This is a genomic window from Chryseobacterium sp. NRRL B-14798, from assembly GCF_050470705.1.
In the GTDB taxonomy this organism is placed as follows: Bacteria; Bacteroidota; Bacteroidia; order Flavobacteriales; family Weeksellaceae; genus Chryseobacterium; species Chryseobacterium cupriresistens.
Window position 1 is genome coordinate 552,501 of record NZ_JBFLUL010000005.1, and the last position, 57,671, is coordinate 610,171.

Sequence of the window (57,671 nt, forward strand, 5' to 3'; positions counted from 1 at the left end):
GACAGTAATGTCATAGCCAAGTAGTACTAATTACCCGTAGATTTATAGCCTATGGTTGCTATATGAAATTATAATATAATAAATGACAAGTTCTTTATGCGCAGCGAAGGTTTTGTCTTTGTGAAAGTTTTTATCGCTTAAAACGCAATAAGCTTAAGGCTTCAGGCCTAATGCTTAAAGCTATATACCTTCTTTAGGGTGGTTTTAGCGGTGGGGCTCACCTGTTCCCATTCCGAACACAGAAGTTAAGCCCACCAGCGCCGATGGTACTGCTAACGCGGGAGAGTAGGCCGCCGCCAGTTTTTATTTTATTTTTAAAAAATCCTTTATCATTGTGATAAAGGATTTTTTTGTTTTATACCCAAGCTAAGCTTATAAGCAATAAGCAATGAATAATAATTGATAAACGATACATCAATCAACTATGATTGATCAACTATCACCTATCATTTATTACTTATGCTGACAGCATACACTCCAATTGTCACTCCGTAGGAGTCTCAACAAAGTATCATCAAACAATTTTACAGTATCAAACCGTCTGAGTTAAAAAAATCATAAAGACTCTAATAAAGGAGGCTGGATTCCTGCGGAATGATACGATTGGGGATATATGAACTCACGATTTAAGCTGATCATTTACAACAGTCACTCCATAGGAATCTAGACAAATCCATTATTTTATTCAACTCAATCCCCACAAAGTACAAGATTCAGACTAGAGCTCTTTTAACTTTAAATTTTACTTAATTATTTAAGTATCAAAAGCTTTACACTCATAGTAATGATTGAATATGTTGTGATTAGAATAATTTGGTTGCTTTTATTAATAGATTTGGCATAAATAATTAATGATTGTATATTAATTTAATGATAATTACGTTTATTTGTTGAAATATCTAGTGATATTGTTAAATATATACCAAATCTAATTTTTATGAAAAAAACCATTTTTAAGGTTGGACTGCTCCAATCCTTATTCTTTTTCGGTGGATTGTATGCACAAAGTGATTCAACTAAAGCGTCAAAGATTGACGAAATAGTTGTTACAGCTTATGGTGTAAAAAAAGAAAAAAAAGCGCTTGGATATTCTTTCCAGGATGTGAAAGGACAAACCCTTGTTGACGCCAAAGAAAATAATGTTACCAATGCGTTAGCAGGAAAAGTTGCCGGGTTACAAGTGATTAAAGGAAGTTTTGGACCAGGTTCTTCCTCCAAAATTAACCTGCGGGGATTTAATTCGTTTACAGGAGATAATCAACCTCTTATTGTGGTAGATGGAGTTCCGTTAAGTAATAGCTTAGGATCAAAGGCTAAGCAGAATGGAAAAGATTCTAATAACGATTTCTGGAATCCGGATCTTGATATGGGGAATGGTCTAAGTGATATCAATCCGGACGACATTGAAAGTCTTTCTGTTCTGAAAGGTGGTGCTGCTTCTGCTCTTTATGGCTCCAGAGGTGGAAACGGTGTTATTTTGATTACTACAAAAACGGGTAAAAGAAAAGGGGGATTAGGAATTACATATTCTACAAGCTTAGGTTTTGAAAATATTTTTATGAAACCTGATTTGCAGCATAGTTTCGCACAAGGAAGTAATGGTTTGGTCAATCCTCAAGGGACCGACAATACAACTTCCTGGGGACCGACTTTTGAAGGTTCAAATATGACAGTCCACGATAACTTAAAAAACTTTTTTAAGACAGGAACTAATTCTCAGCATACATTGAGCTTTCAGGAGAACATTGGTGAAGGATCGAGCTTGTACACTTCTGCTAATTATTTAAGCAGTAATAGCCAGATTCCGAACTCAAAATATGAGAGGTTCAATTTTATGGCGAAAATGAATTCTAATTTTGGGGCTAATAAAAGATGGACTACTGAGGTGAAAGCTCAATATATGAGTGTTAAAGGTACAAACAGACCCTCTGCAGGGCAAGGTGACGGGAATTACTACCCAGCAATCCTTCTGATGCCTCAAAATGTTGATATAAGAGATTATCGTGAGGGGCAGATGCAAAATGGAGTGACATCGCGCTGGATAACCTCTAATGGAATTAATCCCTATTGGACTGCTTATAATGCATTGAACGCTGATAAAAAAGACAGGTTTTTATTAAACGGTTATCTTAAATATCAATTTAATAACTGGCTGAGCGCAGATGTAAGATTAGGAACGGATTTCTATTCTTTAAATACGGATGCGAGAGTTTGGACGGGATCCAGACGTAATAATTCTTACTCTACCGGTCAGGAAAAGTTTTATGAAAATAATTATATCATAAGTCTTAATGCTAAAAAAGATGATATTGTTGGTAAATGGGGAGGATCGCTTTCTGTTTATGGACAGATGATGGAAAGCAGGGATAAAGCATTATATTTTTCCACACAAAATCTCGTTATTGCCAATGTTTTCAGTACGTCTAATACGAGTGATCTTGCTTCTGTTACAACAACCGAAGTTGATATGTGGAAAAAAATTAATTCAGTATTTGCTGCTGCTGAAATTAATTATGACGGATATTGGTTTCTGAATGCTACAGCAAGAAATGATTGGTCTTCTACTTTGAATATAAATAACAGGTCTTATTTTTATTCTTCTGTGAGTACTTCATTAGTTTTGACAGATATGCTGAAAAAATTAAATGGTACTACTTTAAATGCCTTAACATTTGCTAAGCTTCGCGCGGCCTACGCAATTGTGGGTAACTCTTTACCTCCTCACAGCTTGTACAATACATATATTGCTTCCACTGATCCAAACGGACATATTGTACTTGCAAGGAACAAGATACTTTTTAATCCGGATTTACATGCGGAAAAGCTTAAAACTTTTGAAGTTGGAGCAGACATGAAGTTTTTTGACAGAGTGTCTCTGGATGTAAGTTATTTTAATAATAATGCCACCGATCAGCTTATAGCCATTCCGATAAATCCACTTTCCGGATATGAAAGAATGATGATTAATTCAGGAGGGTTGCATAACAAAGGGTTTGAATTCGTAATGAATACGGATATCTTTAAGAAGGAAAGCTTTGTATGGAATGTTAATGCCAATTTTTCAACGTTAAAAAGCAACATCGATAAAATTGACGGGATTGTTTCAAAATATCCTTTATCAGGTTTTGATAACGTTGCTTTCTTCGCAGAAGTAGGAAAACCTTACGGAGCCATTTACGGAACAAAATTCTTAAGAGTAGAAGATACCAGCAGTCCTTATTACGGAAAATTGATTGTGGATCAAAACGGATTACCGCAGGCAACGCCCGATCAATATTATTTAGGAGATCAAACCCCGAGAGCTTTGTTTGGTTTTACAAACAGCTTTGTTTATAAAAATATCGGACTTTCATTTTTAATTGACGGAAGAATCGGAGGTAAATTTTTCTCTGCAACACAAGCAGCATTACAAGCGAATGGACTTGCTGCAGACACTGCACCCGGAGGAAAACGTGATAATATGATTTTGGATGCCGTAGTGGAAGGAAATGGCGGTTATACAGCAAATACCAAAGAAATTACTCAACAGGATTATTGGGGAGCTGTAACATCCGGAAACTTAGGAATTACAGAGCAAAACATTTATGATGCTACCAATATTCGTTTAAGAAATATTCAGCTGACATATAATTTTCCTAAAAGTATTTTCCAAAAACTAGCCTTACAGAGTGCTAAAGTAGCTTTTACGGCCAATAATGTATGGATGATCTATAGCAAAGCTAAAGGAATCGATCCGGAATCTGTATTCGCAATTAATTCTAATGCTACAGGATTTGAAAACCTTGCTTTTCCTACTTCAAGATCTTATTTATTTACAATCACTTTAGGCTTTTAATTAACAACTGAAACAATGAAAAAATATATCTTATCATTTTTTACGATTGGTTTACTATGTACTTCATGCAATGATTTTGAAGACATTAATAATAACCCGTTTGCCGTAGACGCTAATAAGGCAGAACCCGAATATTTATTAAATAACTCAATTCTCGGTGCCCAGCAGGATCCTAATATTGCAGAACGTGTTTTTGTTTTATACTGGAAAACGGCAGCAAGACAGCATTTGACAACCGGAATTGCAGGTGGAACTTACGATGATTCCTGGACTTCTGAATATTGGAAATACATTTCGGACTGGCTGAATAATGCGAATGCGGCCATTCAGTTGGCTAATGAAAAAAAGGCGGCCGGACAGGGAAAACCTTATTATGATAATGTCATTCAGGTTTCCAGAATTTGGAGAGCTTATTTAATGAGTGAATTTTCGGACAATTTCGGACCTCAACCGATTCACGCTTTTCAGGGAACGAATCCTACTTTTAATTCTGAAAAAGAAGTGTATTATTTTATTTTGGAAGAATTGAAAGATGCAGTCACAAAAATGGACACAACGCAGGGAGTACCATCAAATGCTAATGCTTATGATATGGTTTATGGGTTTAACTGGACTCAGTGGGTAAAGTATGCCAACTCTATGAGGATGAGAATTGCTATGAGAATCGCCGAAGTAGATCCTTCAAAAGCAAAAACAGAATTTGAAGCAGCGGCTAATTCAAATATGTTTATCGCTACAAGTACAGATAATTTTAAAGTTGCTGAAAAACCGGGATGGGATGCGCTAACAGGTGTAATGTCCAGAGAATGGAACTCTCAGATTTTATCAGCAACCCTTAATAATTTATACATTGGACTAGGAGGAGTAAATTCTACAGACCAATTACCAGCAGCTCAACATGCACAGGTAAAGGCATCTGATTATATCGGTATAAAATATGATCAACAGTTCACTACAATGACCAATGACCCAAGTGCAGGCTACTGGCTGGACGGATTACCCAATAAAATAGATCCGAGAGCCTATAAAACATTCTATATTCCGGGGGATCTTACAAGCCCGGTTTACTCATTGTATCCGACTTATACCAATCAGGCAACTACCAATCACGGAGATCTTACGTTTGAAGACAATTCTAAAATAACAATAAATACCGTAAATACCTGGAATGCCTATACCATTGGAAACTGGGGCGTAAAAGGACAGAGAAACGGCTTGAGAAATGTAGTAGGATGTATGCCGGCTTTAGGTAAGCAGTATAGAGAAAGTAAGAATGCAAGAATATTTTTTGCAAGTTGGGAAACCTATTTCCTTCTGGCAGAAGCTGCATTGAAAGGCTGGACAGTTCCAATGAGTGATGAAGCTGCTTATAATAAAGGAATTCAGGAAAGTTTTGTTTATAATGGAGTTTCACAATTCTATGGTCAATATATTGCTTCAACGGATTATAACCGTGACGGTACTTCTGTTTCTTACAGTCATATTACAGAACCGGGAGCAAGCCATACCATGAAATATAAAGATCCTGTAACCGGGAACTTAGTTTCTGTTGAAATTAAATATCCTGTGAATACTATTTATAAGAACGGATCGGTAAAGAATGATAAACTGACCAAGATTATTACCCAGAAATATATTGCCAATATGCCTTGGTTACCGTTAGAATCCTGGAATGATCAGAGAAGACTTGGGCTGCCGTTTTTTGAAAATCCAGCCATCGAAACTCCATTACCCAACCTTCCTAATCTGAGCTCAGGGAACTATATGACGAATTCTATTCAGAATTTTCCTCAGAGATTAAGATATCCAAGTACTTTCAGAAATACCGATCAGCCTGGATATGATAAAGCTGTACAATTACTTGGTGGCACAGATGCTGTACTGACTCCTCTTTGGTGGGCCAAACATTAATTAAGTTTTAATACTAAAAAAATAATCCTTTTCTGATTTTGAAAAGGATTGTTTTTTTAGATACAAATTGACTGGATATCTCTTTAAACGGATTGTTCAAATAATTATGATAAAGAGTATATGGATTGGCTTCAGAGCTTTAATTGGCTGCTATTGTAAAAACTACCTGAGTACTATATGCTGTCGCCGGAATTGTTACAGAAACACCACCAATTTGCAATTGTACATTAATGGCAGAGTAATCTACACTATTGCTGATTCCTAATAGTCCTGTAAAAGTAATAGTTGACAATGTTACGGCACTGGCTTGAAGTATCTCGATATAATTGGCTGTTCCTCCATTAATTGTGGCAGTACACCCTACACAAAGCCCATTGATTTTTGTCGTGCCTCCGCTCCTTTTTGCATAAAGCTTCAGGGAACTATTCCACGAGGTGGGTGCAAGTTGCATGGTTATTTTGGCTCCGGAGGCTGAAAGAAGATTAAGAAAGGATCCTGGCAAATTACCGGATAATGTTAATTGTGCAGGATTGTCATAGGTTCCTATATAGTTATTTCCAGCCTCTGTAATGGTTGGTACGCTGACAGTCCAGCTTGTTCCTGCAATATTTATGGTTTGCCCCTGAAGGTAACTTCCCATCATTAAAGCAATAATGTATAGATATCTTTTTAAGAACTGTTCTTTGAGAAAAGGGCTTTTCATTTTCATTGCTAATTTTATTCTGTAATAGTGTAGGTGATCACGATAGCTGTATTGGTCTGTGCCTGTAAATTGGCATACGTACCAGTGGCAAGTGAAATGGTAAGTGCATGCCCGTTATTAGCTCCATTTCCGGTAAATGCTCCTCCAATACCGCTAATGATTGTAGTAGGCGTGGTCGTGAGCGTTACCTGCCCCGCCGATGTTCCCAATGTTCCGCCTCCTGCTCCGGAAGCCGCAGCTGCCTGCAGCCTTATATTGACTCCGGCAATAACTTGATTCACAGATGCTGTAATTCTTTTTGTAAGTCCTCCGGAAGCAATAGCAGATGTATAGTTTATCCACTTTGATGTATTGGGAGTCGGTGCTCCAACAGCATTTCCAGCTTCTGTAGGAGCTGTAAAATTTAACACAATACTTCCTGTAGGCTCAATGTCCATTAAAGTTACTACAGGCAATGTAAGACTAACAGTAGTATTTGCGGTCTGGGAATAGATTGGCCCGGATACAACACAAAATGCAATTAATAATAGGGTACGGATCAGAATCATCTCTTCTTTTTTATTTCATTATATCCTACTTTCAAGGATTCCTTTTGATATTTGATCTCTATCTGCTGTTTGACAACATTGATTGTTATTTTCTTTGTTTCCGAAGGCTGTAAAGTAAATATAAATTTGTCCGTTGAAATTTTATAACGCTTGTCCAATCCATTGCGGTAAACTTTCACAGTCCAGTCTCCCGGACGCAGATAGGTGAAATCAAAATCTTCTCCTATGTTGCATACTTTACGGTAAGTCTGATCGTTATTGGTAGCTTCCACAATAATACTTTCTTTTTTCTTCTTTCCTTTAGCAGATGGCAGCTGGCCAAAATCATTTTGATCTTTATCTCCGGTTTCCAGGAACTTAACATGCCCCTGAACAGTCGCCGCTGTTGTTAATCCGAAATTAAATGTATTTTCCTTATTGAGTAATGAAAGCGCTGCAGGAAAAGTCTGGGTTGGAATATCATTGATTTCTGTCGTGGAACGGTCTATTTCAAGAAAATAGTTGCCGGGAATAACATTTTTAAACATATAATTTCCATCCTTATCCGTAACAGACAGATAACTTCCAAGTATTAGTCTTATTCCTTCTGTTTTTTTTAATCCTAAGCTGCTGACATTTCCGGACAGTGAAATATACTCGGCAATTTTTTGTACAGGAACGTTGGGGCGCCAGGTATAGCGCATGGAAAATATAAAATCTTTATCTCCGATTTCCCCTCTTTGTAGTGAATACCTTCCGGAAAGATCAAGTTCGTTCCCCTGAAACAGCTGTTGATGAAAAAGAAGCTCAAACAGATTTCTGTCTTTAAAATATTCCTCTGGCATGTAATTGTTCTGATAAAAGATACTTAAGCTGGTCTTATCAGAAAACTTGCTGAAGATTCTCGCTCCGTAATAAAAATTTCTCTGGTTTTGAAGCTGATATCTTGAGCTTATAGCATAACTTCCGAAGATGTTAAATGAGGTACTGAATTTTTGAAATGAAAGATTCGCAGAATAAAAACTGGAATTTCCACTAAATCCAGTCATATAATTATCTGTTTTACCGAATTGTCCATCCAGATTGACCTGGAAAACTCCTATTTGCTGATTAATACTCACCTTGAAGTAACGTTCATAGTAATCAAACTGCTTTGGTTCCAAACGGTCTTTATAAGTTTGATATCCATTATTCAGGATGATGAAACCAGTAGGAATATATTTGTATTGCACTCCATATTGAAAATACTTTCTGTACGGGGCGGCCAGGAGCAGTGTATCTCTTTGGAAATTTTTGGCATCCTGCATATAATTGGCAAATACGCTGATTTTTTTGGTGATATTATAATAAATATTACCGTTAAAGGTATTGGTATTGGTGAAATATCCGGCAAAATCAGGGCTGGCTCTCATATACATCAGACTTCCGTTTAATTTTTTAAATACAGCTTCTGCCTGTAATAAATAAGCTGTTCCATCAGTGTTCTTCGTTGTACTATATGCCAGTTCTCCGGAAAGATTGATATTTTTTGACACTTTGAATTTTCCTTTAGCATATGATAGATGAGCATCTGAATCAAGTCTTACATCTCCAAATCTGATTTCTTCCTTCCTCGGGGTTTTGTAGAGATAGCCCACAGAAATTTCGGACTCTTTCCGGATTTTAAAAGCTGAATACATATTAAATTCATCTTTAATATCTCTGAAGAATCTGGGATGATTGTAGAATCCCCCAAAGCTTATTTTATTAAAATCATAGCGAATTTCTGCCCCGCGCCCATATCTTGCAAATTCTGTAAGATAGGATGAAGAGTAGGTTTTATCACCTAAATGAATAGAAAGATTGTTCCGTTTATAATTCACAAAATATTCTTCATATTGAGTAAATGTATTGAGTTCTACAGGATTGTGAGTAACTGCTCTAAATTCAATCTGGTTTTTATTATTCTTGTCCAGTGTTCCTTTACCATAGATTTCACCCTGAAAACCATCGTGATAAACTCCCATATTCTGCATTCCGATAAAAGATAGGGAGAGGGCAACAGGAAGTCTGTGATAAATATCGTTTTCAGATGGCTTTACTGAAATTACCTGAGTAGTTGCGTAGACATCCTGAATTTCTTTGGGACGACTCTTCGGGTGTACCGAAAGATTTAGGTTTTGAAATTCATTTTGAGCAAGTTCAGGACTTGTTACTTTGTGAATCGTAATAATTTTTGATTCATTGGGGGCAAGAACAAGGGATGACTCGTTATCAACTACGGCATTTTTACTTTCAAGAACAATGTTTTCTGTAACATTACCATTATTTTTCAAAAGGAAAGAAGCACGGATTGTTTCTCCTGCTCTTACAAATTCAGGGGTATTTAAAGCCGTTACCAAAAGCTTTCTGTTTCCGGAAACTACGATTTTTGAATTTTTTGTAAAAGCTGTTCCATTACTACGATCTGTAATGTTCAGGGTTACAGAATAAGTACCCTGTCCTGTTTCTGTTCCGACACGTAATGGAACCAGATATACTGATGTTTCATACGGAAGAATCTGAAATTCTCCTTTTGCCAGAATAGGATTGATTGAGGAACTTGATGTGACAACTGAAATATCATATGTTTTGGTTTCCTTCGAATTATTTTCGAATGTGAAGGGAATAGAAGTAGACATTCCCGGCAATAAACTATCTTTTTTACTGATCAACCTGTTGGGTTGCTCTTGGGAAAAAATAAATACCGGGAATAGTGATATGATAATAAATAAAGTCCAAGTTCTAATCATTCTTTACTTCTAATTCCACATTGAGTGCAAAAGCATTCTCTTCTTCATCGGTGGCTATAATAGCTGCTTTGTATTTATCAGGGGGTACTTTACTAATGTCAATGTAAAATGTTTTGGAGGTGTCGGGTAACAGCCCCATTGTTAAACTTGAATAAGTTCCCACCTTCTCACCCGTTTTTCGGTTATAGATTTCTATGGAAGCAGTCGGTTTACAGTAAAGATTACCATTATTGGCTATTGCTATCTTTGCCGTTTGTTTTCCTTCCTGTTTTTCCACCTTTACACTTTCAAACTTAAGGTCCGGCTGGGCCTTTTCTGTTTCAAAATCTGTAATTACCTGAATGGCATATCGTATAACAGAAGTGATAATTACTCCCGGCTTACCGTCGCTGGGTTTTATCTCTTCTACCGGCTCTACAATAATCACACTCCAATAGCTTCCCGGATCCATTGCCTGATTGGGAATGATTATTTCATAGAAGATCTCAGTCTTTTCTTTACCTTTAAGGGTAACAAGATTAGTGTTGAGTTTCAGCCACTCTCCGTTACTTCGTTTATTGGTACGTAATGCTGTATAATTGATCGTTCCGTCCGCATGGTAGGTATAATCCTGTAAAAATATTTTTACACTTTGAGGATTGCTGCCCGTGTTTTCAATGGCAACTTTTCCTTTATAAACCTTTCCATTTTCTATTTTGTAAGAATGCGTAAGTCCGTTGAGAATCACAATACCGGCATGTAAAAAGCTGAACTGCAAAATCAGGGTAATCAGGATAAGGATACGCTTTATCATGATATAAGTTTGGAGTTAAAACATTAATAATACAAAACAAGGAAGAAACTGGATACAAATTTCTTCTTGTTTTTGAAACGTAAAATAGAATTTTAATTAAAATTCTAATTGTCTGATATTGTATAAGTAACGGTAGCAGCAACAGTAGCTGTAGCCTGTAAATCTGCATACGCGGCTACCCCTCCAGGACCACTTCCTGCAGCGAGTGCATAGGTAAGATTATGACCGTTATTAGCTCCATTTCCTGTATAAGCACTTCCAATACCGGAAATAATAGTCTGGTCAGTACCAGTTAATGTAAGCAGTCCTGCGGAAGTTCCCAATGTGCCTGCTCCTGCTCCGGTGGCCGCCGCCGCCGTTACATTAAGATCTACTCCAGGAATGATAGCGTTCATTTTTACGCTTACGTTACGGGTAGGATCTGCCACAGATTTAATAGAAGAATAATTAAGCCACAACGTAGTGTTGGCCGCAGATGGAAGAATAGGATTTCCGGCTTCAGTAGGAGCTGTAAATCCAAGGGTAATATTTTTGGTTGCTGATGGCTCAATATCTACCAATGCAACTTCGGGAATAGAAATGGTAACCGTATGGTTATCTGTAGCGAGATCTTGGGCACTCAGATTCCCGCATAGAGCAAACGCAAATAAAGACGCTGCAATAGTTAAATTTAGTTTTTTCATGACACTGTTAATTAGTAAAGTGAAGATAACAAAATTCAATATGTTTTAAAAAAAATATACCACATATTTTTTATAATTGCTTATTTATCATATGTAATGCATTATAAGATGAAATAATTCAAAAAAAATACTGCACAATTTTGTGCAGTATTTTATCAATATTATAGGCGTTTTTAGGCCCAATGCGGGTCAGAAACGGAAACTTTTCCGGTTTCTATTCTTCCGGCAAAGTGCCACAGATGATCGTTTAATTTTAGCTTCAAATCATACCAGCCTTTGTATTTATCAAGATCAATAATGATTTTTTCTTCCGTTTTTTGTACAGAAACTGTTCTTTCGCTTCTTGTATAAAGATCTTCCAGACTGATGGAAAAATTTTTCTTTTTGTGATTTCTGATAATTAATTCAATCTGATTTTTTGAGGTCATATTCGTCAAGATCACCTCTGTTTCTGCAGTTTTATTTCCCTTAAATTTCCTGAAAAAGCCATTGGGACCGAAAACTTCATAATCATAAGCTCCCGGCTGCACAGTATGGGATAGCGTTTGCTTTTCATATAAAGCATATGAAAAATGATAATTATTATTGTCGAATTGAGTTCTGTCATATACCAAAAGCGGAACCCCATTATCTTTCAGGTTAGTCATTTTTATATGGTCTCCTTCCAGATTTACATGGAAATGATAGGGCAGCGGATTGGATGGTTTCAAGCCTCTTTCCTGAATGTCAAGCAGGCTATCTTTAAGTTCATCTTCAGAATACCATTTCAAATTAGGGACAGGTTTATTTTTAGCTGCGTTGATGGTTTTAGCATAATCCTTCTGATCAAGATAATCCATTTTCGGAACTTTCACGCTGGAAGAATTGAAAGCGGAAGTAAGATCTCCACATATCGCTCTTCTCCAGTCACTGATATTTTCTACACGGACATCCTTTTTGAATTTCTTCATAATGAATTTTTCCAAAAACTGCAGGACAGACGTGTGATCCGATACTTCAGAATTGACAAAACCTCCTTTCGTCCAGGGAGAAGCGATGATCATAGGGACTCTGTAACCCAATCCGACAGTTCCTTCTACTTTTTCATAGCTTTTCAAAGAAGGAGAGCTCATATATTCCTGAGTTTTATCCACATATTCCACCCCTTCTTTTCCGTTCATATCTACGGGCTGGCTTGGATTCACTGGTGGGGCAAAAGGCAATACGTGATCAAAATACCCGTCATTCTCATCATAATTGATGATAAATATGGTTTTCTTCCAGGTTTCAGGATCTTTGGTCAGAATATTCAGAACTTCAGAAATATACCAGGCTCCGTACCATGGTGATCCCGGATGATCAGAAAAATGTTCCGGAGCTACCAGCCATGAAACCAACGGAAGCTTTTTCTCTTCCACATCTTTACGGAACTGAAATAATACATCACCTTCCGGAACAACAAGCCTTTCTCCGTTTTCATCCTTTCCAATTTCCAGTTTCCAGTAATCAGGATCGTTGGAATTAGTGGTAAAGGCTTTTTCATGAAGATTTTTTTCTTCTTTTGAAAGTTTTGAATAATTGTCAGGGTGGTATTTCACCTGATCTTCCTGAACTTCAGCCAGCATGGCTTCCAGTCTTTCTTTCTGATCAGGATTTTTTTCAATCTCCTTCTTCAGATAGGCGATGATATTGGGAATATTCTGATAATATCCTTTTGAAAATTTAACGTTGAATTTTGAAAACCACTCAATCGGGTTATCTGTAAAATTACTCAGCCAGGCTTCCTGTTCTCCGGACATTCCTTTTGGAAGACTGATTTCATTCTGATAAATTCTCCACGAAACATTTTGCTGCTCTAATATTTCCGGGAAACTTTTCCATTTTGCCTGCCTCGCTTTATCATAATCAATGTTTTCATTAACAACATTGGCTTTTACTTTTCCGTTTTGCTGTTCCCTTAATGTTCCGGACCAAAGGAATAGCCTGTTGGGAGTTGTTCCGGTGAGTGAAGAACAGAAATACTGGTCGAATATGGTAAATGCATCTGCCAGCTGATAATAAAACGGAAGGTCTTCGCGGTTGTAATATCCTAACGTAAGCGGAATATTTTTATAATCTTTATTTCCTGAGGCTTTTGCCTGAAGCCATTGGTCAAATTTACCTTTGTTCAAAGCTTTCTGCTGATCTGCCCATGAGTGTGGCAGTGAGCTCATCCAGGTAGATTTTGTATTTCTTAAATCCAGACGGGCAGGAGATGCATATTTTCCTTCGTCACTTTTTTGAAAGAAAACAGAATGGCCGTCCTGTTTTATAAAAGCTCTTTTATCCAAAAAACCTCTTACTCCTTTTAGAGCACCAAAAGCATGGTCAAATGAACGGTTTTCCTGCATCAGGATGACAACATGCTCTGCATCATAAAATGTAGACTGGGCAGCCGGATCAATGGCTAAAGCTTTTAAAATGGAAGGATGTAAAACATTTGAGGTTCCTAATCCTGCTAATAAAAGACTTGATTTCTCTAAAAATTCTCTTCTGTTCATGTTCAATCGTAATAAGAAAGAAACCGCAAGTTAATAGGATTTTCCTGCGGTTTCTTTGTTTTATATAAAATTAATCAGATTTTTATTGTAACCACCAAGGTTTGGAGCTGATATTATCATTTCCTCCATACTGAGCCGTTAAAGCAGCTTTTAAATTATTGCTGTTGTAATTATACTCAGACTGCGGATACCTGAACCTGAAAGGAGCTGCGACTCCTGCTTTTAAAGGATAATTTGGATAGCCAGTTCTCAGATAATCATAATAAGAAGTCCATTGTGCCTGATGGAACATCGTCATGTATTTTTGAGTCATGATCTTTTCCAGTTGTGTTTGTAGTGAATCAGCATCATTATATACTACCAAAGGAGTTGCAAGATATTGGTTTACATCAAAGCCTGAGAAATATTGTCCCGGATTTTTTACATAGGTCTGATAAAAATTGAAACTTGCTTTGATCGCATTATCATAATGTGTTTTTGCCGACCCAGAAATCCAGCCTCTTGCTGTAGCTTCAGCCAGAATAAACTCAAGTTCTGAATAACTTAATACAGAAGCAGGTTCATTGGTAGGGTCTTTATAAAAACGATCGTTTACTTTGGAAATGTTTTTTGCAGTGATCAGTGCTGCATTATCAGAATACGGAGAAGTAGGATTTCCGCCGTTATATCCTGTATAGTCTGTGATGGCTTTTCCTGCTTCTTTTGCTCCTGTAGTCTGTGCTGCAAACGTGAACAAACGTGGATCATGCCTGTCTTTGAACATATTAATAAAATAATCAGCCATGTACAAACTTGAACCATATCCACTGTTGTTAAACATCGTGTATCTGCTGTCTGCTGCATCAGCAAAATTAAGTTCACCGTTATCTGCAATAGAGGTCATGAGAGACTGGCTTCCTGCAATAGAAGCAAACTCTGCGGCTATATTATAACTTCCTACTGTCGTTTTTTTAGATAAAGTGATCAGAATTTTCAGACGGAATGAATTAATCAGTTTTTTCCACTTTAAAGCATCTCCGTTGTAGACAATATCACCTTCAATTTTATCGGTGGTATTAATAAGATCATTGGCTTCTTTTAATTCTGATAAAATTCCGGACATGATAGCTTCCTGTGTATCATATTTAGGCTGGGTAATGCCGGATTCACCCTTTGCTGCTTCAGAATAAGGAGCACTTCCAACTTTTAAACTGATATTGAAGAAATGATACGCTCTCAAAAATTTTCCGATGGCCAGATAATTTTTGTTTCCTCTTTTTTCAGCTTCCTGCATCATTTTTCCAGTGTTCAGAAGTCCTTTGGTATAGACTTCAAAAGAAGTATCATTCCATTTCATATACTGGTATGAATTCTCACCATCAGTACCAATCATCATTCTGGAGGCATACATATTGTCCCCGTTTACCTGAAAAGTATATTTTTCAACGTAAGTCAATAGATTTTTGGGATCAATACTGGCCTGGTCATTAGGGTTTTCATTGATGGTATCAAGGTTAGATTCACATGATGCTAATGTCAGAAGTCCGGCTGCAAATAAAGATTTCATCAGCCATTTTGCTGTTTTACCTTTTTGCTCTGTCACTTTGTTTATATTATTTTTCATTGTCTTGACGTACTTTTTAGTTAAAATTTAAGATTAAATCCGATTCCAAACCATCTGCTGGATGGATCCTGAATATCATTGTCTGTTTTTGTCTGGAAGTCTGGATCAGAATAAAGGTTTTTTGATTTTTTCCACATCGCCAGATTGTAAGCAGAAATATTGGCGGTGAAACCTTTCACCATTCCTCTTGGGTTGAGTAATGAAGAGAAGTCATATTCTAATACTACAGATCTAAGCTTGACGAAAGTTCTGTCAAAAATGTTAGCAAACTCTTCGCTTTCGTCCTGTGTTACTCTTGCACGGTAGGGATAATTTTGCGACCAGTCCTGGTAGCTGATAGCTTTTGTGTGTGGAGTATAGGTTCCGGTTGCCGGATTGTAGTTAACCCCATCAGGTACAAAATAATACGTTCCCGGATTTGCATATTCAAGATCTCTGTACGCTACAGAATTAGGGTGTTTTCCTCCCCACCACATTTTTTCCACAACCTGGGATCTCATCACACCTCCGATGCTTCCGTCAATTCCGATGTTTAAAGTGAATTTTTTATATTTGAATGTGTTGTTGAAACCGAAAGTCCAGTCAGGATTGAAATGTCCCAGATTACTTGGGTTATTAGCTCTTGTCGGCATTCCTGTATTCGCATCAAGAATTACTTTTCCATCCGGAGACTTTTGCCATGTATAGTCGTAATAGCTATCCATTCTTTCGCCTAGCTTAATATTTTTGTAGTTCGGCATATTATCATAAATGGAAGTCAGCTTTTGTTCATAAGTACTCCAGTTGATTAATGTTTTCCAGCTGAAATCAGAAGTTTTTACCGGAACTAAACCAAGGGAAACTTCAAATCCTTTGGTTGTATATTCATTTCCGTTTACATATTGAGAAGTGAAACCGGATGATTCTGCAGCAGGGAACTGGAGAATATTATTATAATCTAATGTTCTGAAATAAGTAGCGTCTAAAGTAATTCTGTTATTCAGGAACCCTGCGCTTAAACCTAATTCATAAGATTTTGTCTGCTCCGGTTTCAAAGAATTTTCTACATTCAGAGTGGTTGGATAATAATAAGTAGGATTTCCATTGAATGTGATTCCCCCATTGTTCAGATAATAATTTCTGATGGAATAAGGCTGGAAATCATACGCTACTTTCGCCCATGAAGCAGAAAGTTTCAACATATTGATAGATTCCGGCATTTTTACCAGGTTGGAAATAACCGCACTGATGGAAGCAGAAGGATAGAAGTAAGATCTGTTGGCCTTAGGTAGTGTAGAAGACCAGTCATTACGCCCGGAAACATTGATGAAGAAAGCATTATACAATCCAATATCAATGGTAGAGTAAGCACTGTAAATCAGTTTTTCCTTCAGGTACGTATAATTTTTCAGCGCTCCGATAGAGTTTTCGAAAGTATACACTTCAGGAATTTTTAATCCGTCCGTAGACCTTTCATTGTTGTTGTTTTTATAATAGAAAGCAGAACCTCCCGCATTGATTGTAAAATCAAAATTTTCAGATATCTTTTTCTTGTAAGTCGCCAACACATCATAATTGAGGTTCCATGTTTTATTATCCTTCAAAATATAGCCACCACTTCTTGGTGCATCATAATTGAAATAGGAATAAGGGCTCAGAATTTCCGTTTTGCTATGGTTTTCGACAAGAGATATTTTCCCTTTTACCGATAGATCCTGTGTCGCTTTATACTCTAGACCTGTCTGAGCATTAATAATATTGGTTCTGTTCTGATTCTTGTAATACTCGGCTCCGAACCATGGGTTGTTGTACCAGGCATAGTTCCAGTTGGCTTGTGCTCTTCCTTCCTTTCCTGGGATCCACATATGATTTTTCAATGCTTTTCCATCTACATCGCCTCCCATCCAGATCAGGATGGTGTACATGTGTCCGCTTGGATTATAATCATAGTTGGGAATATTAGGAGTAAAAGCCTGGTTGAAGTTGAATTTTGTATCGAAGGTTAATTTATCTCCTAAATGGTTTTCAGAAGAGAAGTTGATTCCATATTTCTGAAGATAAGAATTGGGAACTCTGTCATCATAATTCATGAAATTCCCGGAGAATCTGTATACGTCTTTATTGCTTCTATAGCTGATCGCGAAGTTATTATTGTTGATTACTGCTGGTTTTAAGAACGTACTTAAGTTATCATGGTATTTCCAGTCAATCGGAACTCTTTCATATCTTGATTTATCATCATACTGAGTTCCTGTTACTGCTCCATACCACGGAACAACCTGTCCTGTTACTTTATCTCTGATAGGGCTGTTCCATTGAGCGATCTGTAATCCCGGAATAAATTTTGGTCCCCAGATCATATCTCCGTCATTTACCCCGCCATCGGCTCCGTCCCAGAATTCGTATTTTCCATGGGAACCGTTACCATATTCAGTCTGGGTTTTCGGAAGATTGGTAAATCCTGCTGTAATCATGGTATTTTGGGAGAATTCTACAGAAAAGCCTTTCTTTTTAGCATTTTTTGTGGTGATTAAAACAGCTCCGTAACGACCTCTTGAACCATAGAGAGCAGAAGCGGTAGCTCCTTTCAGGACGTTGATGTTTTCGATATTATTAGGATCTAAATTCTGGAAAACCTCTTTTTCTACAATCACACCATCAATGACGAAAACCAGATTGGAGTTTCCTCTCAGCGTAAACTGTGGGGCCTGCTGCATTCCAGTAGGATTGGAAACGTTCAATCCTGCTACCTGTCCGGAGAATAAATTTCCAATACTTGGAGTAGTGATGGTTTCAAACTGTTTTGTTCCTACTTCCTGAGTAGAATATCCGATTTTTTCTTTCTTTTTGGCAATACCTAAAGCGGTAATAACAACGCCTTCAATCTGCTTTTCGTTTTGCTTTTTTAAGACAACAGAATACTGTTTTTTGGAAGAAACCTCAACGGTATAAACGGAAAAATCAGGAGCAAAAAATTCAAGAATATCTTTTGGGTTTGCAGAAATAGTGAAATTACCATTTTCATCAGTAGTAGCAGTCTTTCCTGTGTTTTTGTCGGTGATGTTCACACCGGAAACACTAGAACCGTTTTCTGATTTTACATTTCCTGAAATATTGATTTCCTGTGCGGAAAAATAAAGAGGAAGTAAAAAAACGGCAAAAGTGGCTAGAGTTTTCTTCATTTTTTTGAAGGCAAATTTAGCAGTGCACTGTTACCTGTACTTTAATGATGTATTAAAATAAAAATACGATTTAATATTTTTTAACAATAAGAATTAATAAATAAGTAAAATGAAAAATGTCCTTTGTATAGGGACTTTTGCTTTATTATATAAATATAGTTAGGAAGCTGGAAGAGGGAAAATGGAAGTTATTGTGGTGTTGCCAACTTCTTGAAGCCCTCAGTAATAATTTTTGAATAAAACTTTTCTATAAAATAACAGGATAGGAAAACTGTGACTTCGATAACATCCAGCCTCCAGCTTCCCTCTTCCTTTCTATTTCTAAAACCTGCTCAGAATTCCCCAATGGATTTTAATATCATTAAACTTAAAAGGATTTCCAAATTCATTACCATTGGACAGCTGGAAGCTCATCAAACCGATAGGAATGAAGAAATTGAAACCGAGCCCGACACTGTAGAGCTTGGGTTTTACATTTAAAGATTTATTATTGAGCTGTCCGTATTGTCCAAAGACATCAAAGAAGGCCTGGTTACCGATCAGGTACCGGTATTCCAGACTTCCATAATAGTAAAAGTCGGCGGCGAGGGAGTTTTCATTGAATCCCCGCATGGAATTCCAGCCCCCAAAACGGTATAATTCATTGGCAGAGAATTCTATTTTCGAATCCATCATGGCACCCTCCGCTTTGATGTTCAGAAAGTGATTTCCTGAAATATGATAATTATGTTCTCCAAAGAAATAAAACTGGTTTTGATTGGCTTTAATATTATCTTTTGAATAAGTGGTTGTTAAGAAATCGTATCCGGCATTGATCCTTGTTTTATAAAGGAAAAGGTCAATATCTGTAGGCTCAGTCATTTCATACCATATCCCGATCCCTTTTTTGTTGTAGTCTTTTCCCTGAACGTATAGCGTATCAATAATAGTAGAGGTTTCGAGAGTTGCTCTCAGACCTATTTTATTCCGGTTGTTGATGTGGTAATAAAAGGCAGGCAGGAATTTTACATTGGCAAATGTAGAATCCTGACGGTAGATATTTACTTTTGTATCCATCCCGACATTCGATTTGAAAAGGTACGGAATATCTACCCTAAGATCAAAAGTCTGTCCTTTATCAGGGTTTCTCTGCCAGTATAAATTCACAGTTTCAAAACCATTGAACATATTCCTGAAATTGACATTCATTGTCCCGTTTAAGGTAAACTTGGAGGTTTTATCATTCCCGAAACCGATTACCCCATCGAAGGTATTTGTCTTTTTCTTTTCCAGAAACAGGTAAATACTGGTGGAATCTTTTGTGAATAAAGTCTGAGGCTGCCGTTCAAGGGTCAGAAAAGGATGACTCTGAAAGGTTTTGTTGATGGCTAAAAGGTTTTTGTCATCATAGTTTTTACCTTTAAATTCCTTTTCAAGGTTTTTGATGAATCTTTTGGGAACTTTTTCGTATCCTTTTACTACGAACCCGTTGATTGTTCTTTTGTCATTCTTGTTGATGTCAAGTTCTACGATCGGATAACCGTTTTTCTGGCCTTTGTATTTAGATTTGATTCTACTGAAAGAATACCCTTCATCAATATAAGTCTTGTTGATACTTTTCTTGGTGGAGTCTAAATTTTTAGTGAAAAAATCTTTCTGGATTTTTAATTTCTGAACAAGAGAATCTGTAAGGTTGACATATGTTTCATTGAAATTCTTTCCTTTATCGTAGAAAATTTCGGTGCTGTCACCTTTTACTTTTACGTCTTTCAGTTGAGTGAAGAAATAATTACTCTGCGCTAATGAATCCAGAAATTTTACAGCTGAAGTAGAATCTTTTACTTTTTTCCTGACCTTGGTTTCCGTATCAATCAGCCAATACTGCTTCTTCTGCGCTTGTGTAAAAACGCAGAACAGTACAAAAAATATTTTTAAAAGTAATTTCAATTTATTCTTCTGAATATGAAAAGGAATCTCTATAAAATACAAAAGATTCTTCACTGCATTTCTGAACTACGTTCGCAGACTTTCAGTCAGTGTTCAGAATGACAATGCGCCTTATCAATCAACTAATTTTTATCCAGTTTATTATACTTCTTCATCAAATTTTCATAAGTTCCCTGCGGAAGAATCCATTTCAAAGGAACCCCGATTTTCTGTCCGAATTTACCAAAATAATAATGCGCTTTCCATTTATTTTTTGCTAAAAGTTTTTCAATGTATTCTGCGACTTCCAACGGCTCTGTTCCGTCATTTACGTGAGAATTCATCAGCGCATATACTTTATCAAAAACATTTTTATAAGGTTGGGAAACCTTTGCAATGACTCTGTTGTCTGCAATATTGGTTTTAATATCTCCCAGATGCAGAGAGCATACATCAATATTCCATGGGTAAACTTCATATCTCATCGCTTCCGTTACTTTATCCAGAGCCGATTTAGAAGCCGAATAAAATCCACGGAAAGGCAGACCCATTTCACTTCCGATACTGGAAACATTGATAATTTTTCCAAATTTGTGCGCACGCATATTCGGGAGTACGGCACTCATCATCTGTACAGGTCCGGCAAGATTCAGGCTGAAAAGCTTCAGAATATCTTCTTTCGTAGAATCTTCCACTGCACCTACCATTCCCATTCCGGCATTATTGATCAGAACATCAATTTTGCTTTCTGTTTTTAAAACCTCTGCTACAGCATTTTGAACTGCAGTATTGTCTGTCACATCAGTTGGGATAGATTTGAAGTATTGGCTTTCTGTATGTTTTCGGCTTAATCCGTATACTTTATGTCCTTTTTTACCAAAATATTCTGCCAATGCAAACCCGATTCCTGATGAGGCTCCTGTTATAATGATGGTCATTGAATTCGTATGATTTTTAATGTTTTTATTTTCTTCTGATACCAGTGAGACGTTTTTAATAGTCTGTGTTCAAAAGTAAAATCTATTTTCAGCAAATGTAAAAAAAGAAAAATGAACTCAGTTATTTATTATTTCTGAAATAATTTTTAATGAGTCTTCATTTATTGTCCCGGTTTGATAATAAATTTAAGACAAACTTAATATTAATTCATTATTCATCATCGGAAGAATGATTACTTTTAAATACATATGTTTCTGAAAAACAGGTGTTTAATTTTGTTATGTGGTAGTTGGTACCTGAAAAAATCTAAAATTTCTTAATAAAAACATAAGAAAACCTTAATGAGGCATGGAAGCAGACTGATCTAATTTTGCAGCTAATCAAAAAGGAGATCATGAATGTATTTAAAATCCCTGTATCCGTAACTTATTTAACGGGAAGGGTATTACTTATTGGTGCAATATCGGCTTCACCGGTGTTCCTCGCTCAGAAAAAAGACAGCTTAAAAGAAAAATCCATCGACGAGATTGTTGTTGTCGGATACGGAACACAGAAAAAAAGTAAAGTTTCCGGAGCCGTTTCGGAGGCTTCGTTGGATAAGCTAACTTCCAGATCTTTGTCTGGAGTAGGAGAAGTTCTTCAGGGGAAAGCTCCCGGAGTAACTGTAGTGAACGAAGGTGGAGATCCTAACGGAGCACCGAAGGTCAATATTCGTGGTCTGGGAGGAATCAATGGAGAAACTCCTCTTTATGTTGTGGATGGAGTGGTTTTCAATGGAACACCCTCTATCAATCCGAATGATATTCAGGATATTTCTGTACTTAAAGATGCATCTGCGGCCATTTATGGAGCAAGATCTTCCGGAGGGGTTATTCTTATTACCACTAAAAAAGGGAAGAAAGGAAATCTAACAGTAGATTTTGATGTTAAGTACGGCGTAAACCAGGCATGGAGGCTGAAAGAATCCCTGAATGCGGCAGAATTTCAGGATGTGATGTACAAAGCCTATGAAAATGCGGGGAAACTGGGAAGTCTGCCAACTGCTTTTAATCCTAATCAATATCCGGACGGAAGAATTACCAGAACAGACTGGATGAAAGAAATTTTCAGAACAGGAACTATTCAGGAATACAATATTAATCTTAGTGGAGGAAGTGAGAAATCCAGATATTTTGTAGGCATGAACCACAGAAGCCTTGAGGGGATTTTACTGAATACTCAGGCAAAACGATACAATTTCAGAGTCAATTCTGAACATAAAGTAAAAGACTGGCTGACGATCGGAGAAAATATGTACTATAATTACTCTGACGGCAATACAGCCGATACCAAAAGTGGTTATACAGGTGCTTTGGTGGCGGCTATGTACTATCCGCCCAATGTTCCGGTATATACACCAAGTGGTGCTTTTTCAGGACTGCCGATTGATGTGGCAGGTGGTTACGGAGATATGATCAATCCTGTTGCTTATCTTAAAAGAATCAGCATCAGAAATCCTACCCACGAAATTTTAATCAACCCTTATGCTGAAATTACACTGGCGAAAGATTTAAAATTCCGTTCCAATTTCTCACAGACTTTTAAGCTGGGGGATGTAAAAAACTTTACATACAGAGTCCTTGAGATTGGGAAAATTTTTGATACCAATAATCTGGAATACCAATCCAATAATTCTTCAACAGCGCTTGCAGAACAATTGTTAACGTATAAAATCTCAGCAGGACAGCATAATTTCGATTTCCTTGGAGGTTTTACTTTCCAGAAAACAATTGATGAGGGTTTTGTGGCAAAATCATATGATTTCAGAAGTGAAGCTGAGGTTTTCCAGCACCTTCAGAACGCTGCGGATACCAATAAAGATGTTTCCAGTTACAGATTCAAACAGTCTTTGGTTTCTTATCTGGCGAGAGTAAATTACGACTATGCCGGAAAGTATATTGTAAGTTTATTGGGAAGGCGTGATGGCTCTTCACTGGTAGCGAAACAAAACAGATTTGCTAACTACTATGCCGTTTCCGGTGCCTGGGTGGTTTCGAAAGAAAACTTTATGAAAGATATCTCATGGCTTTCAAGTCTGAAATTAAGAGGAAGCTACGGTATTTTGGGTAATCTTGGAGGAATTTCACCTCAGGCAGTGAATCCTTTGATGACGAGAGATAATAATGTGATTTTCGGACAGGATCCTTCCCAGAATATTGCTTATTATGCCACCACACGTCCGAATCCGGACCTGAAATGGGGGAAGTCTGAGCAGACCAACTTTGGGGTAGATGCTTCCTTCCTTCACAACAGCCTTTCTTTACAGTTCGATTACTTTGTGAAGAATTCCAAAGATCAGATCTTCAACGTAAGCTTGCCAAGTACGGCAACGTACAATAATCAGTATGTGAATGCGGGATTATTCCAGGATAAAGGATACGAATTGGGAATCAATTATAACAAAGTAGTTTCCGGCGATTTCACGTTCTCAATAGGAGCTACGATGAGTCAACTAAAAAATACGGTGAAGCAGCTTGCCAATGTGGATGAGATCTTCATCAATGATAACGGAGTAAGGGGTGTATTGAAGCCAACCCGGGTGAAAGTAGGCGATCCTCTGTATTCCTTCTATGGTTATAAGACCGGAGGGATTTTCCAGACTCAGGAAGAAATCAACAATTATAAAGATGCCAACGGAAATCTTATCCAGCCCAATGCCAAGCCGGGAGATATCAAATTCCTGAAAAAGGAAGGAAATACCGGAGTGCTTAATAATAATGATTTTGTTAATCTTGGAAGTCCATATCCTAAGTTCTCCTATGGCTTTTCATACAATATGACCTGGAAAAACTTTGATCTGAATTTATTCTTCCAGGGCGTTTACGGAAATAAAATTTTCAACGGAATGAAGTTTATTTCGTTGAATCCGGGTGGAACGGGACAAAACTATAATATGGACAGAGATATCCTGAATGCATGGACACCTCAGAATACGAATACCGATATCCCAAGACTGGTACACGGTGACCCAAGCGGCAATTATTCCAAAGTATCAGATTTCTACGTGGAAGACGGATCTTACTTAAGGCTGAAAAACCTTACCATCGGGTATTCATTACCAAAAGAATTGTACCATAAACTGGATGTAAACAAAGTGAGAGTGTATGTAACCACCAACAACCTGTTTACCATAACGAAATATACAGGATTTGATCCTGAAGTAGGAATGAACTCTTACGGAGTAGATACCGGAAGATATCCTCAGGCACGCTCATTCATCTTCGGAGTAGAGATCGGATTATAATTTTTAACCAACAAAAAGTAAAAAAATGAAATTTTTCAATAAAATATTGTTAGTATCAGGAATATCCGTAATGCTTTTGTCATGTACAGGCGAACTGGATGTTCAACCTGAAGGAACACCTACCGAAGCCAGCTTCTGGAAAACAGAAAACGATCTTATTACCGGGGCAAACGCGATGTACAAGCCTTTATTCGATGGTGAATTTTACGGCAGAGGTTTGTTCTGGTTTATCAATGCCAGTGATGATATGGTAACCGGAAGAGCAAAAAGTGAAGCAGATAATGCAAAAAACTTCAGCAGTAATTATATCGCGGCAGGAGACCTTGAAACCCAATGGAACAAAAGATACAACGTAATTGGAGTGGCCAACCGTGTGATCCGTAATGTTGATAATATTCAGACTTCGCAGGCCACCAAGAATAAATATCTTGGAGAAGCACTCTTCATGAGCAGCAGAATGTATTTTGAGCTTGCCTATTCTTATGGAAATGAAAAAGCAGGTGTTCCTATCATCGACCGTTCGAAAGATCCGGATCCCAACCCGATTCCAAGAGCAGCCAACGTAATGGAAAATTACACGTACATTGTCAACGACCTGAAAAGAGCTGCTGAATTATTACCTACACAGGCAGAACTTCCAGCAAAGGATTACGGAAGACCTCATAAAGCCGCAGCTTGGGCATTGTTAGCAAAAGTATATCTGTTTATGAAAGACTGGAAGAATGCAGAATTCTGGGCTAATGAAGTAATGACCAAAGGAAACAGAGCCTTATTAGGTAATTTTGCTGATGTCTTCAAAGCTGAAAATAACTACAGTTCAGAATACATCTGGTCGGTTCCGGGAACTACAAAGTTTACTGCCTGGGGAAGTATTCTTCCGGGAGTAATGCTTGAAAACAAAGGATGGGGAGAATATAACGGATGGGGATATTTTCAGCCAACAAAAGAGTTATTTGATGAATACGAAACGGGAGACCTTAGAAGAAGTGCTACCATTCTGAAAATTGGAGATAAATTTACCTTCAACGGAAAAGAAAGAATATACGCTTCTACGAATTCCCTTACCGGATACCAGTTTAATAAATATATGGATGCCTTCAAATATGAGCTGAAAAATGGTCACGTGAGTGCTAACGGAGATTATCCGTGTACAGACCTTGCCGTTCCGATCATGCGTTACGCTGAGGTGATCCTGATCAAAGCAGAAGCTTTACTGATGCAGGGAAAATCTGCAGATCAGGAGATCAATATGATCAGAGTACGTGCAGGCTTACCTGTGAAAAACGGATGTACATTGGCTGATTTGAAACATGAAAGACGTTGCGAACTGGCGGGTGAATGGGCAGACAGACACAGAGACCTTGTACGTTGGGGAGATGCGCAGGCTGCTTATGCTAAGCCTCTGCATGGTATCAACGGACAGGTAGTCTGGGCCGCAAGAAACTTTAATCCGGCTGTACATAATGTTTGGGCAGTTCCACAGGCTGAAATCGTAAACAGTCATGGGATCATTAAACAAAATGAAGGCTGGTAAAATTTAATCTTTATCTACAAGCCGCTATATCATTGCAGAACTTTCTGTGATGATATAGTTTTTTCAAAGGCAGGCCTTTCCATCTGGTCTGTAAAATAATAACGTTAAACGAATGAAACTATCAAAAATATGGGCTGTACTGGCCGTGGCTGTTTTTTCTGAAAATCAGGCACAGAATTATTTGAATTATAATGTAGGGAATGCACATTCACATAATGATTACATGCAGGAGATCCCTTTCTGGCAGGCTTATTATGCTAACTTCGGTTCCATTGAGGCAGATGTTTTTCTGGTAAAAGGAAAACTTTGGGTAGCGCATACCGAAAAGGAACTTTCTGCAGATAGAACATTGGAAAACCTTTATCTCGATAATATTTCTAAACAGATTAAACTGAACAAAGGGAATATTTATCCTGATGCAGGTAAGAAACTTCAATTGCTGATTGATATAAAACAGGATTATAAAACTTCACTGGCAGCTTTGGTGAGTACGCTGGAAAAATATCCGGAGATTACCGGATATTCCGGAATTAAAATTGTCATTACCGGAGGAAGACCTCAGCCTGCAGATTTTAAGAACTATCCCAACTATCTTTACTTTGACGGAGATCTTGACCAAAATTATTCTGCAGATCAACTGAAAAGAGTAGGTATGTTCAGTGAAGATCTTCCGGGATTGGTAAAATGGAACGGGAAAGGAATTCCAAGGGATGAAGAAACCACAAAAATTAAAACTGCGGTTGACAAAGCTCATGCGAAGCAAAAACCTGTTCGCTTTTACGGAGCTCCGGACTTTCCGAATGCATGGGTAAATCTGATGGATTTGGGAGTAGATTATATCAATACCGATCATATTCCGGATCTTAAAAAATTCATGAACACGATTCCGAAAAACTTTTATAAGAATACAAAGGAATATGCCACTTATACTCCAACGTATCAGTCAGATGGTGTAGAGAAAAAAGTAAAGAATGTCATCCTTCTTATTCCGGACGGAACTTCTTTACCACAATATTATGCTGCCTTTACAGCTAATAAAGGGAAACTGAATGTTTTCAATATGAAATCCACAGGGCTTTCAAAGACCAATTCATCCAATGCCTATATTACAGATTCAGCACCGGGTTCTACAGCGTTCGCAACAGGAGTGAAAACCAAAAATACTTTTGTCGGAGTTGACAACATGGGAAAAGCACTGGCACAGATCCCTGATATCATTGCTGAAAAAGGAATGGTTTCAGGCCTGATTTCCACCGGAGATGTTACAGATGCAACGCCTGCTGATTTTTACGCCCATTCGGATAACAGAAACAGTTCGGAACCTATTCTGAAAGACTTTGCAGCCTCAAAAACAAAAATCCTGATCGGTGGCCCTACAAGTGGATTGTCTCAGGAAAATATACAGAAATTTAAAGATGCCGGAATCGATCTCTATCAGGATTTGAAATCAGTAACGAAAATCAATAACCGTACGCTGGTTATTGATCCTCTGGCCTCACAAAGAATCAGCAATGGAAGAGGAAACTGGCTTGCAGATGCTTTTGATCTTACTTTAAATGATTTAAAAAATAATAAACAGGGATTCTTTATGATGATTGAAGCTTCCCAAACGGATGGCGGAGGTCATAGCAATAATATAGAACAGCTGGTGACTGAGTTACTGGATTTCGACCATGTTGTAGGGAAAGCTATGAAATTTGCTGACGAAAATAAAGAAACCTTAGTGATTGTAGTGGGAGACCATGAAACCGGAGGTTTAACACTTTTGGACGGAAGTCTCAAAGAGGGCTGGGTATTTGGGAACTTCAGTACGAATGATCATACTTCCATTCCGTCAAGTGTTTTTGCGTACGGACCGAATTCAAAAGAGTTCACAGGATTATTTGAAAATACGGAAATCTTCAGCAAAATACTGGCAGCTTACGGAATTCAGAAGTAGCTTTTGATTTACACTTTTTTACTTTTACAAAGAGAGACTGTTTCCATCCGAAGCAGTCTTTTTTTCTTAATTTTCATTTTAAAAAAAGACCGTCTCAAAATAGAGACAGCCTTTGAATAAATCTAACAAATAATAATTTAGAAATTGGTGTTAACGATCAATTGAGAAAGTTCGGCATTCACAAAATCAATAGGCATTATTCCGAATGTACCCTGAGTATTGGTCTGGAAGAATGTTTTAAGTCTTGGATTGATATTATTGGATACGGTAGGAATGCTTGGGATCCCGATGATTCCTGGTTTATAACCGCTGGTGAAATTCAAGAAAAGTTTACCATTCGTATCAGTTTTAGCTTCGTTAAGCAGGCGGGAGATGGCATTCCACTTATCATCATTGTTGGTCACCTTGTAATAATCCTGAACTTTCAGCTGTACGCCTGAGTTATTGATGTCAAAAGTAGTATTGTCAGCCCAGGGTGAAGCATTGATCCCCTTGGTTGTTCCCGAAGAAAACCTTCTTAATAACTTGATCTTTCCTCTTATAGCTCCCAGTGTGGGAATATTGGCTCCAAGATCCCATTTAGACGGATTTTTCTGTACATAAGAATCAAAAGTCTGTTCAAAAGTTCTGGTGGTGTTGGAAGCATCATATTCTTCTTTAACAGACATGATAATGGTTTCTGACGGATTGTTCTGAAGGAATGTATAACAGGCATTCAATACATCATCAAAATTCATATTCTGATAAATTGCACCATGATGAATGGTAAAAGCATTGTCAATATGTCTGCAGCGGATATCCAGAAAACGTACACCGGCATTCAGCTGTTCTGCAATGCTGAGATCCTGGGTTTTAGCCGTACCTGATACAACAGGGGCATCTATACGAGCTCCGGAATCATGAGTACCGGGAATTGATATTTTTGAAATAGAAATATTATCCTGAATACCGGCCATCCAGCTATTCAGAGAAACAGGCAGTAATGAAGCTCTGCCAGCTGTTTTTGTTAAAGAAGGGACATTGTTTTCGTTGGAATCCCTTTCCAGGATACTGTCGTTTGAACAGGAAAAAAAGATGGATGCAGTAACCACTCCGAGAGTGATGGCTGTCATACGTTTCATGCTTTGTTTGAACATAGTTTTTTTATTTTTAAAGTAGCTTAAAAATAAGAATATATCAAAGCATTAGGAGTTAATTTAACTTTAAGAGATAATTAAGTTGGTCTAAAGTAAGGAAGGTGGTTGAGGGAAAATAAATTTTTATTAACGCAAAGATTATTTTCTATTCTTAAAATATTGAGGAAGCAGAGATGAAATCAATAAATTGATTCTTTCTAAGCGGATGCATAACAATTAAGCTTCATCAGCGACATTGTCGCCTTCTTTGCTTTCTTTAAATAGAACTATAGAATTGTTTTCTTTGCGTTTTCAAAAGATATAGCTTTTCCAGATAGAAGTCTCTCTTAAAACGCAAAATCCTCCTTCAATCCGGGAATTTTGAACTTGTGGTCTCCGATAAAGAAATCATTCATTTTAATAAGAGCCGGGAATTTATGAGTAAATTCTTTATGTAAGTTTTCGGGTAGTTTGGTATCATCATCACAGGAGGAATATTCTCTGTCAACAATTACTTGGCCTGTAGAAAAATTAATTTCATTGGTGAAACTGAAATCACAGGTATCTTCAAAATGATCGTACAAACCTATCAGATAAAAATCTCCGTTCTGAAATCTGAACGTATGTTTATATTGCTGTGTATGCCTTGAATTGGTAAAAAACAGCTGTTCGATAACAATACAGTTATTTTTTATATTGATTGTAAGAGTATTATCAGAAGGATAAAATCCGAATCCGCTTGAAAAAATGATATCAGAATTTTCTTTCCATAGTTTCAGACCACTGTTTTCCTTTTTCAGAATATAGAAAACCCTTTTATAGTCACTTATACCTTCCGGGTTCTGCTCGTATGATGCTTTTATATTCGTATTAAATACCAGAACCGTTTCATCTTTTCCATCTTTGTCAAGATCGCCTTTGGCTTCTGCAATCTGAGTATAACCCTTCGGAACCGAAAAAATTTTCAGCTTCTGAGCAGATAAACCCGAAACAGCTAAGACAATCAAAAAGGAAAAGAAAGGTTTCATCATTATTATATTCAACTCGTTTAAACTTTTGTTTTTGAAACATTAAGATTGTATTAAGGTGTTGAGAGTATTAAAATGAGCTTTGCTTTTAAGCTTAAAAATCAGAATGATTCATCTTAACTATACTTTATTTCTTCAATTCTTCTTAATGTTTTTATTAAACAACTTCATTATAAAAATGTGGTAATCCGAAATAAAAATCATTTTTCAAATTACCACATTTTTATATTGTTAAATTAATGAGTCAGTATACTTTCAAGATCTTTCCAGAACATTGGATAAGACTTTTCCACTACATCTTCATCTTCAATATTGAGCTCGCCGATCAGACAAAATGGTGCAAAACTCATAGCCATTCTGTGATCCTGATAGGTCTTAATAGAAATATGGCTTTGTGGCTCTCCAAAACTGATTGATTTAATCGTCAAATCTGTGATCTCTGTTTCGGTACCCAGCTTTTTAAGCTCATTATATAAAGCCAGAAGCCTGTCGGTTTCCTTTACTCTTAAGGTCCCCAGTCCGGAAATCTCAAAAGGAATTTTTAAAGCGGCGGCTGTTACACAAAGAGTTTGTGCAATGTCCGGACAGTCGTTCATATCCAGCATAATTTTTTCCGGGAAAGAAAAATCAGGTTGAGGTTCAAGCGTAAGTTGATGCTCATCTTCAAAAAATGTAGTTTTAATCCCAAAGAATTTTTCGTAGATATCAGCAATGGCAGAATCTCCCTGTGTGGATTCTTTGTAAAAACTTTTTAGATGAATCTTTTCTCTTCCTAATGCACAGATAGAGTAGAAGTAGGAAGCCGAGCTCCAGTCGCTTTCCACTTCATAATGTACTACTGCGGAATTGTCAGGAGTGAAAGGTTCTACTTTGATGGTATTTCCTTCAAAACTGCTTTGAATACCAAATCTGGTCAGGATATCAAGCGTCATTTCAATATAAGATCTTGAAGTAACGTCACCCACAAGATTAATTACCAATCCATTCTCAAGTTTTCCTGCTATAAGTAGCAGTGAAGTGATAAACTGGCTTGAGATATTCGCAGGAACATTTACCGAAGTCTGGGTGATTTTTCTTCCTGTAATTTTTAAAGGGGGAAAACCTTCATTCTCCATATATTCAATTTCCACTCCAAGATCTCTCAAAGCACTTACCAGATTTTTGATAGGTCTTTCCTTCATTCTTCCGGAACCTGTAAGAACAGTTGTCTTTCCTTCCTGAATAGAATAATAAGAAGTAAGAAAACGCATTGCCGTTCCTGCATGGTGGATGTCCACGGTTTCTGTGTTCTCAGATAATGCTTTTTTCAGCAGCTGAGTATCCTGGGAATTGGATAAATTCCCGATTTTTATATTACTAAACAGGCTTTCCAGAATCAATAAACGATTCGAAATACTCTTCGAACCGCTGATCTGTACTGTTTTATTTCCCAATAATTTTGATTTTTCTAGCTTCATTATGATCTACATTTCTAAAAAAATAATGAGTTACAAATTGATGTAGTATTCATAACTCATCATTTATATTTATTTCAATTTTTCGTTGTTCTGATGCCGGTCTTTATCACGGTCAGTTTTTATTTTCATTTTTCTGTCGAAAGCATCCTGCAGATTGACTCCGGTTTGGTTGGCCAGGCATAACGTAACAAAAAGTACATCTGCCAGTTCTTCCCCAAGATCTTTAGTCTTATCACTTTCTTTTTCGCTTTGCTCACCGTACCTTCTGGCAATGATCCTTGCTACTTCACCCACTTCTTCTGTCAGCATGGCCATATTGGTAAGCTCATTAAAATACCTTACACCGATGGTTTTGATCCATTCATCTACCTGCTGCTGTAACTGTGTAATTTCCATTATTGATAAGCTCCTAAAGTTGGGTTAGTGGTTCTGGAAACATTAACGATATCAAAAGGTACCGTTGCTGCAACAGCCGCATTTCCTTTTCCAAGAGCCGGAGAACCAGGTTTTACCCTTAAATTCATTTTAGCCATAAAATAATTGACAAACTGTGGTTCTGCATTCTTGACCGTTTGTATCACATTCGGATTATTGTCAAAAGTGAAACCGGATCCTGTTGCACTGGTATATTTGATTAATGAATTTTGAAGTAAGAATTCAAACTGCTGCCCTGGGGTTTGTTCAAAATGAACAGCATCATCCCTGTCAGAATACACAATACTGTTTTTGATGTCAAGAAGCTGCAAAGCGCCCTGCTGTGATTGCCCCGCATCATTTTTCCATTCATTGGCTGCAAAAATTCCTGCTCTGTCAAAAGAACTCATCGTCCTGGAGTAATTGGCAATCGTAGCGTGAGTATAGCTATGTTTTCCACCAAGGAAAATACCGATACATGATAAACCGCAATTGTTCATGACAAGATTATTGGCATTCACGGTAGAACCCACGGCATAAATTCCATATTCAAAGAAAGTATGGATAAATGAATTGGTAATGGTAGCATTGGTTTGCTTCATATCCAGTCCTCTTGTACCTCCGAAAAGTCTTGCATGGTTCATCTTAAGGGTAGAATTGGCCTCCATTTTAATAGAATTCCAGTTTTTAGGAATCGTATCATAATAAGGATCATTCCTGTCTCCGCGAAGAATCACCTGATCGGCCTGAGTACCGTTGATATTTAAAAAAGCTCCGGAAGAAACTTTCATTCCGCTGTTTTTGTGGAAGTATACTTTCGTTCCGGGATTGATATCCAATGTTATATTAGGATTAATGGTAAGATTTCCGTAGATGATCTTTGCTTTATCATTATTCCACGTTGTGGAACTGGTAATTACATTCGGGTTGCCGGGAGTCTGAATAAAAAATTCTGCATCCTGAACGACAGAAAATAAAGTTACATGCTGTTGTCCTGTTGGACCGGTAAAAAGAACTTTGTCTTCTGCTATGGCCTCTGGTCCTGTAGCTTCCGGGGCAATTTCAACAAAAATATAAAGACTGTCTTTCTTTCTTAAAGGAACATTCTTAAAATCATATCCCGGTTTTCCATCTACATTGATTCTATATAATGAAGCGGCTCCTTTTTCAAGGTTCACTCTTGGGATCATAATATCCTTATCTTCATTATTATATACTTTTACAACATAAGTTTCTGAACGTACCTGATGGTATACCGTATCACAAAATACCGTATCTCTTGAGAAACGAAGTTCCTGCGTAGGGCTGTCAAACGTTATGTCATCTTTATTACATGATACTGCTACAAGTAACATCCAGAAGGAAAAAGCCAGTAATAATTTGAATTTCATTGAAATTAAAGTTTAAGTAAGTTCCAAATTTAACGAAAATACTTTAAATTTCTTATCAATAAAAAAATATTGAATTCAGTATTTGGAATTTTAAAAAAATGTTGTATTTTTGCAACCTAAAATTTAGCAGAGAAATATCCATTACTATTTCGAAAGCAAACTTTAATTTTTTTAAAAATAGTATTATGAAAAACGGAATCCACCCAGAAAATTATAGACTTGTTGTTTTCAAAGATATGAGTAACGACGAGATGTTTCTTTGCAAGTCTACTGCAGAAACAAAAGACACTATCGAGTACGAAGGACAAGAGTATCCTCTAATCAAAATGGAAATCTCTTCAACTTCTCACCCTTTCTACACTGGTAAAGTAAAACTAGTTGACACTGCAGGTAGAGTTGATAAGTTCATGAACAAGTATAAAAAATTCGCTAAGTAATTTTTGTACATTAAAAATATTAAAGTCTTCCAATTTTTGGGAGACTTTTTTTATTGTAAATTTGTTGATCTTGAATTTTAAACCTTAAACTTAAAAACTGAATGATGCAGTTGGTATTTTCAGACGCACAATACTGGGAAGATTTTCTTCCGCTTACTTTTACCCGCCCGGTTGCTGCTATGCGATGCGGAATCCTTACATTTTCTGAGAGATGGCAGAAAATACTTGAAAACACTGAGGTAACTTATTTCACAGAAATATATCTTCAGGATAAATTTAAAAGCCCTGAGGAAAAAGAAAGCCTTTTTCTTGTTCCGAATTTCCTGCCAACAGAAAACGTAATCCAACAAATTAAAGATCTTAAGCAAGGGGAGGCGCTGGTGTACGAAGACGAATTAATCGCCGCAAAAATCAATATGAAAGGTTTTTCTCTGAACCAGATTGAGAAAATGACAGATATTAAGGAAGATCTTGTTTTCTTTAAAAGGCCAAAAGATCTGTTTACCTATAATCATCATGCGATTGATTTTGACTTTGATCTGCTTACCAAAGGAAGAACTTCACAGGAATTGTCTTCAACCAATGGTTTCTTAGGTGATAAAAAAGATCTGTTTATTGAAGAAGGAGCTTATGTTGAATTCTCTACCATCAATACAAAAACAGGGAAGATTTATATCGGTAAGAATACTGAAGTGATGGAAGGCTGTCATCTTCGCGGGCCAATCGCTCTTTGTGATGATTCCAAATTTAATCTTGGGGCTAAAATTTATGGAGCTACCACAATTGGTCCTCACTGTAAAGTAGGTGGGGAAGTAAATAATATCATTATATTCGGATACTCCAGTAAAGGGCATGAAGGTTTTGTAGGAAACTCTGTGATTGGCGAATGGTGTAATTTCGGAGCGGATACCAATTCTTCAAACATGAAAAATAATTATGGAAATGTAAAATTCTGGAACTACAGAACAAAATCATTTGAAGATACAGGATTGCAGTTTGCAGGTCTTATTATGGGAGATCATTCCAAAACAGCTATCAATACACAATTGAATACAGGAACGGTAATCGGTGTTGCTTCTAATATCTTCAAACCAGGATTTCCACCTAATCTTGTGGAAAACTTTTCATGGGGCGGACTGAAAGATGATGAAAGATTCAAACTTGATAAAGTATATGAGGTAGCAGAAAGAGCCATGGCAAGGAGAAAAGTAGCTTTATCAGAAGAGGATAAAGCGATTCTGAAACATATTTTTGACACGTATTAATTCAATAAAATAAAAAACTTCAAATTTTTTTGAAGTTTTTTTATTTTTGATGTAATAGATAAGTAACTGCAATTGTCTTACCTATAAGAAACAAAACTCATGACCCAAGAAACTTTCAAGAATACGGTGTTTATTCTCAAAGACGAGATGTATCGTTTTGCGAAACGGTTTGTCATGAGCAGTGATGAAGCAGAAGATGTAGTACAGGATCTCATGATGAAGTTTTGGCAGAAGAGGGATGAGCTTGAGCAATTCGGGAATTTTAAATCCTATGCGCTGAAGTCGGTCCGGAACGAATGCCTGAACAGATTGAAGCATCACGACGTAAAGATCGGTTTTGCGGATATGCAGCTTCACCGCTCGGAGCTTTATAGTATGGAAGTTGATAACCTTAAGGAACATATTGTAGGATTTATCAATCAGCTCCCTGAGAAACAGAAGATGGTCATCCACTTGAAAGATGTAGAAGAATATGATGTTTCCGAAATTTCTGAAATGCTGGAAATGGAGGAAAATGCAGTAAGGGTAAACCTGATGCGTGCGAGACAAAAAGTAAAAGAACAAATTTCACAACTGATGAGCTATGAAAAAAGATCAATTACAAGATAAATACAACGAAGTCTTCCGGGAGATCAAGGAAGAAAAAATGGACTGGAGCTTTGAGGATTTTCTTCACACTGCAGAAAGTACGGAAGCTGAACAGGATGCTGTACCTATTATTCCATTGGACGAAAAAAAGAAACCCTCTTTTCCCAAATGGTTCTGGATGGCCGCCAGTGTGATGTTGGTATTCGGAATCGGCTTATTTCTTAATGATAATAATTCCGGCACAGCAGATGTGCAGGACAGAGAAAAACTCGTAAAAGATGAAATCTTAAAACAAAAGTCCGGGTTTATGGAAGAAAACAGTGATCACCAGGAACAAGTAGCGGTGAATCATACCGATTCTATTTCCGGAGTGAAAAAAGATTCTGTTTTTCAGGATAACCAGGTGGCAGAGAAAGATGTAATGGATGAAATTCTGCCAAAAAGAGGAAGGCTTAAAAAAGAAAGAAAACCCAGATATGTTGATAATTCTTCCTTCCTGGGTAAAAATTTAAATGATTCTGCAACAGCATACAATGATTCTTATGTCATTGTAAACGGAAAAAGAATCAGCAGTGAAAAAGAAGCTATAGATGTTGCAAAATACTCCTTTATGAAGTTAGGAAGTGAGTTAAAAAAAACAGTAGCATCTTCTCAAAAAAATGAAAATCTTGACAGCGAATACTAAAAATCAGATCAATCTCATGAAAAAAATATTTTTTATAATAGCCATAATGCTGAGCAGCTTTGCAACTTATTCTGCACAGACTGAGAAATTAGACAAGCTTTTTCAGGATTTTGAAAAAAGAGGAAGAGTAACCTCTATCAACATCAAAAAACCGATGTTCAAGCTATTGAATACCATTGATGTTAATGATGCCTATATCGGAAAGATAAAACCTATACTGAACGATGTAGAAGGACTTAAAATTCTGATTATTCCTAAAATTACTTTCCCGGATCGTTTAAAAGATGAAAATCTTGCGAACATAAAAATGAATGAAGAAAAAACAGAGAGAATAAACAAGGCTTTAAACGCTCTCAACTTCAATGAGCTGATGTCCATGAGCAGTGACGGAACTTCTATGAAATTTCTGGCTGAAGAAGAAAAAGACAACTATCTGGAGAATCTGGTTTTTAATGTGGATTCCAAAGAAGAGAATATCATTTTTATCCTCAATGGAAAGATGAAGCTGTCGGATGTTAATAAGATCATTAATTCTGGTGAAACAACTACATCTTCTGTGACGAGTTCTGTAAGAAATGACCTTACATCAGGCAATACCTCTTCTTATCTGAATGGAGATAACAGGAATGTAGGCCAATTTTCAAAAATAGATGCCAGCGTGGGAGTAAATGTTACCTTCAAGCAGGAAAATACCAGCAGTGTAAAAGTAATTGCAGATGCAGATAAACTTCAATATGTTATCACCAAGGTGGAAGACGGAGTATTGAAAATATACGTAGACAATAAGGGAGTCCGTAATCTGAGATTTAAAAATCTTAATGTTAATGTTTCTGCTCCTTCTCTTCAAAGTATAAAAACTTCATCCGGAAGTATTTTTACAGCAGTGAATCCTGTTAATGAAAATAGTATGGAGATTGAAGCAGAGTCAGGTTCTGTTATTAAAGGAACTTTTAATGCGAGACAGGCTGCCAATGTTACAGCGAGTTCCGGAGCTGTTTTGACTGCTGAACTTACCACACAGAAACTGGCTTTGGATACCTCAAGCGGAGCAAGTGTAAGCTTATCCGGAGAAGCTGTTTCCGCCGTGATAGAAACGAGCAGTGGCGCTTCGTGTAAAGCAGATGACCTTAAAATTGCCACGGCAGTAGCTGAATCTACTTCGGGAGCAAGTCTTTCCTTATTGGTTACAGACAAACTGAAAGTAAATGTTTCTTCAGGAGCCGATGTAAAATTGAAAGGAAACCCTGAGCTGGATGCTAAAGTGGATAAAATTTCAGGAGGAAGCTTAAGGCAAATCAAGTAAAAACTAAAAATGATATCAACATCCCAAAATGATTAATTCCGTTGCTGTTCAATAATCCTGATAACTAATCCCCAAAACTTTTACCGCATGGAGAAATTAATAAGAGAAGTCCGGGTCCTTAAAATCTACGCCGCTGTACTTACCGTACTATGTGTAATGTTTTTCCTTCTTGCTTTTAAAAATCAGTCTTCCAACGAACGTTTCAAAGAAATAGATGTAGAACGTATCAATATCGTTGAGAAAGATGGAACTTTAAAGATGGTTATCAGTAATAAGGAGCGTCAGCATCCCGGATTGGTGAATCATAAGGAAATGAAACCCCGTGAAAGAGAAGCAGGACTTATTTTTTTCAATTCCCTGGGAGATGAATGTGGAGGGCTTGTGTATGACGGCAATGAGAAAGAATCCGGAATGGTCTATTCTGTAGACCAGAGAAATACAGATCAGATTATGCAGCTTCAGTATTTTGAAGGTTCAGGAAAAGATAAAAAAAGAGTATATGGTTTAAAGCTCTGGGATCGACCTGATGATTTCCCGATGGAGGATATTATTAAGGCTGCTGATTCTATAAAGAAACTGAATAATCCGGAAGCTTCAAAAAAAGCATTCGCACAACTACAGGAAAAAGGTAAACTGGGAAGTGAACGCTTTTTTGCAGGCAAGACAGCCAATGGTGATGTAGGCATATTTATCCGCGATAATAAAGGGAAAGTAAGATTAAAATTATACATCGATAAAAATAATCAGACCCATATTGAGAATATTGATGAAAATGGAAGTCTCATCAAATAGATCTTACATGATCATATTTAACCTATAAATAAAGTAGTTTCAAACTTATTCAATTATTTTGTACCGTAACCGTTCTTACAAAAGGGCGGTTTTTCGATTTAAGTTATTGATTATTAAATTTTATTTAAACTATCAAAAAGGATTTTCATATCTCACCAAAATAACCTAATTTTGCAAAGAAAGTAAAGATGTCTATTCATAACAAAATTGTAGAGACAGCCATCACTTTCGATGACGTTCTTCTAGTCCCTTCTTATTCAGAAGTTTTACCTAACCAGGTTTCATTAAAATCAAGACTTACCGACAAAATCACGCTGAATGTTCCGATAGTTTCCGCTGCGATGGACACTGTTACTGAAGCTGATCTGGCCATTGCTTTAGCAAGAGTCGGAGGGTTAGGATTTATCCACAAAAACATGACAATTGCTGAGCAGGCAGCTCAGGTAAACCGTGTAAAACGTTCCGAAAACGGAATGATATCTGATCCGGTTACGCTATCTAAAGATCATACTTTAGGGGAAGCTAAAGATCTTATGTCAAGATATAAGATTTCCGGCCTTCCGGTAGTGGATGCTGATAATGTTCTGATCGGAATTATTACCAACAGAGACGTAAAATATCAGGAAAATCTTGATATGAAAGTGGAAGAGATTATGACCAAAGATAATCTGATCACTTCAGATAAAGATACCAACCTTGAAAAGGCTAAAGAAATCCTTCTTAAAAACAGAGTTGAAAAACTTCCTATCGTAGATAAAGATAACAAACTTGTAGGTTTAATTACGATAAAGGATATCGATAATCAGTTGGAATATCCTAATGCTAATAAGGATCAAAACGGACGTCTTATCGTAGGAGCCGGAGTAGGTGTAGGAGAAGATACATTAGCGAGAATTGAGGCTTTAGTACAGGCTGGAGTTGATATTGTAGCCATTGATTCTGCACATGGTCATTCTAAAGGAGTTTTAGATAAAATTTCAGAAATCAGAAAAGCATATCCGAACCTTGATGTTGTAGGAGGAAATATCGTAACTGCAGAAGCTGCTAAAGACCTTATTGAAGCAGGAGCCAACGTGCTTAAAGTTGGAGTAGGACCGGGTTCCATCTGTACAACAAGAGTAGTTGCAGGAGTAGGTGTTCCTCAGCTATCTGCTATTTATAACGTTTACGAATATGCTAAGTCAAAAAATGTAACGGTAATCGCTGATGGTGGAATCAAACTTTCAGGAGATATCGTTAAAGCTATTGCGAGTGGTGCAGGAGCAGTAATGCTTGGTTCTCTTTTAGCAGGTACAGATGAGGCTCCGGGAGAAGAAATTATCTTCCAGGGAAGAAAATTCAAATCTTACCAGGGAATGGGAAGTCTTTCAGCAATGAAGAGAGGTGGTAAAGAAAGATATTTCCAGAGTGAAGCTAAAAAATTTGTTCCGGAAGGAATTGAAGGAAGAGTTCCGCATAAAGGAAAACTGGAGGATGTGATCTTCCAGTTGACAGGAGGTTTGAGAGCCGGTATGGGATACTGTGGAGCAAAAGATATTGAAACACTTCAAAAAGATTCCAAACTGGTAATGATTACAGGAAGCGGATTGAAAGAATCCCACCCTCATGATGTAATTATCACGCAGGAAGCTCCAAATTATTCTTTATAAAATTATAATTGAATTTAAATATGAAAAACCGCACAATATGTGCGGTTTTTTTATTTTATGTTTTTATTTTAATTGTCTGATTGTGAATGTGTTAAATCGAAAGCATGCTTTTTTAAAATTGTTTATTTCTCTATTTTTCGGCTTGTTTTTTAATTATATTTTAAATAAAATCTTTAATATTTGTATTGGTGTTAATTTTATTTTTGATTTAAAATGTAACAATAACTAATTTATTTCTACTAACTATAATGAAATTTAAATTTTATGCTGTTTTTTATTGGTGAGTATCGCTTATGGACGCATAAAGGTAATAAAATTGCAAGTTGTTAATTTTTTTAAATAATTGAAATGAAGAAAACTATCCTTTGTGGGGCATTGTTACTATCCCTTTCATTATCTGCACAGCAAAAAAAAGAGTGGTGTGACTTTGATAACGAACAGAGAGTACACCAAAAACAAAATGCGGAAATTGATGAAATGATTCGCAATATCCGTAACAAAGTTATTAGCAGTAATCAAAATACTACTGCTAAAAACGGAAGTGCGTACAAAATTGTAAATGGAGTTTATGAAATTCCTGTAGTTGTACACGTAATAGCACCTACGGGTGCGGCTATTGGTACTGCTTACAATAAGAGTGATGCACAAATTCAGGCCTGGCTGGATCATTGTAATGAAATGTATGCAGGAACTTATCAATGGGCTCAGGGAGTTCCGGCAGATTTTGGTACTGCTGCTACGATGCCGATTAAATTGGTATTGGCTAAAAGAGACCCTAACTGTAATGCTACTACAGGTATTATCAGATATAATGGAGGAGCACTTGCAGGATATGATACTTATGGAGTAAAGCGTAGTGGAGCAAATGGGGTTACTACGGATCAGGTAAAGACTATTGCGCCACACTGGCCGGAAGCGTCTTACTTTAATATCTATATCATGAATAAAGTAGATGGAGGTGGAACATATGGTATCATGGGATGGGCAGGGCTGCCTCAAAATGCCGATGCTAACTACGAATCCTTTATGAAATCTTTTGTAGTTACTTTACAGGATGATATTACTCTGGCTCACGAGTTTGGACATAGTATGGGATTACTTCATACATTTGGTAATGCTAACGCTCAGCCGCCACAAGGAACTACTTCTACGACCTACTGTCCACCAATGACTAATAATGACTGTAACAAAGACGATGATCAGGTTTGTGATACAGAAAGATCAAGAAGTTTGCTAAACGATCCTGCACCAACCAACAATGATATGAATTATTGTACAGGAACAAACTATCAGGGCGTACAGTATAATATGATGAACTATACCAATCCGATAGCATTTAAATTTACAAATGGACAGCATGACAGAGCAGCTCTTTACTTTTTCTTGATGAAAGGAGGGTTGAGTACTTCATTAGGTGCAACGGCTCCTTCTGCAGGAGCTGCAATTGGAACTCCTATTGCTGCTGCATGTAACCCAACAGGTATCACTACACCAAGTAACTATTTTGTAGGCCCTACTTTAGTAAAACTGGGAAATATTAATAATGCATCAACAGGATATTGGCAGGCTGCTGCTAATTTTTATGAAGATTATACAGGTGCAAACTGCTTAAGAGCAACATCAACTGAGCTTTCTGCAACGGGAACTCATAATCTTCAGGTGAATGTTTCAGATTCAAATAATGATGTAAGAATATGGATCGATTACAATAATAATGGTACTTTTGAAGCTTCTGAACTTGTAGGTTCAGCTGATAACATTATTGCGGATCCGGTTACCTTAATAGGTACGTACAGTACAACGATTACAGCCCCAGCCTCAGTAGTATTGAACACTCCACTAAGAATGAGAGTTCTTGTTGATGATGAGAACCCTAATATGACTCCTTGTGGGCAATTAATGTATGGGCAGGTTGAAGATTATACTGTAAAATTTGTTACCAATCTGGGAACAAGCGAAGTGAAAGCAGATAATGGTGATTTAACAGTTTATCCTAACCCGGTAGCAACCGGAGATAAAATCTTCATTAAAGCTAAAAATGGTAAAAATCTGAAGGTTTCTATTTCTGATATGTCAGGAAGATTGTTGGCAAGTCCAGCTGTGACTGAAGAAGGAAACGGTGTTTATAAAGTGGACCAGCAATTAGAAAAAGGAGTTTATATGATTCAGATTTCTAATGGAAAAGACAGTAAGTCTTCTAAATTGATCATTAAATAAACTGATCTTCATTCAGGTATATATAAATGTCTCCATTGTAATGGGGACATTTTTTATTCCATCTTCCTGTACTTAAACCTTGGCTTAATAACTTTATTAAGAAATTGCCCCTTAGATCTAGCTTTTCTAAAATTTTCAACAATATCAGGAGGTACCTTAAGATAATCATAAACTGCTCCCGACTGATATATAATTTTTAATATTTCAGTATCCGGAAAATAGATGAAATGATTGACAACACTTGAAGGCATACTTCATTTCATGCAAAAAACATTCCTTGCCATAAAATAAAAAGCTTCCGAAATTTCCGAAAGCTTCAGTAATTGATTTCTTGAAACAGAATATCATTCTATTTTTTCATGAATTTAAATTGATGTATCTGAAAATTCCGGGTATTTATTTTTAATATATATCCTCCGGGAACAAGTTGTGAAACATCAATCTTGGAATCAAACATTTCTGATTTTACCAGACGTCCGTCAATATTGTAAATCTGGATGGTTAGCCCATCGTCAATACCGGAAATAGTAATAAAATCAACCACAGGATTAGGGAAGATCTGAATTTTATTTTTTGAAAGGTCTGAAGTTCCTAATGTAGTGGTCTGTACATCACCTGTCATGGTGGAGTTTACTGCAGTAAGATTTCCTCCACATTGCCCGTTAGTCATTGCTGTATTTTCAACCCAGGTTCCGATACTGTTACCGGGAGGTATCGGAACAGAATTATTACCTGTTGAGTTATAATAAATCAGATAAGGAGTTGTAAAAGTTCCGTTTCCTTCATCACCAAGAAATTCCCATCTTGTAAGAGCATTGTTCCATTGGATTTTAAATTCACAGGTACCTAATCCACTACAATCCTGTCCGCCATCAATAGGACTGGTCATGTAGATGTTCTTACTAAAGGCATCTACTCCTGTTTTGTTAAATACATACGTATTAGGTGGGCTATCAAACAGATTGGGACATCCACTGAATGTTATTGTCTGTGTAAAAGCTGAGCTTCCTATAACAAGACATAATAAGTAAAGAATTTTCATAACGATTAGTTTTGAGATGGATAGACTCCTGCTAATGCAATGATACATTTCAGCGTAATAAACGGAGGTCTGTTTTCATGAGGCTGGCTTCCTCCTGTGCTTCCTACCATTGTGTTTTTCATGGTCGTATTTGCCGCTGCATCGGAATATTCTTTGTCAAGTGTTTTGGTGTCTGCCGGAAGATTATTGGTTGGAGAATTTTGATTTCCTTCCGTTGTTACAGCATTCACGGTATGATTATGAGCCGGCATTTGTGTTACCAATAATGTTACACTCTCAGTTCCTCCGGTTTCTCCCATGGTGTACATTGTAGGGCCGCCCGGTGCCTGTCCGTTATGAACAAGTACTCTTCCCCGCATATCAGGTAAAGCAAATGTGGTAACTCCGTTTCCTCCATAAGTGGTTCCTAACAGTGAAAAAAGTGCTTGATTTTGCGCGATGGGCAGAAGCTGCCCATTACATTCTGCCCAGTATTTTGGAGCAAAATTATAAGGTACAAAGGCTATTTGCCCTAAAAATGGTTCTGATGCCTGTGCTTTTAGAGCGGGAACAAATGCACTGCATATCAGCAGTGTACATGCAAAAATTAAGTTTTTCATGATAGCAAGAATTTTAAGTAGTATAAAATTAGAAAATATTTTACATAAAATGCTTGATTAAAAGAAAAACCTTTCGTTATATAACAAAAGGTTAGATTTTATTTATTGAAAATTGATTTATTATAGATTTTTTCTCTAATATTTAACAGCTAATAATGTATTAAATGATCATTTTAATGTTTAAGATTATCTTTAAAATCATCGATTCTGAAATCAGTCAATGCATTTCCTTTTTCAATTTTTTCTTTAGAATACAGCCTGAAATCATTTTCTGTTTTTTCTAAAAGATAATCATAGGGTCCTATATGAGAAATCAGTTTTACCAGAACCGGAGAAATCTCAAGGCAGATAAACAATCCCATGATAAAAGTGGCTGCAAGCCCAATGATGGCAGAATTCTTACCAAGTTCGTCCAAAGCCTGAAGCCTTGCTGCAAAACCATTGAATTTATCTTCAAATGTTTCTGTAGATTTTCTTTCCGTTTCCAGATTTGTGTATACCTTCGATATTTCTTTGTCTAAATATTCCAGCCTTGGAGCCGCTTGTTTCTGATAATTTTCCAGATCAAGTCTGCGTTGCTCCTTCAGTTGCTGTTTACGTTTTGCATTGGGACCATAGCCTTCTTTTCCACTGGTAAGTCCGGATTGCTTACCCAGAATTTCTTTCTCAAGCTCTACCGAAGCCGAATCATATGCCTGCTGATACTGAGCGATTTTTCCTGAAATCTGCTGCTTTTCTGTTTCAAAAGGACCGCTCTGCTGAAGAATTCGCCCGTTCATTTCACCCTGCAGCTGTTTTTTATTTCTTTGAATAATGGTATTCAGCTGTTTGTTGACTTCTTTCTCAAAAATTTTAAGTTCTAAAGGTTTGGAAATGATAATTCCCAGAAACGTAGCAAGGATAAGACGCGGGATAGCCATCAGGATCTGATTCCACCATGTTCCTGTTTTTTTGATAGAAGAAACAATATAACGGTCAAGATTGAAGATCATCAGACCCCACAGGATTCCAAATCCTGCAGCCGCCCAGAGATTGTCGAAGACTGTATACATCGCATAGCCTGCAGACAAAGTGGCGAATACTGCAGTGAAAAGCACAATACCCCCGATGCCGGAAAACTTGTTCCATTCACTCGGAGTTTTTCTCAAAATATGGATGTTCCCGCCTGAACATACCATCAGAAACTTTTGGAACCAGTTTATTGTATGAGTCCCTTGATTTATAGTTTGTTGGTTTGTTTTCATAACTGAAAATTTATACAAAGGTAGTACTAAAAATCATACCAATGTAAAAGATAGTATTATGTTTTACCAAGTAATTGAGTGTGTTTTCGTAAGATATTGTTTTTCAGTATGTTAATTTTTGATTTTGAAAAATTGAAAAAGAATGTGAATCTATTTCAATCTGTCCGGGTTTTGTTTCAGGAAGCTCTCCCATCCGGAATACGATTTCGTATCTGCTATGGTCCCGGAATTAAAATGATGACATACGGCTACGGCAAGACCATCGGAAGCATCTAAATATTTTGTTGGAAATTCCTTTAATTTAAGAAGGTTCTGAAGCATTCCTGCTACCTGTTCCTTACTGGCATTTCCGTTTCCGGTGATCGCCATTTTGATTTTTTTTGGAGAATATTCGGTTATGGGAATATTTCTGTAAAGACTGGCTGCCATAGCAACACCCTGAGCACGGCCAAGTTTTAGCATACTCTGAACGTTTTTCCCATAGAAAGGAGCTTCGAGAGCAACTTCATCAGGGTGAAACTCATCAATAAGAGAAAGGGTTCTTTCAAAAATATACTTCAGCTTGGTTTCGTGATTGGGATATTTTTTCAAGATGAGTTCATGAATAGAAACCATCTCCATTTTTCCTTTTTTTACGGAGATGATACCAAATCCCATTACCGTTGTCCCCGGGTCAATTCCTAAAATTATTTTCTCTGAAATCATTGCTTCAAAGATAGGACTTTCTATGTTTTTTAGTGGAAAAAAGTATTGATAATGATTTTCGTTTATGTTTAAAATTTTAATATCTTTAAATAAAAATGATCATGAAAAATGTATTTAATGTATTAATTGTTCCTGTCTTTCTCTTGTTTAGCCTTAAAGAGAGAAATAATTTAGTTCAGAATAAGCATTCAGAAGCTTTTACAGCAAAGAGCGAACGGATCATTTATTTGTTTTTCAAAGCAGATAAAGATCAGTCAGGAAATGCAAAAATTACTCTCCAGAGTACTAAAATTGCAGATGGAAGATTAAAACATACGCCTTCTTTTGAAAGAGATGCCGTCCGTAAGGGTGATCTTGTAATTACATTAACAGGAGCTGATGGAAAAGAAATGGGTAAACAGCTTGTGAAAGATCCTTTCAATCCTGAATTGGAAGTATATGAAAAAGAGGGAATATCCAGGCATAAAGCTTCCCTTCAAAATACTGAGTTCAGTGCCAGGTTTTCTTACTCTGAAAATATACAGTCGGTAAAGATAGAAAAAGCAACTGAGGATGGTGCACAAGTAATATTCACACAAAAACTATAATCATGAAAAAAACTTTATTATCCCTTTTAATAGGAAGCAGTTGTTTTGCACAGACTTTTGAGACCGTTCCGCTATTACAGAACGGGGACAACAGTAAGCGGATTGTTATTGCAGTGTTGGGAGACGGGTTTACTGCTGCACAGCAAACTGCTTTTACCACATCGGCTCAGAATACGATCAATTATCTTTTTACGAAAAGTCCCTATACAGAATATAAGAATTACTTTAATGCCTATGCGGTAAAAGTGATTTCCACAGAGTCAGGAGTAAAGCATCCCGGAACCGCTACAGATGTTGCAGAGCCTGTAATTCCTGTAACCAATCCCAATAACTATCTTGGGTCTACTTTCGATGTGGGAGTTCACAGATGTATATACAGCAATACTACCAACAAAGTAGGACAGGTTCTGGCTGCCAATATCCCGGATTATGATATTACTTATGTGCTGGGTAATTCTACAGAATACGGAGGTTGTGGCGGGACCTATGCTTTTGCTTCACTCAACGGTTCTTCCAATGAAATTGTAGTGCATGAGCTGGGACATTCCTTTGGAAAATTGGCCGATGAATATTGGTTTTCCGGTTCGCTGGAATCTCCCAATAAAACACAGAACTCTAATCCGGCAACCATAAAATGGAAAAACTGGGTAGGGTTAAGTGGAGTAGGAGTATATGCCCATGCTGAAAGCCCAAGCTGGTTCAGACCCCATCAGAGCTGTGAAATGAGATATCTTAACCAGCAGTTCTGCTCTGTGTGTAAAGAGGCGATTATTGAAAGGATTCATACTCTGGTTTCCCCTGTAGATTCCTATACTCCGGCCAATAATACAACCGTTGATGCAACATCCAATGTTACCTTCACGGTCAACGAAATTCTTCCCATTCCGAACACGCTGGTTAATTCATGGAGCTTAAACGGAACGGCTCTGGGAGCAACGGGAAGTAGCATAACGATTACTCCCGGACAACTTAACAACGGAAATAATACTTTGACATTATCGGTAGTGGATAACAATCCGCTTTTAAAAGTAGACAATCACAGTACACTCCATGTTACCAATGTTTCCTGGACTTTGAGCAAATCAACTCTTAAACTCTCAGAAGTAAAAGCGGAAGAGCGCCGTTTCAGTATTTATCCTAATCCGACAGATGGAGAATTTTTTATTAAAGGCAAACAAGGCTTTTCAAAAGATGTAAAAGTAGAAGTGTATGACACTTCAGGAAAGCTTATCCCATCCAGATTTGAACTGAATGATTCTGCAATACGGATTAATATTAAAAACTATCCGGCAGGTACTTATCTGTTGAATGTAAAAGAAAATAAAAACCTGATCATTTCTCAGAAAATCATTAAAGAATAATTACACGAAACCGGCTCTGGGAGCCGGTTTTATTTTTCTAGTTTTTTCTCTGCTATGGGTACCCACCGTCCGTCATGGCGAAGAAGTATTATTTTATCGACTAAGAATTTAGTTTTGTATTCCATGTTTTCATATTTTTGCCAGGCCTTAAGATAATTTTCCCAGGCCAGATCTCTGTATCCTACAGTCATATGCGGATTAAACGAATACTTTGTGAAATTAAAGCGCTCTTTTACCCTATGATAAAGTTCTGTTAATTGACTACTTTCTTTGGGCTGAATATAGAGGACAGGATTTTTAGGATTGGGAAAGCTTCCAAAGCCATCCAGCTCTATTTCAAAAGGTGTAATTTCTGTATTGATTTTCTGAAAAACAATGTGAATATCTTCTTCCAGTTCAATTTCTCTCGAAAAGGGAGGAAAGAGTGTAATATGTGCTTCGTTTTTCAAAGCCTTGGAATTGGCATAATTTGTTGCCAGATCCTGTTTAAAAACTTTTATTTCTTCAATAATTTCCTGAGGAGGGTAAATGGCTATGAAGTACATTTTTTTCATATGACAAATTAAAAGTTTTTAAATTAAATTTTAATACATAAGAAAATTATGCATAAGTTTGTAAGGTATTTAAACCATTCTATGAAAAAAAATAGTCTCTATAAGGGTACTTTACAGAATATTATTTTAAAGCTCCTTTCGAAAGAAGTGAAGATGTATGGTTATCAGATTACCCAAAGAGCTAAAGAACTTACTTTGGGTGAACTTGAAATGACAGAAGGAGCGCTCTATCCATTGCTGCATAAATTAGAAAGCGATGGAATGATTACTTCCGAAATTCAAAAGATTAATGGGAGAGACCGGAAATATTACCTGTTGACTGAAAAAGGAAAAAAACAACAGGCAGAACAGGAAACTGAGATGAAAAGTTATTTACTCAACCTACAGACAATATTTAACATATGATGACTGAAGCACAGGAAAATAAAATTACAGATTATCTGGTGGTCCAAGAGTTGTCTCTGGATATTCTGGTAGAAATCAGAGATCATATGATCAGTCAGATTTTGGATATTCAAAGCAATGAGAATATCAATTTTGAGGACGCTTTCTTGAAGGTAAAAGAATCATGGAGCAATGAGTTTAAAATGGTTAATTATTTTTTATTTTATCCTACAAAAATTCCTTTGATTGCCAAAAGAATTATCCGGGAGAAATACAGAGGGATTTTCAAAAAATCATTGATGGTAGCTGCTCTGGCATTTGCTGTTAATCTGTTACTAATTTTTATGGCAGGAAATCAGGAAGAATATAAACTGTTTTTCCGACTTCTGAATGGTTCATTTGTAGTGACAACAATATTGATATGGATTTTTAATCACAAAATCTGGAAGTATATAAAAGCAGACTTTAAATACAAAGGAAAATGTCTCTATACCATGTATCAGCAGAATCTTGGATTAATGGTTGTGTGTGCCAGCTCCATGACGCAGGTGGCCATAAGGAACGGGCAACATGCCTACCAGTTTTTCAGAGAACAGAATTATGCAGATGTTGCCGGGGTTCTGGTAACCTTAATTCTTCCATTTGTATTACAGGCAGCTCTTGCTTTTGCGGTATTCAATTTTCTTGAGCATAAAAAGAATTTAGTCAAGATGCAGGAATTTCTGAAGCTCGTGTAAACAAATGGGTGCTAAAACTAATGTTTTGATCGAAGTTGGTTCAGTGTATTCTCAAGATGATCAGTGATCTTTTTTACTTCAATATGAGGTCTGAAGATCGCGCCTTTTCCTCTTTCTTCATCTGCAATATTAGACAGAATAATCACAGACGTTTTGGTGTCCGGATAATAAATATTTAAAGAAGGAGAACCTTTTACATAACCACTGTGAAAATAGGAATTGGGCTGGCCGATGTTAAGCATAATTCCGTAAGCATAACCCATTTTCCCAAAGATAGCATGGTGTCTTTCCGCACTTTTGGCCATGAAGAGCTTCAAAGTTTCGGGTTTTAGAATTTTCCCGTTGTACAGGGCATTATTCCACAAATGAAGATCCCCAATGGTAGATAGTATTCCTCCGGCAGGTGTTCCGATTTCCGACCCGCCTAATCTTTTCGGCATATTGGGAACCTCAGAGAATTTAGCAGGAGTACCAACATAAGCACTGGCAAAGTTATTTCCTTTGAAAATGTCTCCTGTTGAAGAATGGGACATTCCTGCTTTTTTAAAAAGTTCCAATGCATTTTCATGATAGGATTTTCCGGAGACTTTTTCCACAATTTTTCCAAGTGCATTAAAACCATCGTTGGAGTAATAGAAATCTGATCCGCTTTTAAACATCAGCTTTCCACCCATCAGGTTCAATCCTGAAGTGTGGTTTAAGAGTTGGTGAATCGTAATGTTTTCATATTCTTTGATCTGAAATTCCTTCAGGTATTTTGAAGCCTTATCTGTCACATTCAGTTTTCCCTGCTCCATCTGAAGTAAGATCAAAACAGCGGTAAATTGTTTGCTCACAGATCCTATCGCAAAAATGGTATTGCTGTCAATTTTAGTTTTCTTCTTAAAATCAGAATATCCGTTTTCTCTTCTGTAAAGAGGAATGGTGTCTTTAAAAACAGCAATGCTCCCATTGAAATGATACTTTTTAAAAGCAGAATCAATCTGTTGTTCCAAAAGTGTTTTCTGAAAAGCTGAGATGGTAGAGTCTATAATTGCTTTTTTATCAACCGGGGTAATTTTTGGACCCTCAGTTGTTGTACAGGAAAATAAAAAACAGAAAAAAGACAGGAATAATAAATTTTTGATCACAGGTGTTGTATTTTTAAATGATGATTATACTCTTAAAGATACTAAAATATCCTGAAGAGCATTAAGAGAAGCAAATTGTGTGCTAGGATAGGCTGCTGGAACAACTTAATATAGATTTAATCCGCTTTTGTGGAATATTTCAATGTTATGAATAAGGGTGTTGCTGAGAAATAATACATTGAAAGAACCTGTGGAAGAAAGCTCGCAGGTTTATCTTAATATCAGGTCACTGAACCAGAAAACATATTCTCCGTCTTCTTCTTCAGGACTTGTTTTAGGCTTAGGATAAGTCTTTTTGACGGTTTCCCCGATTTTGAATTCAACAGGATTTTTGAAAATAGGTCCATCAAAAGTAAAGGTATGGAACTCTCCGTTTTCTCCGCACGGATCTACATTTTCAGGAAGGTCATCAATGAATTGCTGATCAATAATCCTTCCGGCGAAGCTTTTATCAAGATAAGATCCGTTCACACATGTTACAATCGTTTTAAAACCAAGGTCCAGAAATTCACGGATGAGGTCAGTTGTATTTTGTTTCCATAGAGGAAATAAGGCTTTCATACCAATAGCATTTAATTGGTCTTCCCTGTATTTTCGCAGGTCTTCCAGAAAAATATCTCCGAAAATGGAATGGGTAATGCCCTGAGCCTGAATTTCAGTCATTGTCTTACTCATGATCTGTTGGTATTCTTCCATGGATGGTTCTTTTGGAAGTTCCATTTTGATCAAAGGAATCCCAAGGCTTTCTGCCTGTTTTTCTAAAAGCGATACATGAACTCCATGCATAGAAATCCTTTGAAACTCCTGATTGATGCTGGTAAGCAGTGTAGAAATCTCATATTGATCCTCCTTTAGTATTTTATAAAGAGCAAGGGAAGAGTCTTTTCCGCTGCTCCAGTTGAATAATGCTTTTGGTTTCATTGTAAAAATAAATCTGTCAAAAATAAGGATTTAAGAAGGGTTTTGAAATTAAATCAGATGACGAAATAGTGTTCTTGGTTTTTATTACAATTAAAATAAAAACCTCAAAGAAATCCTTTGAGGTTTGATTTATAAAAATGTTTGCTGTATAGCCTTACATATTTCTTCTGTATTTACCGCCTACTTCAAATAAAGCGTTGGTAATTTGTCCTAAAGAACAGTACTTCACAGCATCCATCATCACCTCAAATAAGTTTTGCTGGTTGATGGCTGCATGCTGAAGTTTTTTTAAAGCTTCCTCAGACTTATTTTCATTGGCCTGCTGGAAGTTGTGAAGAGACTCAATCTGTGCCTGTTTCTCCTCTTCCGTAGAACGGATAACTTCTCCCGGTAGAACGGTTGGTGAACCATCTTTTCCTAAGAAGGTATTCACTCCGATAATAGGATATTCACCGGTATGCTTCAGCCATTCGTAATGCATAGATTCTTCCTGGATTTTTGAACGCTGATACATCGTTTCCATCGCTCCGAGAACACCGCCTCTTTCTGTGATTCTGTCGAATTCCGTATATACAGCTTCCTCTACAAGATCCGTTAATTCTTCAATGATGAATGATCCCTGAAGCGGATTCTCGTTTTTAGCCAATCCTAATTCTTTATTGATGATTAACTGGATTGCCATCGCTCTTCTTACAGACTGCTCGGTAGGAGTAGTGATCGCTTCATCATAAGCATTGGTATGAAGTGAATTACAGTTATCGTAGATCGCATACAGTGCCTGAAGCGTGGTTCTGATATCGTTGAAATCAATTTCCTGAGCGTGCAGTGAACGTCCCGAAGTCTGGATGTGGTATTTCAACATCTGGCTTCTTTCGTCTGCTCCGTATTTTAATTTCATCGCTTTTGCCCAGATTCTTCTTGCTACACGTCCGATTACTGAGTATTCAGGATCGATACCGTTGGAGAAGAAGAAAGATAAGTTCGGTGCAAAATCATTGATATCCATTCCACGGCTTAAATAATATTCAACATAAGTGAACCCGTTAGCCAGTGTAAATGCTAATTGGGAAACCGGATTGGCTCCAGCTTCAGCAATATGGTATCCCGAAATAGAAACAGAGTAGAAGTTTCTTACTTTTTCTCTGATGAAATATTCCTGAACATCACCCATTAATCTTAAGGCAAATTCTGTAGAGAAAATACAGGTGTTCTGTGCCTGGTCTTCTTTTAAGATGTCCGCCTGAACAGTACCACGAACCGTAGCAATTGTTTTAGCTTTAATTTCTGCGTATATATCAGCAGGAATCACTTCATCACCGGTTAATCCTAAAAGCTGTAATCCCAAACCATTGTTGGATGGAGGAAGTTCACCGTTATATTTAGGTCTTTCTAACCCTTTATCGTCAAATTTTTCCTTAAGCTTAGCTTCTACTTTAGACTCTAAACCGTTTTCTTTGATATATTTTTCAACATTCTGATCGATGGCAGCATTCATAAAGAAGGCCAACAGCATCGGTGCAGGACCGTTGATCGTCATTGAAACCGAAGTTAGTGCGTTGACAAGATCAAATCCGGAATATAATTTCTTAGCATCATCCAGTGTTGCAATAGAAACTCCCGCATTCCCGATTTTACCATAAATATCCGGTGGTAAAGCAGGATCCTGACCATATAAGGTTACAGAGTCAAATGCAGTAGATAAACGTTTTGCAGGCATTTCTGCAGAAACATAATGGAATCTTCTGTTGGTTCTTTCAGGGCCTCCTTCTCCTGCAAACATCCTTGTAGGATCTTCACCGGTTCTCTTGAACGGATAAATACCTGCCGTGTAAGGGAAGCTTCCCGGAAGGTTTTCCTGGCCTTTCCATCTGATCAGATCACCCCAGTCATTGTATTTTGGTAATGCAATTTTAGGAATTCTCAGGTGAGATAAAGACTCAGTAGAAGTTTCAACTTTAATTTCTTTTCCTCTTACGAAATAAGAATAAAACTCTGCATGGAATGCTTTTTTTGTATCATCCCAGGTCTTCAGGAAATCGATATTTTCTTGTTGCAGCTCTTTTTCCGCCTTTTGGTATTCAGCATCCAGAATATCATTGGAAATGATATTTTTTACGCCTTCAATATGATACATTTTTCTGGCCAGTTCAGCCTGTTTCTCAATATTGATGTCGTATTGTTTATTGTTTTCAACAATTTCAGAAAGGTAACGGACTCTTTTTGGAGGAATAATCGTTACTTCTTCTGTCACTTCCTGTTCTACAAAAGTTTTTAGATTCAATCCGGAGAATTTATCGTTTACTTTTGAAATTAATCTGTTGTATAATTCTGTTGTTCCATGATCATTAAACTGAGACGCCTTGGTAGCATACACCGGCATATCATCTAATGGGCTTTCCCATAGCAAATGGTTTCTCTGGAACTGTTTTCTTACGGCCTGAAGAGCATCCAGTGCTCCACGTTTGTCAGATTTATTCAATGCTACCAGATCCGCATAGTCTAACATGTCGATTTTTTCCAGCTGAGTAGAAGCTCCGTATTCAGGAGTCATTACATACATGGAAACATCTGCAAAATCAGAAACTTCTGAACCAGACTGCCCGATTCCCGAAGTTTCAAGGATGATGACATCCGGATGAGCCAGTTTTAATACATTCAGTGCAGAATGAATAAATGGAGAAACAGAAACGTTGTTTTCTCTGGTTGCCATAGAACGCATATAAACTCTTGGATCATTGATTGCATTCATACGGATTCTGTCTCCCAATAAAGCACCTCCGGTTTTCTTTTTCGAAGGGTCAATGGAAATAATAGCGATTTTTTTGTCTGTATTGGAACGTAAGAAACGTCTTACCAGTTCATCCGTTAATGAAGATTTACCTGCTCCTCCGGTACCTGTAATACCAATGATTGGAATAGTCAGATCTTTAGACTTTTCGTCGATAGCTTTTACAAGCTCAGGTTTTTCTTCTGAAAAGTTTTCTACGGCTGAGATGATTTGTGCAATACTTGATGGATTTTCAAAGCTAATATTGTCAAGATCTTTTGCGGTAACATCTTTTCCTGTTGCAAAATCTGATCGTTGTACCAGGTCATCAATCATTCCCTGAAGCCCAAGCTCACGGCCGTCATCCGGAGAATAAATCCTGTCGATACCATAAGACATAAGGTCTTTGATTTCTTCCGGAAGGATTACACCGCCGCCGCCGCCAAAAATTTTGATCTGCGGTGAGTTTTTTTCTCTCAAAAGGTCATAGATATATTTGAAATATTCATTGTGACCTCCCTGATATGAAGTTAATGCAATAGCATTGGCATCTTCCTGGATGGCTGTATTTACAACTTCCTCTGCTGATTTATCGTGTCCCAGGTGGATCACTTCGCATCCTGTTCCCTGAATCACACGACGCATAATATTGATCGCAGCATCGTGCCCATCAAATAATGAGGCAGCAGTTACGATTCTTACCTTGTTGGTTGGAGTATATTTTTGGGTTTCCATAAAAATTCTAGACAGTTTCTAAGTTCTCAAATATAGCAATAAAATAAAAACCTTGTATTGTAGAGTAAAATTCTGATTTTTAAACGTTTATGATAATTGTTTTTTGAGCTCGAAAAACTTTGTTAGAGGCTAGCTCTGTATTTTACAGATTATTACACTATTCTGTAAAAATATAAATGTCAGCAGATAATAACCCGCTGACATTTTTTCTTTTGTGTCATGAAGTTTGGTCTTTATTTCATAAAAAATGATCTGTATTATTATTTTTCTGAAAAAAGTGTTTTTCTTTTGCTGTCCAGTCCCCAGTTTAATCCTAAAAATGTAATAAGATTATTCTTGTCACCATAATTTTTTCCAAAGGCAGCATTGATATACACACTGTCAGACACTTTATAGTTGATGACTCCATTGGAACGGTAGGTATCATCCAAATCGCTGCTTCTGTAGATGAACTCATAGCCAATAGAGAATCTGTTGTATACAAGCTCTATTTTGCCACCGAAATCATAATTATCAGTCCTGCTGAATCCGCTGGCTGCATCATAAACCGTTTTATCCTGCATGTATCTCGCAACAGCATAGAAATTTAATCTTTTTTCAATCTTTGAAGCATCTGTGGTAGAGGCTTCTTTGATAATTACTTTTGATTTTTCATTATTTTGATCTTCTTTTTTCTGTGGAGTTTTTGTTCTTTCCAGATTGATCCCGGAGCTCATGGTTATCCAGAATCCCAATTTCCCGAATTGATTATTCTTAAACTGATTATCTAAAAAGAAAGTACTATAGGCCGAAGCTACATCCAGTTGAAAAGCAGGTTTTTCGTCAAGGTATTTTTTATAATTTTCAGTTTCCGCTTTGTAATACTCTGTGGCAAATTCTTCTAGCGCTTGTGCAATTTTTTTCTCTTTTTCACTTTGGGTGATATTGGAAGCATATATATCTTTATATTTCTGTGATTGATAAAACTCACTCTGAATATCAGTTAATGCCTTTGAAATATTTTTATTTGAGTCTGTAATAGCCTCTATGTTTTTTTTATTTCTTATTTTAAATACTGTGGTACGTAATGAAAAAGATACCGAAGGATTTTCAGTGTCAAGATCTTCAATTTTATAATTTCTCAGAAAGGCAAATGAGACAGAAACGTTTTTGGCTTCACTGAAAATGTTATTTTTATACTCATAACTATTATCTGTTTTTTTAATGCTTTTAATGCCGGCATACTTTAAAGCATCCATTTCCGTCAGAGGAAATAAATGAGTAGGAGTAAGTTCTACTGCATAAGCATTGGGAAGACCGTCGTTCTCGCTGAATGAATTGACAATACTGGACATAAAAGCCTTTTTTGATTTCGGGGTCTCCAGATCAGAACTTGCCAAGCCGAGAAGCATTACACTTGGTGCATTGGAAAGCTCGAGTTTGTTTAACTCTGCACTGATTTCTTTGCTTTGAGCAAACAATAATGTCATATTAGACATCAGCACTGCTAGTAGTACTATCTTTTTCATAGCTCAACTTTTATGTATTTATAAACACCATAGATAAACTTACCGGATAAATCATCAGTTGTTTTACCTTCAAAAGGATTGAAATGAAAATTCCTGGAAGGAATCTGAGGAAATTCAAACTTTATCCTGCATGTATTGATTAAAATCTGCAGATGATTTACCTGCATATTAATATTGAAAGAAGTCGCGAAAAGTAAATGATCTGATGCTAAATCTGCTTTTGGAATGGTAAAAGAAAATTTATCATCATTTAAATTGTTATCATCTATTCTCTTTCCATTAATGATAAAATGAGGGTCGCCAAATTGTGTGTTGGCACTGATTATTACATTCACTTCAACATTATTTTCTTTAAAGTGAGTGATTTTTACTGTTTTTTGAGGGATTTTTTTCATGTCTGTTGACTTTTGGTTTGTGAATTCAGCTCTTAATTTTATTTCAAATGTATAATTTGTAATATTGGTATTCAATTACCTTTTTGGGTGATATTGTATTGCTTTAAAATATAAAAGCAGTCTTTTATTCAATAATTAAATAGCTGCGATGATTCTGTGCCACAATTAAATTTTCTATTTTTGCAGCATATTTTTACACACATGCAAAAAGCGTTGATATATTTCGCATTGGGAACTATAGTAAGCTTCCTGATTAATTATTTCCTTTTAAGTTCAGAAAACATTGGTTTGGAGTTATATTATGCCGTTGCTTTTGGTGCTGCCTGGGGTATTGCTTATTATTTGGATACTCCGGATTTTACATTGGCTAAAAAGCTGGGGCTATCTTTTGTAGTGATGGCTATACTGGTTGGGGCTGGTACTTTAATTTTTAAACTTGAACTGGCTATTCCATCTATACTGAAGTTTTCCATGGTATTTGTGGCCTATTATGTCATCGCAAGTTTCAGGGCAACAAAGTCACTGAGAAAATAAATAAAAAAGAGGCTGTCCGAT

44 protein-coding genes and 2 rRNA genes (1 of these 46 only partly in view) are annotated in these 57,671 nt (G+C 36.9%); 20 read left to right on the top strand and 26 right to left on the bottom strand.

Features of this window, described 5'->3' with window-relative positions:
- The 4 genes from AB1278_RS02905 to AB1278_RS02920 all read left to right on the top strand — a co-directional run.
- A 23S ribosomal RNA gene (locus tag AB1278_RS02905) occupies positions 1-50 on the top strand; it begins 2,705 nt to the left of the window's first position.
- Positions 51-194: 144 nt separating this feature from the next.
- Positions 195-302: ribosomal RNA gene (gene rrf, locus AB1278_RS02910) — 5S ribosomal RNA — on the top strand.
- A gap of 635 nt (positions 303-937) precedes the next feature.
- Positions 938-3,835 carry a SusC/RagA family TonB-linked outer membrane protein gene (locus AB1278_RS02915; protein WP_429812311.1) on the top strand — a complete coding sequence of 966 codons (2,898 nt, stop codon included), beginning with the start codon at positions 938-940 and terminating at the stop codon, positions 3,833-3,835.
- Between the two features lie 15 nt (positions 3,836-3,850).
- Positions 3,851-5,746, top strand: coding sequence for a SusD/RagB family nutrient-binding outer membrane lipoprotein (locus tag AB1278_RS02920; RefSeq protein WP_429812314.1), 1,896 nt, complete (start codon positions 3,851-3,853; stop codon positions 5,744-5,746).
- Between the two features lie 139 nt (positions 5,747-5,885).
- On the opposite strand, the gene AB1278_RS02925 is transcribed toward AB1278_RS02920, so the two are convergent.
- From AB1278_RS02925 to AB1278_RS02970, 10 genes are all read right to left on the bottom strand, one after another.
- On the bottom strand, positions 5,886-6,449 hold the full coding sequence (locus tag AB1278_RS02925) for a hypothetical protein (protein WP_429812317.1): 564 nt from the start codon (positions 6,447-6,449) through the stop codon (positions 5,886-5,888).
- Between the two features lie 14 nt (positions 6,450-6,463).
- Positions 6,464-6,997 (bottom strand): hypothetical protein, encoded by a 534-nt coding sequence (locus AB1278_RS02930; protein ID WP_429812319.1) that lies wholly within the window; start codon positions 6,995-6,997, stop codon positions 6,464-6,466.
- The gene (locus AB1278_RS02935; RefSeq protein WP_429812322.1) at positions 6,994-9,747 is read right to left on the bottom strand and encodes a hypothetical protein; all 2,754 of its coding nucleotides are present in this window, start codon (positions 9,745-9,747) and stop codon (positions 6,994-6,996) included. Before AB1278_RS02935 ends, AB1278_RS02930 begins: the two co-directional genes overlap by 4 nt.
- Complete coding sequence (locus AB1278_RS02940) at positions 9,740-10,540, bottom strand: WxL protein host-binding domain-containing protein (RefSeq protein ID WP_429812325.1); 801 nt, start codon at positions 10,538-10,540, stop codon at positions 9,740-9,742. Before AB1278_RS02940 ends, AB1278_RS02935 begins: the two co-directional genes overlap by 8 nt.
- A gap of 104 nt (positions 10,541-10,644) precedes the next feature.
- A complete protein-coding gene (locus AB1278_RS02945) occupies positions 10,645-11,223 on the bottom strand; it encodes a hypothetical protein (protein ID WP_202841618.1) in 579 nt (192 codons plus the stop codon).
- 173 nt (positions 11,224-11,396) lie between these two features.
- Positions 11,397-13,742, bottom strand: coding sequence for a phosphocholine-specific phospholipase C (locus AB1278_RS02950; protein ID WP_429812330.1), 2,346 nt, complete (start codon positions 13,740-13,742; stop codon positions 11,397-11,399).
- A gap of 82 nt (positions 13,743-13,824) precedes the next feature.
- On the bottom strand, positions 13,825-15,345 hold the full coding sequence (locus AB1278_RS02955; protein WP_429812333.1) for a SusD/RagB family nutrient-binding outer membrane lipoprotein: 1,521 nt from the start codon (positions 15,343-15,345) through the stop codon (positions 13,825-13,827).
- 20 nt (positions 15,346-15,365) lie between these two features.
- Positions 15,366-18,506 carry a SusC/RagA family TonB-linked outer membrane protein gene (locus AB1278_RS02960; RefSeq protein WP_429812336.1) on the bottom strand — a complete coding sequence of 1,047 codons (3,141 nt, stop codon included), beginning with the start codon at positions 18,504-18,506 and terminating at the stop codon, positions 15,366-15,368.
- Positions 18,507-18,827: 321 nt separating this feature from the next.
- On the bottom strand, positions 18,828-20,432 hold the full coding sequence (locus AB1278_RS02965) for an autotransporter assembly complex protein TamA (RefSeq protein WP_120232918.1): 1,605 nt from the start codon (positions 20,430-20,432) through the stop codon (positions 18,828-18,830).
- Positions 20,433-20,554: 122 nt separating this feature from the next.
- Positions 20,555-21,349 carry an SDR family oxidoreductase gene (locus AB1278_RS02970; protein ID WP_395971851.1) on the bottom strand — a complete coding sequence of 265 codons (795 nt, stop codon included), beginning with the start codon at positions 21,347-21,349 and terminating at the stop codon, positions 20,555-20,557.
- 395 nt (positions 21,350-21,744) lie between these two features.
- Here AB1278_RS02970 and AB1278_RS02975 point away from each other — a divergent pair, with 395 nt between their 5' ends.
- From AB1278_RS02975 to AB1278_RS02985, 3 genes are all read left to right on the top strand, one after another.
- Complete coding sequence (locus tag AB1278_RS02975; RefSeq protein WP_395971849.1) at positions 21,745-24,633, top strand: SusC/RagA family TonB-linked outer membrane protein; 2,889 nt, start codon at positions 21,745-21,747, stop codon at positions 24,631-24,633.
- A 25-nt stretch (positions 24,634-24,658) separates the two neighbouring features.
- On the top strand, positions 24,659-26,167 hold the full coding sequence (locus AB1278_RS02980) for a RagB/SusD family nutrient uptake outer membrane protein (RefSeq protein WP_429812341.1): 1,509 nt from the start codon (positions 24,659-24,661) through the stop codon (positions 26,165-26,167).
- 112 nt (positions 26,168-26,279) lie between these two features.
- Positions 26,280-28,106 (top strand): alkaline phosphatase, encoded by a 1,827-nt coding sequence (locus AB1278_RS02985; RefSeq protein WP_429812344.1) that lies wholly within the window; start codon positions 26,280-26,282, stop codon positions 28,104-28,106.
- Positions 28,107-28,243: 137 nt separating this feature from the next.
- Here the strand turns inward: AB1278_RS02985 and AB1278_RS02990 are convergent, their stop codons facing one another.
- From AB1278_RS02990 to AB1278_RS03010, 5 genes are all read right to left on the bottom strand, one after another.
- Positions 28,244-29,242 (bottom strand): phosphatidylinositol-specific phospholipase C, encoded by a 999-nt coding sequence (locus AB1278_RS02990; protein WP_429812347.1) that lies wholly within the window; start codon positions 29,240-29,242, stop codon positions 28,244-28,246.
- A 326-nt stretch (positions 29,243-29,568) separates the two neighbouring features.
- Positions 29,569-30,252 carry a hypothetical protein gene (locus tag AB1278_RS02995; protein WP_202841605.1) on the bottom strand — a complete coding sequence of 228 codons (684 nt, stop codon included), beginning with the start codon at positions 30,250-30,252 and terminating at the stop codon, positions 29,569-29,571.
- Positions 30,253-30,485: 233 nt separating this feature from the next.
- Positions 30,486-31,706: a 3-phosphoshikimate 1-carboxyvinyltransferase gene (locus AB1278_RS03000; RefSeq protein WP_429812350.1), complete on the bottom strand. Its 1,221-nt coding sequence runs from the start codon at positions 31,704-31,706 to the stop codon at positions 30,486-30,488.
- A 69-nt stretch (positions 31,707-31,775) separates the two neighbouring features.
- Positions 31,776-32,102: a nucleotide pyrophosphohydrolase gene (locus tag AB1278_RS03005; RefSeq protein WP_047385875.1), complete on the bottom strand. Its 327-nt coding sequence runs from the start codon at positions 32,100-32,102 to the stop codon at positions 31,776-31,778.
- A complete protein-coding gene (locus AB1278_RS03010; RefSeq protein ID WP_395971839.1) occupies positions 32,102-33,511 on the bottom strand; it encodes a hypothetical protein in 1,410 nt (469 codons plus the stop codon). The genes AB1278_RS03005 and AB1278_RS03010 overlap by 1 nt, the downstream gene beginning before the upstream one ends.
- A gap of 185 nt (positions 33,512-33,696) precedes the next feature.
- Between AB1278_RS03010 and AB1278_RS03015 the strand changes: the two genes are divergently transcribed.
- From AB1278_RS03015 to AB1278_RS03050, 8 genes are all read left to right on the top strand, one after another.
- Complete coding sequence (locus AB1278_RS03015; RefSeq protein ID WP_062702555.1) at positions 33,697-33,948, top strand: type B 50S ribosomal protein L31; 252 nt, start codon at positions 33,697-33,699, stop codon at positions 33,946-33,948.
- Positions 33,949-34,052: 104 nt separating this feature from the next.
- Positions 34,053-35,213 carry a putative sugar nucleotidyl transferase gene (locus AB1278_RS03020; protein ID WP_202844178.1) on the top strand — a complete coding sequence of 387 codons (1,161 nt, stop codon included), beginning with the start codon at positions 34,053-34,055 and terminating at the stop codon, positions 35,211-35,213.
- Positions 35,214-35,312: 99 nt separating this feature from the next.
- Entirely contained in the window at positions 35,313-35,822 is a 510-nt protein-coding gene (locus AB1278_RS03025) for an RNA polymerase sigma factor (protein WP_002976192.1), read from the top strand.
- Complete coding sequence (locus AB1278_RS03030) at positions 35,797-36,486, top strand: hypothetical protein (RefSeq protein ID WP_343642415.1); 690 nt, start codon at positions 35,797-35,799, stop codon at positions 36,484-36,486. The genes AB1278_RS03025 and AB1278_RS03030 overlap by 26 nt, the downstream gene beginning before the upstream one ends.
- A 16-nt stretch (positions 36,487-36,502) precedes the next feature.
- Positions 36,503-37,789, top strand: coding sequence for a DUF4252 domain-containing protein (locus AB1278_RS03035; RefSeq protein ID WP_228406597.1), 1,287 nt, complete (start codon positions 36,503-36,505; stop codon positions 37,787-37,789).
- Positions 37,790-37,876: 87 nt separating this feature from the next.
- The gene (locus AB1278_RS03040) at positions 37,877-38,581 is read left to right on the top strand and encodes a hypothetical protein (RefSeq protein WP_110011688.1); all 705 of its coding nucleotides are present in this window, start codon (positions 37,877-37,879) and stop codon (positions 38,579-38,581) included.
- Between the two features lie 188 nt (positions 38,582-38,769).
- Positions 38,770-40,230: an IMP dehydrogenase gene (gene guaB, locus AB1278_RS03045; protein WP_110011687.1), complete on the top strand. Its 1,461-nt coding sequence runs from the start codon at positions 38,770-38,772 to the stop codon at positions 40,228-40,230.
- 348 nt (positions 40,231-40,578) lie between these two features.
- Complete coding sequence (locus AB1278_RS03050; RefSeq protein ID WP_429812358.1) at positions 40,579-42,447, top strand: GEVED domain-containing protein; 1,869 nt, start codon at positions 40,579-40,581, stop codon at positions 42,445-42,447.
- A gap of 53 nt (positions 42,448-42,500) precedes the next feature.
- On the opposite strand, the gene AB1278_RS03055 is transcribed toward AB1278_RS03050, so the two are convergent.
- The 5 genes from AB1278_RS03055 to ruvC all read right to left on the bottom strand — a co-directional run bounded on the left by AB1278_RS03055 (position 42,501) and on the right by ruvC (position 46,037).
- Positions 42,501-42,698 carry a KTSC domain-containing protein gene (locus tag AB1278_RS03055; protein ID WP_110011496.1) on the bottom strand — a complete coding sequence of 66 codons (198 nt, stop codon included), beginning with the start codon at positions 42,696-42,698 and terminating at the stop codon, positions 42,501-42,503.
- Positions 42,699-42,796: 98 nt separating this feature from the next.
- A complete protein-coding gene (locus AB1278_RS03060) occupies positions 42,797-43,489 on the bottom strand; it encodes a T9SS type A sorting domain-containing protein (protein WP_110011495.1) in 693 nt (230 codons plus the stop codon).
- A 5-nt stretch (positions 43,490-43,494) separates the two neighbouring features.
- Complete coding sequence (locus AB1278_RS03065; RefSeq protein WP_137905655.1) at positions 43,495-44,088, bottom strand: phage tail protein; 594 nt, start codon at positions 44,086-44,088, stop codon at positions 43,495-43,497.
- Positions 44,089-44,261: 173 nt separating this feature from the next.
- Complete coding sequence (locus tag AB1278_RS03070; RefSeq protein WP_429812362.1) at positions 44,262-45,332, bottom strand: DUF4407 domain-containing protein; 1,071 nt, start codon at positions 45,330-45,332, stop codon at positions 44,262-44,264.
- A gap of 150 nt (positions 45,333-45,482) precedes the next feature.
- Positions 45,483-46,037, bottom strand: a complete 555-nt coding sequence (gene ruvC / locus AB1278_RS03075; protein ID WP_034692903.1) for a crossover junction endodeoxyribonuclease RuvC — start codon at positions 46,035-46,037, stop codon at positions 45,483-45,485.
- Between the two features lie 101 nt (positions 46,038-46,138).
- Here ruvC and AB1278_RS03080 point away from each other — a divergent pair, with 101 nt between their 5' ends.
- On the top strand, positions 46,139-46,624 hold the full coding sequence (locus AB1278_RS03080; RefSeq protein ID WP_429812367.1) for a hypothetical protein: 486 nt from the start codon (positions 46,139-46,141) through the stop codon (positions 46,622-46,624).
- 2 nt (positions 46,625-46,626) lie between these two features.
- Positions 46,627-47,985, top strand: coding sequence for a M64 family metallopeptidase (locus AB1278_RS03085; RefSeq protein WP_429812370.1), 1,359 nt, complete (start codon positions 46,627-46,629; stop codon positions 47,983-47,985).
- A gap of 29 nt (positions 47,986-48,014) precedes the next feature.
- Here AB1278_RS03085 and AB1278_RS03090 read toward each other — a convergent pair whose 3' ends face one another.
- Complete coding sequence (locus AB1278_RS03090) at positions 48,015-48,539, bottom strand: 2'-5' RNA ligase family protein (RefSeq protein ID WP_411413338.1); 525 nt, start codon at positions 48,537-48,539, stop codon at positions 48,015-48,017.
- 81 nt (positions 48,540-48,620) lie between these two features.
- Here AB1278_RS03090 and AB1278_RS03095 point away from each other — a divergent pair, with 81 nt between their 5' ends.
- Both AB1278_RS03095 and AB1278_RS03100 read left to right on the top strand, forming a co-directional pair.
- A complete protein-coding gene (locus AB1278_RS03095; RefSeq protein ID WP_123279028.1) occupies positions 48,621-48,944 on the top strand; it encodes a PadR family transcriptional regulator in 324 nt (107 codons plus the stop codon).
- On the top strand, positions 48,941-49,660 hold the full coding sequence (locus AB1278_RS03100; RefSeq protein WP_411413339.1) for a hypothetical protein: 720 nt from the start codon (positions 48,941-48,943) through the stop codon (positions 49,658-49,660). Before AB1278_RS03095 ends, AB1278_RS03100 begins: the two co-directional genes overlap by 4 nt.
- 17 nt (positions 49,661-49,677) lie before the next feature.
- On the opposite strand, the gene AB1278_RS03105 is transcribed toward AB1278_RS03100, so the two are convergent.
- The 5 genes from AB1278_RS03105 to AB1278_RS03125 all read right to left on the bottom strand — a co-directional run bounded on the left by AB1278_RS03105 (position 49,678) and on the right by AB1278_RS03125 (position 57,116).
- Entirely contained in the window at positions 49,678-50,790 is a 1,113-nt protein-coding gene (locus tag AB1278_RS03105) for a serine hydrolase domain-containing protein (protein ID WP_429812375.1), read from the bottom strand.
- Positions 50,791-51,000: 210 nt separating this feature from the next.
- Positions 51,001-51,711: a diphthine--ammonia ligase gene (locus tag AB1278_RS03110; RefSeq protein WP_429812378.1), complete on the bottom strand. Its 711-nt coding sequence runs from the start codon at positions 51,709-51,711 to the stop codon at positions 51,001-51,003.
- Positions 51,712-51,865: 154 nt separating this feature from the next.
- Positions 51,866-55,213, bottom strand: a complete 3,348-nt coding sequence (locus tag AB1278_RS03115; protein ID WP_429812381.1) for a methylmalonyl-CoA mutase family protein — start codon at positions 55,211-55,213, stop codon at positions 51,866-51,868.
- 260 nt (positions 55,214-55,473) lie between these two features.
- Positions 55,474-56,721, bottom strand: a complete 1,248-nt coding sequence (locus AB1278_RS03120) for a hypothetical protein (protein WP_343642430.1) — start codon at positions 56,719-56,721, stop codon at positions 55,474-55,476.
- On the bottom strand, positions 56,718-57,116 hold the full coding sequence (locus AB1278_RS03125; protein ID WP_047435683.1) for a hypothetical protein: 399 nt from the start codon (positions 57,114-57,116) through the stop codon (positions 56,718-56,720). The genes AB1278_RS03120 and AB1278_RS03125 overlap by 4 nt, the downstream gene beginning before the upstream one ends.
- Positions 57,117-57,317: 201 nt before the next feature.
- Between AB1278_RS03125 and AB1278_RS03130 the strand changes: the two genes are divergently transcribed.
- Entirely contained in the window at positions 57,318-57,650 is a 333-nt protein-coding gene (locus AB1278_RS03130) for a hypothetical protein (protein ID WP_202841590.1), read from the top strand.
- Positions 57,651-57,671 lie beyond the last annotated feature (21 nt).

Bases quoted from the DNA above. Each gene is read 5' to 3' on its own strand.
- AB1278_RS03025 (WP_002976192.1), top strand. From the start codon at position 35,313: ATGACCCAAGAAACTTTCAAGAATACGGTGTTTATTCTCAAAGACGAG.
- AB1278_RS02940 (WP_429812325.1), bottom strand. From the start codon at position 10,540: ATGATAAAGCGTATCCTTATCCTGATTACCCTGATTTTGCAGTTCAGC.
- AB1278_RS02930 (WP_429812319.1), bottom strand. From the start codon at position 6,997: ATGATTCTGATCCGTACCCTATTATTAATTGCATTTTGTGTTGTATCC.
- AB1278_RS03095 (WP_123279028.1), top strand. From the start codon at position 48,621: ATGAAAAAAAATAGTCTCTATAAGGGTACTTTACAGAATATTATTTTA.
- AB1278_RS03110 (WP_429812378.1), bottom strand. From the start codon at position 51,711: ATGAAACCAAAAGCATTATTCAACTGGAGCAGCGGAAAAGACTCTTCC.
- AB1278_RS03055 (WP_110011496.1), bottom strand. From the start codon at position 42,698: ATGCCTTCAAGTGTTGTCAATCATTTCATCTATTTTCCGGATACTGAA.
- AB1278_RS02945 (WP_202841618.1), bottom strand. From the start codon at position 11,223: ATGAAAAAACTAAATTTAACTATTGCAGCGTCTTTATTTGCGTTTGCT.
- AB1278_RS03125 (WP_047435683.1), bottom strand. From the start codon at position 57,116: ATGAAAAAAATCCCTCAAAAAACAGTAAAAATCACTCACTTTAAAGAA.
- AB1278_RS03070 (WP_429812362.1), bottom strand. From the start codon at position 45,332: ATGAAAACAAACCAACAAACTATAAATCAAGGGACTCATACAATAAAC.
- ruvC (WP_034692903.1), bottom strand. From the start codon at position 46,037: ATGATTTCAGAGAAAATAATTTTAGGAATTGACCCGGGGACAACGGTA.
- AB1278_RS03065 (WP_137905655.1), bottom strand. From the start codon at position 44,088: ATGAAAAACTTAATTTTTGCATGTACACTGCTGATATGCAGTGCATTT.
- AB1278_RS03100 (WP_411413339.1), top strand. From the start codon at position 48,941: ATGATGACTGAAGCACAGGAAAATAAAATTACAGATTATCTGGTGGTC.
- AB1278_RS03115 (WP_429812381.1), bottom strand. From the start codon at position 55,213: ATGGAAACCCAAAAATATACTCCAACCAACAAGGTAAGAATCGTAACT.
- AB1278_RS03000 (WP_429812350.1), bottom strand. From the start codon at position 31,706: ATGAAGCTAGAAAAATCAAAATTATTGGGAAATAAAACAGTACAGATC.
- AB1278_RS03120 (WP_343642430.1), bottom strand. From the start codon at position 56,721: ATGAAAAAGATAGTACTACTAGCAGTGCTGATGTCTAATATGACATTA.
- AB1278_RS02980 (WP_429812341.1), top strand. From the start codon at position 24,659: ATGAAATTTTTCAATAAAATATTGTTAGTATCAGGAATATCCGTAATG.
- AB1278_RS03005 (WP_047385875.1), bottom strand. From the start codon at position 32,102: ATGGAAATTACACAGTTACAGCAGCAGGTAGATGAATGGATCAAAACC.
- AB1278_RS03040 (WP_110011688.1), top strand. From the start codon at position 37,877: ATGGAGAAATTAATAAGAGAAGTCCGGGTCCTTAAAATCTACGCCGCT.
- AB1278_RS02955 (WP_429812333.1), bottom strand. From the start codon at position 15,345: ATGAAAAATAATATAAACAAAGTGACAGAGCAAAAAGGTAAAACAGCA.
- AB1278_RS03050 (WP_429812358.1), top strand. From the start codon at position 40,579: ATGAAGAAAACTATCCTTTGTGGGGCATTGTTACTATCCCTTTCATTA.
- AB1278_RS03015 (WP_062702555.1), top strand. From the start codon at position 33,697: ATGAAAAACGGAATCCACCCAGAAAATTATAGACTTGTTGTTTTCAAA.
- AB1278_RS03130 (WP_202841590.1), top strand. From the start codon at position 57,318: ATGCAAAAAGCGTTGATATATTTCGCATTGGGAACTATAGTAAGCTTC.
- AB1278_RS03035 (WP_228406597.1), top strand. From the start codon at position 36,503: ATGAAAAAAATATTTTTTATAATAGCCATAATGCTGAGCAGCTTTGCA.
- AB1278_RS02915 (WP_429812311.1), top strand. From the start codon at position 938: ATGAAAAAAACCATTTTTAAGGTTGGACTGCTCCAATCCTTATTCTTT.
- AB1278_RS02920 (WP_429812314.1), top strand. From the start codon at position 3,851: ATGAAAAAATATATCTTATCATTTTTTACGATTGGTTTACTATGTACT.
- AB1278_RS02950 (WP_429812330.1), bottom strand. From the start codon at position 13,742: ATGAACAGAAGAGAATTTTTAGAGAAATCAAGTCTTTTATTAGCAGGA.
- AB1278_RS02970 (WP_395971851.1), bottom strand. From the start codon at position 21,349: ATGACCATCATTATAACAGGAGCCTCATCAGGAATCGGGTTTGCATTG.
- AB1278_RS03060 (WP_110011495.1), bottom strand. From the start codon at position 43,489: ATGAAAATTCTTTACTTATTATGTCTTGTTATAGGAAGCTCAGCTTTT.
- AB1278_RS02935 (WP_429812322.1), bottom strand. From the start codon at position 9,747: ATGATTAGAACTTGGACTTTATTTATTATCATATCACTATTCCCGGTA.
- guaB (WP_110011687.1), top strand. From the start codon at position 38,770: ATGTCTATTCATAACAAAATTGTAGAGACAGCCATCACTTTCGATGAC.
- AB1278_RS03085 (WP_429812370.1), top strand. From the start codon at position 46,627: ATGAAAAAAACTTTATTATCCCTTTTAATAGGAAGCAGTTGTTTTGCA.
- AB1278_RS02975 (WP_395971849.1), top strand. From the start codon at position 21,745: ATGAATGTATTTAAAATCCCTGTATCCGTAACTTATTTAACGGGAAGG.
- AB1278_RS02960 (WP_429812336.1), bottom strand. From the start codon at position 18,506: ATGAAGAAAACTCTAGCCACTTTTGCCGTTTTTTTACTTCCTCTTTAT.
- AB1278_RS02925 (WP_429812317.1), bottom strand. From the start codon at position 6,449: ATGAAAAGCCCTTTTCTCAAAGAACAGTTCTTAAAAAGATATCTATAC.
- AB1278_RS03090 (WP_411413338.1), bottom strand. From the start codon at position 48,539: ATGAAAAAAATGTACTTCATAGCCATTTACCCTCCTCAGGAAATTATT.
- AB1278_RS03020 (WP_202844178.1), top strand. From the start codon at position 34,053: ATGCAGTTGGTATTTTCAGACGCACAATACTGGGAAGATTTTCTTCCG.
- AB1278_RS03080 (WP_429812367.1), top strand. From the start codon at position 46,139: ATGAAAAATGTATTTAATGTATTAATTGTTCCTGTCTTTCTCTTGTTT.
- AB1278_RS03030 (WP_343642415.1), top strand. From the start codon at position 35,797: ATGAAAAAAGATCAATTACAAGATAAATACAACGAAGTCTTCCGGGAG.
- AB1278_RS02985 (WP_429812344.1), top strand. From the start codon at position 26,280: ATGAAACTATCAAAAATATGGGCTGTACTGGCCGTGGCTGTTTTTTCT.
- AB1278_RS03010 (WP_395971839.1), bottom strand. From the start codon at position 33,511: ATGAAATTCAAATTATTACTGGCTTTTTCCTTCTGGATGTTACTTGTA.
- AB1278_RS02995 (WP_202841605.1), bottom strand. From the start codon at position 30,252: ATGATGAAACCTTTCTTTTCCTTTTTGATTGTCTTAGCTGTTTCGGGT.
- AB1278_RS02990 (WP_429812347.1), bottom strand. From the start codon at position 29,242: ATGTTCAAACAAAGCATGAAACGTATGACAGCCATCACTCTCGGAGTG.